Genomic DNA, 57,399 nt, shown 5'->3' with positions numbered 1-57,399 from the left:
CCGGAGTGGCGGATCGGGTCGGCCGGGCGCGTGCCGGCACCCGGGCAATGTCATGACCAAACTCCGGAAACGGAGATGACAGTCACCCCTCCCGGCCGCTACCGTCGCCTCGACACACGTGCGCGGGAGGACGGTCGGCCATGGCGGCAACAGAACAGCAGGACAACGGCCGGGGCCTCTGGTACGGCATCGCCGCGTACGGCATCTGGGGCCTGTTCCCGCTGTTCTGGCCGCTGCTGGAACCGGGCGCCGCCGACGACATCCTGGCCAACCGGATGGTCTGGTCCCTGGTCGCGGTGGTGCTGCTGCTGATCGCCCAGCGGCACTGGGGCTGGATACGCCCGCTGCTGCGCCAGCCCCGCCGGCTCGCCATGCTGGCCGGCGCCGCCACCGTGATCTCGGTCAACTGGGGCGTCTACATCTGGGCCGTCAACGCCGGGCACGTGGTCGAGACCAGCCTCGGCTACTTCATCAACCCCCTGGTGACCATCGCCTTCGGCGTCCTGGTGCTCAAGGAGCGGCTGCGCGGCGTCCAGTGGACGGCGGTGGGCATCGGCGCCGCCGCCGTCGTGGTGCTGACCGTCGCCTACGGGCAGCTGCCCTGGATCGCGCTCACCCTGGCGCTCTCCTTCGCCACCTACGGCCTGCTGAAGAAGCGGGTCGGGCTGAGCGGGCTGGAGAGCCTGGCGGCCGAGAGCGCCTTCATGTTCCCCTTCGCCCTCGGCTACCTGGTCTACCTGGAGGCCACCGGGCGCGGCACCTTCGGGCACACGGTGGCCGGCTCGTACGGCTGGGGGCACTCCGGGCTGCTGATGCTCAGCGGGGTGATCACCGCGATCCCGCTGCTGTTCTTCGGCGCCGCCGCCATCCGGGTGCCGCTGACGGTGCTCGGACTGCTCCAGTACCTCGCGCCGGTGTTCCAGTTCCTGATCGGCGTCGCGGTGTTCCACGAGTCGATGCCGCCCGCCCGCTGGGCCGGCTTCGGCCTGGTCTGGGCCGCGCTCGCGCTGCTCACCTGGGACGCGCTGCGCCAGGTGCGGACCGACCGCGCGGTGCGGGCCGCGGCCGTGCCGCGACCCGCACCGGTGGAGGCGCCCCGGGAGTCCGTCACGCGCTGATGTCCCGGCTGGTGAAGCGGGACCAGGCGGCCGAGCCGAACACGGCGACGTAGGCGGCCTGGAGGCCGAGGTCCTTCAGCACCCCGTCCCAGTACATCGGCGCCCGCAGCAGGTCAGCGAAGTTCAGCCAGTAGTGGGAGAACAGGAACGGCCTGATCGCGTCCAGCTGCGGGAAGGCGTCCAGGATCTGGACGGTGACCACCAGCCCGACGGTGGCGGCCATCGCCGCGATGCCGCTGCCGGTGAGGGTGGAGACGAACAGCCCGATCGCCACCAGCCCGGCCAGCGAGGCCGCGACCACCAGCGCCACCAGCAGCGCGCGCAGCAGCGCGTCACCGAGGCCGATGGTGTCCCCGGAGAGCAGCGTCACCTCGCCGAGCGGGAAGAGCGCGGCGCCCGCGGCCAGGGCCGTCACCGCGACCGCCGCCGTCGCGGCCAGGCAGAACACCAGCCCGGCGGTGAACTTGGCGGCCAGCAGCCTGGTCCGCCCGGCCGGGGCGACCAGCAGGTAGCGCAGCGTCCCGGAGGCGGCCTCGCCCGCCACCGCGTCCCCGGCGACCACGCCGACCGTCATCGGCAGGAAGACCGGCAGGGCGACCGCGAGGGCGGTGAAGACCAGGAACAGCCCGTTCTGGGTGGTCTGGGCGATGAAGCTCGGACCGCCGCCGTCGCGCGGGCTGTCCGTGTTGAGCTTGACCACCACCCCGATCAGGATCGGCAGCACCGCCAGGATGGCCAGCAGCACCTTGGTGCGCATCCGGCGGAAGGTCAGGTGCAGCTCGCTGCGGAACAGCGCCAGGAACCCGGCCGCCGTCTGCGGCCGCCGACCGGCGGCGAGCGGCGGAGAGCCGGCCCGCGACGGCGCCCCGGCCCCTGACGGCGCCCCGGCCCGCGACGGCGCCTCAGCCTGCGATGGTGCCTCAGCCCGCGACATCGAAGCCCTCCCCGGTCAGCGCCACGAAGGCGTCCTCCAACGTGCCCCGCTCCAGCCCGAAGCCGTGCACCCGCACCCCGGCCCCGACCAGTGCCGCGCACAGCCTGGGCAGCGCCTCCTCGTCCAGGACGCCCGGCTCGCCGTCCACCCGGCCCTCGCCGGGCACCAGGGCGGTGATCCGGTGCTCCGCGAGCACCTCGGCGGCCCGCGCCACGTCCGGGGTGCGGACCACCAGCCGCCCCTGCGCCCGGGCGGCCAGCTCGGCCACGGTGCCCTGCACCACCAGCCGGCCCCGGGACATCACGGCGGCGTGGGTGCAGACCTGCTCGATCTCGTCCAGCAGGTGCGAGGAGAGGAACACCGTGGTGCCCTCCGCCGCGACCTCCCGGACCAGCGCCCGGATCTCCCGCATGCCCTGCGGGTCCAGCCCGTTGGTCGGCTCGTCCAGGACCAGCAGCTCGCGCGGCTGGAGCAGCGCGGAGGCCAGGCCCAGCCGCTGCTTCATGCCCAGCGAGTACGCGCGGGCCTTCTTGCCCGCCGCGGCGCTCAGGCCGACCCGCTCCAGCGCCGCCTCCACGCGCCGGCGGCGGGTGCGCGGGTCGGCGGTCGGGTCGGCGGCGTCGAAGCGCACCAGGTTGTCCCGCCCGGAGAGGAAGCCGTACAGCGCCGGGCCCTCGATCAGGGCGCCCACCCGGGGCAGCACGGTGGCGACGGACTGCGGCATCGACTCGCCGAGCACGGTGGCCACGCCCGAGGTGGGGGCGATCAGGCCCATCAGCATCCGGATGGTGGTGGTCTTGCCGGAGCCGTTGGGGCCCAGGAAGCCGAAGACGGAGCCGCGCGGCACGGCCAGGTCCAGGGCGTCCACGGCGAGCTGGCCGCCGCGGAAGCGCTTGGTCAGGCCGCGGGTCCGGATGACGTCGTCGGCGTGGGAGCCGGGCGGGGTGGGGGAGGCGGCGGGAACGGGAACGGGGGCCGGGCGCGGCGCGGCGCCCGGACCCCCGGCCGACTCCGTAACGTCCCCCGTTACGGGAGCCTTGGTCATCCGTCAGTTCACCCCGGCGGCGTGCTGGAGGACCGGCAGGGTCACCGCGCCGGCGAAGACCCGGCCGTCGTCGGTGAGCAGGACGTTGAGCACCTTGGTGCTCACCAGGGTGCCGCCGTCGACCGGCTTGCCGAGCGACTTCACCAGCGCCTGCGGGTTCACCGACCGGGCCGCGTCGCCCCCGCGACCGCCGTGCCTGCCGCCCTTGCCGTCGCCCTGGGGCGCCGTGTCCACCGCGCTGGGCAGCCGGGTGGTGACGACCGTCGTCCAGCCCTCGCCGATCACGTTCACGCCCGGGTGCCCCTCGGTGCCCGGGTGCGCCTTGGCCCCGCCCGGCGCCTCCTCGCCCGCCCCGTCCGCCTTCTGGTCCGTCACCTTGGCCCCCTTGGGGGCGGTGAAGTCGAAGGTCCTGGCGTCCGGCTTGGCGAAGGACACCTCGGTGAAGCGGACGTTCAGCACGGTGCTGCCGTCGGTGGACGTCACCGCCACCGCCAGCGGCACCCCGTTGTCCGCGTCCACCGAGATCCGGACCTCGGACAGGGTCGAACCGGACTGGGTGGGCTTCACGCTCAGCTGGTAGGCGTTCTGCCCGGCCACCTTGGCCGTCCCGGCGACCGTCACCGAGGTGGTGCCGGCGCTCGCGGCCAGGAACTGCCCGGCGGCCTCCTGGGGGGTGGCCGGCAGCCCGGACAGCGGAGCCTCGGCGTGCCGCCCCTCGGCGGCCCGCCCGGTCGTGTGCACAGCGCTGTTGGACGAGCTGTCCCAGGCCCAGGTCTGGTCGCCGTTGTGGACGAGGGTGTAGCCGGCCATGTTCTCCAGCACGTCCACCCGCCGGCGGTCCGGACCGTCCACCGCGACGCGCAGCGTCTGGTCCCCGCCGAGCAGGCCGAGCAGCTTGGCCTGCGGGTCCGCGGTGGAGCCCTTGTCGCCGCCGTGCCCGCCGGCCGCCCCGCCGAGGCCGCCGGCCGCGCCCAGCAGCTGGCCGGGCACGCCGAGGTCGGTGGAGACCGCGACCGTCCCGGACAGCGCCTGGGTCTCGGAGCCGAGCACCTTGGCGACCAGCTGTTCCGCCGTCACCGCCGGCAGGTCGGGCGCGCCGTCCGCGGCCAGCGCCGGTACCAGCCCCACCCCCGCGGCGATCGCCGCGGCCACCGCCACCGGCACCCCGGCGCGCATCAGGACGCGCCGTCGGGAGCGGTACGGCACGCCGCCGTCCGGATCGTCCCCCGCCGCCTTCTCATCGATCATGGCGTTCTCAACTCCTTTGGGTGCCCGTGTGATTGGCCTTGCTCCTCCATTAGAAGCCGCCGCGGCGGCGCCGTCATCGCCCTGTGGGGCCAGATCGGGGTGGCCTTCACGGCTACACCGACCCTGAGACGGCATCAGGGTTCCGTCCCTCCGGAGTACCACGTCTGGCATAAGGTCACGCCATGGACGGAACCGCCGTGGACGCCAGCACCCCGCCGACCGCGAACGCGATGCGCCGCGCCCTGCGCCGCGCCCGGGACGGCGTCGCCCTCGACCTGGCCGAGGCCGCCGTGCTCCTCCAAGCCAGGGGCGACGACCTGCTCGACCTGTGTACGAGCGCCGCCCGGGTCCGGGACGCCGGCCTCGAAGCGGCCGGCCGTCCCGGGGTCATCACCTACTCCAAGAGCGTCTTCATCCCGCTCACCCGGCTCTGCCGCGACAAGTGCCACTACTGCACCTTCGCCACCGTCCCCGGCAAGCTGCGCCGGGACGGCCACGGGGCGTTCATGTCCCCGGACGAGGTGCTGGAGGTGGCCCGCCGGGGCGCCGAACTCGGCTGCAAGGAAGCCCTGATCACCCTCGGCGACAAGCCCGAGGACCGCTGGCCGGAGGCCCGCGAGTGGCTGGACGCGCACGGCTACGACGACACCATCGCCTACGTGCGCGCCATGTCGATCCGCGTCCTGGAGGAGACCGGCCTGCTGCCGCACCTCAACCCGGGGGTGCTGAGCTGGACGGACTTCCAGCGGCTCAAGCCCGTCTCCGCCTCGATGGGCATGATGCTGGAGACCACCGCCACCCGGCTGTGGAGCGAGCCCGGCGGCCCGCACCACGGCTCCCCGGACAAGGAGCCGGCCGTCCGGCTGCGGGTGCTGGAGGACGCCGGGCGCAGCTCCGTCCCGTTCACCAGCGGCCTGCTGATCGGCATCGGCGAGACGTACCGGGAGCGCGCCGAGTCGCTGTTCGCGCTGCGCAAGGTCTCCCGGGCCTACCACGGTGTCCAGGAGCTGATCCTGCAGAACTTCCGCGCCAAGCCCGACACCGCGATGCGCGGCATGCCGGACGCCGAACTGGACGAGCTGGTCGCCACGGTGGCCGTCGCCCGGCACCTGATGGGCCCCACCGCCTGCCTCCAGGCGCCGCCGAACCTGGTGGACGGGGAGTACGAGCGGCTGATCGCGGCCGGCATCGACGACTGGGGCGGCGTCTCCCCGCTCACCCCCGACCACGTCAACCCCGAGCGCCCCTGGCCGCAGATCGACCGCCTCGCCGAGCGCTCCGCCGCGGCCGGCTTCGAGCTGCGCGAGCGCCTCGCCGTCTACCCCGAGTACGTGCTGCGCGGCGAGCCCTGGCTGGACCCGCGGGTGCTGCCGCACGTGCGCGCGCTGGCCGACCCGGCCACCGGCCTGGCGAACCCGCAGGCGCCGGTCCGCGGGCTGCCCTGGCAGGAGCCCGAGGACCTGCCGGAGTCGTACGGGCGCACCGACCTGCACACCACCATCGACACCGAGGGCCGTACCGGGGACCGCCGGGCCGACTTCGAGGACGTGTACGGCGACTGGGAGGTGCTGCGCGAGCAGGTGCTCGCCCAGGGCGCCCCCGAGCGGCTGGCCGGGGACCTGCGGGAGGCCCTCGCGGTGGCCGCGGACGACCCGGTGAAGCTGACCGACGACCAGGCGCTGGCCCTGTTCCACGCGGACGGCCCGGCCCTGGACGCGCTGTGCCGGATCGCCGACGACGTGCGCCGGGACGCCGTCGGCGACGAGGTCACCTACTGCGTCACCCGGAACATCAACTTCACCAACGTCTGCTACACCGGCTGCCGCTTCTGCGCCTTCGCCCAGCGCCGCACCGACGCGGACGCCTACACCCTATCCCTGGAGCAGGTCGCCGACCGGGCCGCCCAGGCCTGGGAGGTGGGCGCCACCGAGGTCTGCATGCAGGGCGGCATCCACCCGGACCTGCCCGGCACCGCCTACTTCGACATCGCCCGCGCGGTGAAGGAGCGGGTGCCCGGCATCCACGTGCACGCCTTCTCGCCGATGGAGGTGGTCAACGGCGCGACCCGCACCGGGCTGTCCATCCGGGACTGGCTCCAGCGGGCCAAGGAGTCGGGCCTGGACAGCATCCCGGGCACCGCCGCCGAGATCCTGGACGACGAGGTCCGCTGGGTGCTCACCAAGGGCAAGCTGCCGGCCGCGACCTGGGTCGAGGTCGTCACCACCGCGCACGAGCTGGGCCTGCGCTCCTCGTCCACGATGATGTACGGGCACGTGGACACCCCGGCGCACTGGCTCGGCCACCTGCGGCTGCTCGCGGAGATCCAGCAGCGCACCGGAGGCTTCACCGAGTTCGTGACCCTGCCGTTCGTCCACACCAACGCCCCGGTCTACCTGGCCGGCATCGCCCGCCCCGGCCCGACCGCCCGGGACAACCGCGCGGTGGTCGCGATGGCCCGGCTGCTGCTGCACCCGCACATCCCCAACATCCAGACCAGCTGGGTCAAGCTGGGCGCCGAGGGCGCGGCCGAGATGCTCCGCTCGGGGGCCAACGACCTGGGCGGCACGCTGATGGAGGAGACCATCTCGCGGATGGCCGGCTCGGCGTACGGGAGCTACAAGTCGGTGCGCGACCTCCAGGCGATCGCCGAGGCAGCGGGCCGTCCGCACCGCCAGCGCACCACCACCTACGGCGAGGTGCCGGCCGAGCGGCGGGCCGCGGCGCTGGCCTCGGACGGGCACCTGCCGAAGCTGCTGCCGGTGCTGGACTGAGCCCGGGTCCGTCCCCGGCCGCCGCTCCCGGCGGTGGCCGGGGACGGCGGCCTGGGCGGGGCCGGGGTAGGGCCGAGGGTGGCGGCCGGACCGGGCCGGCGAACCCGGGGGACGGGGCCGCTTCGATCGGCTCTTCGATTAGGGTTCGAGGGCGCGCGGCACGGCCCGGCATCGCGCGGACCCCCGCACCCGAGGAAAGGCACCCCGTCGTGTTGCCACTGTGGTCACGCGCCCAGCAGCAGGACTACCGCAGCCGGGTGCGGGGCTGTCTGCTCGGCGGTGCCATCGGCGACGCGCTGGGCGCCGGCGTCGAGTTCGACTCGCTGGAGAGGATCCGGGCCCAGTACGGCCCGCAGGGCGTCACCGGCTACGTCCCCGCGTACGGGCGCACCGGCGCCGTCACCGACGACACCCAGCTCAGCCTCTTCACGGTCGACGGGCTGATCCGGGCCCACGTCCGGCGCGACACCGGCAGCTGGCACCCGCCCACCGACCTGCACCTGGCCTACCTGCGCTGGGCCGCCACCCAGCGCGACTGGGGCCCGGACGAGCGCCGCCCGGACCTCGGCTGGCTCGGCCGCGAGGAGTGGCTGTACGCCCAGCGGGCTCCCGGCCAGGGCTGCCTGTCCGGCCTCACCGGAGCCGACGGCGAACGCCTCGGCACCCTGGAGCTGCCCAAGAACCCGCACTCCAAGGGCTGCGGCACGGTGGTGCGGGCGGCCCCCTTCGGGCTGCTCACCACCTGGGAGCCGGGCCTGGTGTTCCAGCTCGCGGTGGAGTGCTCGGTGCTCACCCACGGGCACCCCACCGGCTACCTCGCGGCGGGCGCGTTCGCGGTGATCGTCCAGTCCGTCGCCCGCGGCGGCACCCTGGAGGAGGGCGTGCACCTGGCGCTCGCGCTGCTCTCCGAGCGGCAGGCGCACGAGGAGACCACCGCCGCACTGCGGGCCGCCCTGGACGCGGTGCGGGCCGGCGAGCCGTCCGCCGACCGGGTCGAGGCGCTGGGGGAGGGCTGGGTCGCCGAGGAGGCACTGGCGATCGCGGTCTACTGCGCGCTGGTCGCGCACGACGTGCGCTCGGGCCTGCTGCTCGCGGTCAACCACTCCGGGGACAGCGACTCCACCGGCGCGATCTGCGGCAACCTGCTCGGGGTGCTGCACGGGGACACCGCCCTGCCGCCCGGCCTGCTGGCCGGACTTGAAGGACGCGGGGCGATCCTCGAACTCGCCGACGACTTCGTGATGGAGCTGGTGCACGGCACCGAACTGCACGACCGGCGGACCCCGGAGGGCCTCCAGTGGGCCGCCCGCTACCCGGTGGCGAGCTGAGACCGGGGCCCTGTAGAGCGGGCTGGGGCCGGGGCCCTGAAAAGCCGGGGCCCTGAAAAGGAGGTCGCCCGTGGCGCGGGCCGCCGCCGAGGGCGACGGGCCCGGCCACGGGCGACTCGTCCGAGTGCGGAACCGGGTGGGCCGCTCAGCCCGGGAGCCGGCCGAAGCCGCCGGCCCCCGCCGCCGAGGCGAACGCCGTCCAGGCCGCGGCGGAGAAGCGCAGCTGCGGGCCACCGGGGTCCTTGGAGTCCCGGACCGCCACCACCCCGGCGCCCGGGACGGCGACCTCCACACAGGCGCCCTGGCCTCCGCTGTGACTGCTCTTGCGCCAACCGGTTCCGTACTCGGACGGGGTGATCATTCGTGGAATTCCTTCTCGATGTCGGCTATCAGCGACCGGCTCTCCGCGACACCGAGCGCGGCCGCTCTCAGGTAGTCGTACAGTCCGGTATAGCGGCGCACGTCGGCCTCCTTCTCCAGGTAGAGATCGCTCGTCACACCTTCGAAGTAGACAACCGTGGAATCGGCTGACTCGGGGAACTCCAGCAGAGAGAATGTCCCGGTCATGCCGGGATGGGCGCCGTGCGAGAACGGGATCACCTGGATGGTGATGTTCGGGCGCAGGCTGAGGTCCAGCATCTGCCGCAGCTGCTGCGCCATCACCGCCTTGCTGCCGACCTCGCGGCGCAGCACCGCCTCGTCTATGACGGTCCACAGGCTGCCGAGCTGGTTCTCGCCGTGGATGCGCTCCTGGCGCTTCATCCGGACCTGCACCCGGCGCTGCACGGCGACCGCGTCGGTGTCCGGCTGGGTGCCCTCGACCACGGCCTGGGCGTAGTGCTCGGTCTGCAACAGGCCGGGGACGAAGGAGGACTCGTACGCGCGGATCGAGGAGGCCTCGGCCTCCAGCCCGATGTAGACGCTGTACGGCGTCGGCATGTCGTTGAAGTCGTGCCACCAGCCGCGCTGGCGGGACTCCTTGGCCATCTCCATGAGGCTGGCGCGCAGCTGGTCGTCGGGCACGTTGTACACGTCGCAGAGGTCGCGCACGTCGCGCTGGCTGATGCTGCGGCGGCCGTTCTCCAGCCGGCTGATCTTCGACTGGGAGACCATCAGACGGCCGGCCACCTCCTCCGCCGTCATGCCCAGGCCCTCGCGGAGCTTGCGCAGCTCCGAACCCAGACGCCGACGACGCACGGTGGGATTGACGTTGGCGGACACTTCGACCTCCGGCCGGACCTCTGGTGCTCGTTGGAACGGCAGTCCTCGGAACACTTCGGACATTGGGACCAACCCCCCTGACTCGGAGCAGCATGTCACCTTGGGCCAGGTCGGCGCCGGGGATTCATCGCAGCGCGGTAGAACAGATCATCGGAAAAGCGCTTCCGCGAGACAGTGGAAGTCCCCAGGTGGTAATGCGGCTCGGCTATTCGGACGGGTGCTGCGGGTGGGTGTCCCCGGAGCGGTCGGCGACCGGTCCGCACGTGCCCCCGGCACGTGCGGGGGCAGGTCGCGGCCGGGTGTCCGGGGACGGCAGAGGGGCGGTCGCCGGGCGACTCGCGTCGCGGGGCGACCGCCCCTGGGTGCTGCTGGTGGTGCCTCCGGTCAGGCCGGTGGCACCGGTGGTGCGCCGGGTCGCCCAGCGCCTTCCGGCGGCGTGTCAGCGCCGTGCGGCGGCGTGGACGGGGCGGTGCGCGCCGTCGGACGCGCGGCCGGTGGCGTCGGGCGCGGTGGTGGCTGCCCGCCCGGCCGTGCGCGTCGAGGCGGCCGTCACGGCCTGCCCGGTCAGCGGACGCCGACCCGGGGAGCGGAGACCCGCCCGCCCGAACCCCGGCCCGCCGAGCGGGTGCCGGGACGGCCGGAAGCGGCCCCGGAACCCTGGGAAGAACGGTTCTGCTGCGTCGGCAGGCCGTTCTGGACGTCCATCACGGCGTGCGCGACCATCCCGCCCAGCGGGTCGTACCGGATCAGGTCGCGCAGCCGCGACCGCGAGGACCGGCCCTCGTTGCCCGGGTACAGGTGCTTGCCCAGCCCGACCGAGTGGGCGAGCGCCGCGAGCGCGGCCGTCCGCGGGTCCGGCGGGACACCGGTGCGGATCGCGGTGTCCAGCCGCTGCTTGATCGCGGCGTTGGTGCAGTCGTCGGACGCCTGGTACCGGGTCGTCGGCAGCACCCCGCACACCTGGCCCGGCACGGCCGTGACCATGCCGCAGCGCTCCAGGTGCGCCAGGTACGTCTGCCGCAGCCCCAGCCGGGGCCCGCCGATCCAGTGCGCCGCGCGGACCGGACTGCCGCGTCGGCGCAGCAGTTCCAGCGCGTGGTCGAGGGTCGGGTCGCCGGTCGGCCGTGCGAGCACGACGGCGATCCGGTCTCCCTCCGGTACGATCCGTCCGGCCAGGGACAGCTCGACGAGCTGCGCCCCGGCGAGTCCGAGGTCGAGGGTCTGCGGCTGCGCCGTGGTACCCGTGGTCGGGTCCAAAGCGAGCAGCAAGAGTTCCTCGGGAACAGTTCTGCGGCTCTTGCCCATCCAAGCCTCCCCGCGTGGATGAGAGACAGGGTGACGCCTCTCACACGGGCTTGTCGAGTACGCCTCCGAATCGTGACCTTGGAGTGAAGGCGCGGAACCGGCGGTGTCAGGCCCTGCGTCTGACCGGTGAACAGACCGCGGTGCGGCCAGGCGAGGACAATAAGCGCCGGTCGGGCGGGGTGTGCGCGGACGGAACGACCGTCGGTGGCGGAGACTGTACAGGTACACGGGGCGGGGCGTCGGCTTCCCGAAATCGGGTTCGCCGGTGCCCCGCCGGGCGTTGAGGAGGCTGGGATACGTGGGCGAGTCCCCCGACAGGGTGCTGAGGGACGGCGACGAGCGGCAGCGGGACCGCGAACGCGAACGGACCGGTACGGCGGCCGGCGCCGCCGGGTCCGCCGAGGCCGGCTCCGCTCCGGCGGCTGATCGGGAGTCAGCCCCGGTGCCGGCCAAGGCGACCGCCGGGGCCTCCTCGGACGCCTCTTCGGACGCCGCCTCGGGAGCCGCCTCGGACGACCCCGCCGAGACCTCCGGCGAGGCGGCCCCGGAAGCGTCCGCCGACGCTCCGGCGGCGACGGCCGAGGGCGGCTCGACCGTGCAGCTCCGCGTCCGGGATGTGGACAGCGAGACGACGATGCTGCGGCTGCCGGTGGACAACCGGACCACCGCCCTGCGGCTGCCCGAGGAGCTGGTGAAGGCTGCCGGCAAGGGGAGTTCCGGAGGTGAGGGCGAGGAGGAGGGGGCCTCGGCGTCGGCCGAAGAGGTGACCCAGGCCGTCGAGCGTCCGGTCGGCGCCGACCCGCGTCTCGCCATGCGGACGGGCGTCGCGGTGGCGGAGAAGGTGGGGGAGAAGGCCGGAGGAGAGGCCGGGGAGGAGAAGGCCGAGCCGTCCGGCGGGGCCGGCTCCGAGGGGGCCGCCGAGCCTGCCGAACCGGCCGAGCCCACGGTCGAGGTCGCGGCGGTCGCCTCGGTCGCATCGGCCGGGAAGGCCGCCGGGATCGACAGGGCGGAGAAGGCCGACAAGGCGGAGAAGACGGAGAAGACGGGGAAGGCCGAGGACGGTCCGGAGGGCGCCCCGGACACCCCGGACGCCTCGGACGCCTCGGACGCCGAGTCCGAGGACTCTCCCGCCGGGTCCGACCTGACCCTCGCGCTGACCAAGCCCGCGCAGCCCGGCCGGCGGTCGGACCAGGCCGAGAAGCTGGAGAAGCCCACGCCGCTGCGTGCCTCGGCCGGCACCGCGGCCGGCACCGTTCCGGAGCCGAAGCCCAAGCCCGTCCCGGAGCCCGAGCCGACCCCCGGCCCGGCGCCGCTGCCGAAGCCGGCCCCCGGCCCCGGCCCCGGCCCCTCCCCGGCCCCGAAGCCGCTGCCGGAGCCCGACCCGCGTCCGGTGCCGCCGGTCCCGCCACTGCCCGCCCCGGAACCGCTGCCCTCGCCGGAGAACACCGCCGAGGCGATGGAGGTCCTGGCCTCCCTCAACGCCCGCCCGGTCTCGCCGCTGCGGCGCGCCCTCAAGCGGGTGACCATCTGGACGGTCTTCCTCGCCGTGGTGCTCGGCGCGCTCGCGGTGGCCCAGCTGCTGCGCCCGCTGCCGGACCCCAAGCTGAAGATGACGGTCGCCGGCAGCTACAACTTCGCCGGTGACCCGCTCGACCTCGCCTGGCCGGCCAAGGGCCAGTCCGCCGCCGAGGTGGTCGGCGTCGGCAGCCTCGGCAGCTCGGGCCAGGAGGTGCCGGCCTCGATCGCCAGCGTCACCAAGGTGATGAACGCCTACCTGATCCTCCAGAAGTTCCCGCTGAAGAAGGGGGAGAGCGGTCCCAAGATCACCGTCGACAAGCAGGCCGCCCAGGAGTCCGGCAACGTCGACGAGTCCAAGGTGACGCTCACCGAGGGCCAGGTGCTCACCGAGTACCAGGCGCTGGAGCTGCTGATGCTGCCCTCGGCCAACAACGTGGCCCGGCTGCTCGCCCGCTACCACTCCGGCTCCGAGGCCGAGTTCGTCAAGCAGATGAACGACACCGCGGCCAAGTTCGGCATGGCCAACACCATCTACGCCGACCCGGCGGGCTTCAACCCGGACACCAAGTCCACCGCCAAGGACCAGCTGAAGCTGGCCGAGCAGGTCATGCAGGACGAGATCTTCCGGCAGATCGTCTCCACCCCGGAGACCAACTTCAACAACGTGAAGATCTCCAACACCAACAACCTGATCAACCCGAAGACCGGCGTGATCGGCGTCAAGACCGGCTCCAGCACCCCGGCCGGCGGCTGCCTGATGTGGGCCGCGTACAAGGAGATCGGCGGGGTGAAGCGGATGATCCTCGGCGTCACCCTGGGCCAGCAGGCCACCGGGCCCAAGGAGGGCGAGGGCATCCTGCCGACCGTGCTGAAGGTCAGCGGCAAGCAGATCCAGGCCGCGCAGAACGGCCTGACCGGCCAGACCGTGGTGAAGAAGGGCGACGTCGTCGGCTCGGTGGACGACGGGCTCGGCGGCAAGGTCGCGGTCGTCGCGACCCAGGACCTGGTGGTGGCGGGCTTCCCCGGCATCTCCGGCACGGTCACCCTGGACGCGTCGAAGATCGACCACACCCTGCCGGCCGGGACCGAGGTCGGTGTGCTGCGGGTGGGCGCGGGCGAGGACAAGACGGAGGTCAAGGTGGCCCTCCAGTCGGACCTGAACCCGCCGTCCATCCAGTCCCGGCTGCTGCGCACGCTGTGAGCCGCTGAGGTTCGGAGCAACGACGAAGGACGTCGGAGCCAGGACGAACAAGAAGGGGAGCCGGTCGGTACCGGCTCCCCTTCTCCTTGTCGTCGTCCGTCTTCGACCCCTGCGGCCCCCGGTCCTACGCGTTCCGGTCGAGCAGCGCGAGGGTGAGTCCGCCGAGCGGCGTCACCCGGTCCGGGGCGCCGTACCGGGCGCGGAGCACCTGGGCCTGGTCCGTCGGCATCGCGCCCAGCGGGTCCAGGGTGTCGCCGAGGACTATCAGCCATATCCGGGACGTTTCGCCCAGGCAGTCCTCAGGCCGCGGGCAGGAGGCCGGCGTGAGGTCCTCGGCGTCCTCGGCGCTCCGCGCGACGAAGACCGGGTAGGGGCGGACGCCCGAGGGCAGGTAGTAGCTGACGCCCGGCCAGGCCATCGCCCACGACTGGTCGCCCAGCGGCGCCGCCATCCCGTCCCCGGCGCGGTAGCCGGCGGATATCTCCCGGGCCACCGCCTTGAACGGCTCCTCCGAGCCGTTGTGCGAACCGACGTAGCGCACCGAGGACTGCTTCGGCAGCGCCGCCACGGCCGGCAGGGCGAGCAGGGCGACGGCCAGCAGGCCGCCCAGCGCGACGGCCTGCCGGGGCTCCCGGCCGAGGCGCCGGGCCAGGGCCGCCACCGCGCCGTACGCCGCCCAGGCGCCGCCACCCGCCAGCACCGCCCAGGCGGGCACCGTGAACAGCAGGTACCGCCCGATGAAGTAGGAGGTGTCGCTCAGCCGCGACACCAGCCAGACGGCCACCACCGGCAGCTCCGCCAGCAGCAGCGCCTGCCAGGCCGCGACGCGCCGACCGGGCAGCACCAGGGCCAGGACCGCCAGCAGGACGAAGGCGTGGAAGACCTGGTCCGAGCCGAGCAGGTGCTCGCCGAAGCGGGTGAGGCCGCGCATGGAGGGGACCGGTATCCAGCCCAGCTGCCGGTCCGACTGCCGGCTGCCCAGCAGCACCACCGGCAGCACCGGCAGCGCCGCCACCACGACCGCCAGCGGGTAGTGCCACAGCAGCCGCCGGTCCGCCCGCGCCCGGGTGCGCCACAGGTGCAGCGCCAGGAGCCCCACCTGCCCGACGACCGTGCTGAAGGAGACCAGGTGCCCGGCGCCGGCCAGCGCCATGGCCACGCAGTACGGCGCCCAGCGCCGCCAGGTCGGCCGCTCCAGCGCCCGCAGCAGGAAGTACGAGGCCGCCGCGACCGCGCAGGTCACCAGCGCGTAGGAGCGCGCCTCCTGGGCGTACCGGACGATCTGCGGGGGCACCGCGAACAGCAGCCCGGCGCCGACCGCCGCCACCCGGCTGCCGAACAGCTTGCGGGCGGTGAGCGCCACGAACCCGGCCGCCGCCGCCATCGCCAGCACGGAGGGTATTCGCAGGGATATCGCGGAGTCGCCGAACACCGCCGTCCAGCCGTGCATCAGCAGGTAGTACGCGCCGTTGCTGGCGTCCACGTGCTGGAGCAGTCGCAGCAGGTCACCCAGCGAGCGGGTGGCCACCGTCGCCGTCGCGATCTCGTCCCGCCACATGTCCGGCGTCCCCAGCCGGTACCCGCCCACCACCAGCATGACCACCGTGGGCCACACCCACACCTGCCCCAACAGCCGGCCCACCGGGCGCACAGCAGGTCTCATCAGGTCCTTCGTCTCCTTAGCCGCGCCGTAAGCAGGGTCGGATCCCACCCTGCCCGGCAGGCTACTTGACGCGCGCTGACACCCTGTCGACCGCCCGCGTCCCAACCGTCACCCCGAGCCCCACCCCCGATCCGGTACGCTGTGAACGGCCTGGTAGCACCCGGGCCGCGCCTCAGTAGCTCAGGGGATAGAGCACGGCTCTCCTAAAGCCGGTGTCGCAGGTTCGATTCCTGTCTGGGGCACGACGAACGCGCAGGTCGCAGGCCCTCCGCCCACTCGGGCGGGGGGCCTGCGCCGTTCCCGGCCGCGTTCCGGCCGGGGCGGCCACCCCGGGAGGGGACGCCGGGGCGCCGGGGCGTCGGGGGCGGCGTACCTCCGGAGGAGGAGGCGGGGCCGGCGGCCGTCCGTCCGCGGAGTGATCATGAAACCGACCTGGTGCCGACCGTCCGCGGCCATTCCGTTCCTAGGCTCGACGGGACCCCTGCCGGAGCGAGGTGGCCGGCCAGGGCGGACGAGCCGGGGAACCATGACGACGTACCGATACACCGTGGCCGAACTGCGCGGCCAGCTGCGCCAACTGCTCCTGAGCGGCGCCGCGATCGCGCTGGGGGTGGCCTTCCTGATCGCCTCCGTCAGCGGCAGCGGGGCGCTGGTGGACTCCTACAGCCAGACCGCGGCGGCCGAGGTCGGACCCGCCGACATCCAGGTGACCGGGAAGACCGCGGCCGGGGGGCTGGACGCCGCCGCCGTGGAGCGGGCCCGGCGGACCGCGGGGGTGGCCGCGGTGGCCCCGCGGCTGACCGGCAAGGGCGGCGTCCTGGCCGCCGACGGACGGCCGCTGGACCGGACCGCCGCGGTCAGCGCCGTCGCCGAGGACCCGGCACTGCGCTGGCAGTCGCTCAAGGCCGGGCGCTGGCCGGCCGGCCCCGGCGAGGTGCTGCTCGACACCGGGACCGCTGACCGGCTCGCCGCCGCCGTGGGGACCGAGGTGCACCTGACCAGGGCCGACGGCACCGCCGCCACCGCCCGTCTGGTCGGCACCCTGGACGGGCGGGGCGCACCGAGCCTCGCCGGAGCGCCGATCATCGGTGTGCCCGCGGACGCCGTCGCCGCCTACGCGGCCGGCGTCACCACCGTCCGACTCGACATCAGGGTGAACCCGGACGCCTCCCCGACCCGGACCGTCGACGCCCTGCGGGCCGTCCTCGGCACCGATGCCGAGGTGCACACCCGCGCGGCCTCGGTCACCGAGGCGACCCGGCAGAGCAGCACCATGTACGGCGTCGTGCTGATCGCCGCCCTCTCCTTCGTCCTCATCGCGCTCGCGGTGGCGCGGATGGTGGTCGGCAACACCTTCACCGTCGTCCTGGCCCAGCGGACCCGCCAACTCGCCCTGCTGCGCTGCGTCGGCGCCGACCGGCAGCAGCTGCGCCGGCTGATCCGCCGCCAGGGACTGCTGCTCGGACTGGGCGCCTCGACGGCGGGCGTGCTGCTGGGGGTCGCCCTCGGCGCACTGGGCACGGCCGTGGTCGACGGGCTCGACCTCGGACCGGTGCACCTGTCGCTGCTGCCGTCCCCGCTGACCTGCCTGCTGGCCGGGCTGTTCGGCGTGCTGCTGACCCTGCTGGCCGTCCGAGGTCCGGCGAAGGCCGCCGCGGCCGTGCCGCCGGTCGCCGCGCTCGGCGGTGCGCCCGCGCCGACCGGCGGGGCGGCCCGGGTGCGGGGCGCGGTGTGGACCGCCGTGCTGCTGGCCGGCGGCACGGCGCTGCTGGTGGCCGGGGCGATGGCCCCACCGCCGCTGTCGCTGCTCGCCGTCACCGTCGGTGCCATCGCCAACTTCTTCGGAGTGCTGCGGCTGGCCCACCGGGTCCTGCCCGCGGTCGTCGCCGTACTGGGCCGGCCGGCCCGGAGGCTCGGCGGCACGGCCGGGCGGCTCGCCACCCAGCAGCTGCGGCTCAACCCGGGACGCACCGGGGCCACCGGCGCGGCGCTGCTGCTCGGGGTGACGGTGATGGTCGGAGCGGTCACCGCGCTGGACATCACCTCCCGCTCGCTGGTCCCGGTGGTGTCCGCGCGCCAGCCCGGGGTCTTCTCGGTGGCCGCCACGGGCGGCGGCCCCCTGCCCGCCGGGGCGTTCGGAGCGCTGGACGCGCTCCGAGCCGAACACGGGCTGACCGTCACCCCGGTCCGTTCGGCCACCGTCGACCTCGACGGCCGGCCCACCGTGGTCGCCGCCGTCGACGCCACCGGGCTCAACTCCTCGACGGACGACGTGGACCGGGCCCGCTCGCTCGCCGAGGGCGAAGCGCTCAGCGGGCTCGGCGAGACCGGCGCGCACCGGGCGGGCGGTGTCGAACTCCGGCTTCGACCCGGCCGCAGCAGCCTGCCGTTCACCCTCCAGAGCGGGGCCACCCTGCTGGTGACGCCCGCGACCCTGGACCGGCTCGCCCCCGGCGCGCCCGTCACCACGGCCTGGATCAGCCCGGCGGGGGGCGAGGACCGGGCGACCGCCCGCCGCGCCCTGGACCGCGCCCTCGCCGACCACCCGCAGCTGACCGTCACCGACACCGCCGCCCAGGCGGACACCCTGCGCTCCCTGCTGGACCGGCTGAAGACCGTCAGCATGGCCCTGCTGTCCTTCTCGGTCGCCATCGCCGGGCTCGGCGTCGCGGCCACCCTGATGCTCAGCATTACCGAACGCTCCCGCGAGATCGGCATGCTGCGGGCGATCGGGATGACGCGCGAGCAACTGCGCCGGATGCTCACCCTGGAGGCGCTGCTGCTCTCCCTGGCCGCCGCCCTGGTCGGCACCGGCCTCGGCATCGCCTACGGCTGGGCCGCCGCCCGCTCGATCACCTCGACGATCGGGACGGTCGGCAGCCCGCCGCTGCTGCCCGTGCTGGCCGCCCTGGCCCTCACCGTCCTGGTCGGCCTGGCCGCCGCCGTCCTCCCGGCCCGCCGGGTCGGCCGGATGAGCGCGGTGACGGCGATGCGGGCTTCGTGACCTCGGCGGAGGTGGAAGCGGAGGCTCGGACTCGGGCCTGCCGATCGTTCCGCTCGGCCAAGGGCCGCCCCCGGGGTCGGGCCGCAGTGGGCTGGGTCGGCTGGGCCCGATGGAGGAGGTCTTCCGGCCCGCCCGGTCGGCTGGGCGGCGGGCGACGCAGGACATGGGGGAGAGGTCGTCGGTGATGTGCGGGCTCGGCGGGGCGGCCGGACGTCGAGCTGGGTTCTGGACGCCTGGGCGACGGCCCCGTTTCCGCCGGGCAGTCAGGGGACGGCGGTGGGGCTTCCCGGCTGGACGGCCGCCGCGGTGAGGGCCGGGGCCAGGTGAGGGCCGGGGCCATGCGGGCGGTCGGCGGGGAGGGACGGGGAGGGAGGGGGCGGTGAGATGGGACTCGGTCTCGCGGGCGCCGCGCAGGAAGGCCTGATCGAGGGCCGACGATGACGACTTCGCGGCGGTCCTCGCTCGCTTCGGCGATCAGCCCCCTGGCCGGGCCCCAGACCGCGCCGCTGCCGTGGACGTGCCGGCCGAGGTGGTCGTCGAGCGCAGGGTAGCGGGTGTGGTCGAGCGCGCGGGCCGGGCATCGGGCTGAACCGCGCCGACCTGGTATGCGTGGCGGCCGTCGAGTACGGCGGCTCGGGGGTGCCCAGGGAAGAGGGAGCCACAACGGATGCCGGGTCGGTCGCGTTCGGTCGTGAACAGGTGCTGGTCGTCGTGGCGGACGACGCGGCCGCCGCCCGGACCGAGGACGGGGGAGGTCCGCAGGCCTCCCGTACGGCGGCGTCGCTCGCCTGGGCGCGTGGCCGAAGAGGCGCTTTCCGCGGTCAGCCCCGGCGCCCGACGGCGTTGGCGGGGGTGTCGTCGCCCACGGCCCGGGCCTGGACGGCGGTGATCGTCAGCGGGCGGTCGGGACAACGCGCGGGCGCGGCGGCCGTGGTGTCGGCGCGGCGGCCGCTCGGCGCGCGGAGCCGTGGACACCCTGGGGCAGCGCTCAGCGGACCGTCTCGTCCGGCCGGTCGGCGGGATCGCCCAGGCCATGGTCACGCAGGCCTCTCTCGCCCAGGCCCTCGTCCCCCAGGCCCTCGTCGCCCAGTCCGAGTCCAGGCCCGTCCTCGTCAGGAGCCGCCGCACCCGGCGACGGCCGGCCGCCCGACACGATGACACGCTGCACCCGGGGCCTGGTGCGCCAGTTGACCCGCCGTACGTCCCGGGCCAGGGCGCCGGGGCGCCAGAGCTGGATCACTGCGGTCACGGTGCCCAGCACGATCCCGGCGGCCAGCCAGCCGGCCAGGACGTCGCTGGGCCAGTGCACCCCGAGTGCGACCCGGGTCCAGCCGATGGTCAGCACCGTCACCGCCGCCACCAGGCAGGCGGCGGTCCGGCCGCGCCGGTGGACCCGGTACCAGAGCAGGCCGACCAGGACCGCGCAGGTGATCGCCGAGGCCATGGCGTGCCCGGAGGGGAAGGCCGGGCCGCCCGCGTGGGAGACCGGGTCCGCGAAGGAGGGCCGCCGGCGGTCGAAGGCCAGCTTCAGCGCCCACTGGGCGCCCCAGCCGACCAGTGCCTGGGCGGCCACCCAGCCGGCCAGCACCCGCGCGCCGATCAACCAGAGCCACCCGGCCGCGAGCCCGAGCAGCGTACGCATCGTGACGGTGCCGCCGATGTCCGAGAGCGTCTGCACCGAGGCGGTCCAGATCCGGTGTTCCCGGGCGTAGACGTGGAGTTCGGAGATCCACTCCTGGTCGAAGCGGGCCAGCGGACGCCAGTGGCCGGTGACCAGGACGGCCAGGAGGCCGAACAGCGCGGCACAGCCCAGCGCGAGCGCTGCGTCCCGAAGGAGACTGCGGTTACGCGCAGTGGCGAGGGTCGTGCTGTTGGTCAGGTGCATGGCTGACACCTTCCCAGTGTCCCGGGCTCAGCGCGGGCCGGAGTGATAGCGATTCGGCATCGTTTGTGAGGAGGACCTGCGTGCGTCGGAGTGTGGGCCCGGGCGGAAAGCGGGGCATCGGGGGAACGTCCGCAGCCGTTCGCGGGTTCAACGGGTGGGCGGCGAGCGCGTGAGGGTCGGGTGAAGAAATCGCTCCGGGACACTCGCCCGCCGGTGCGGACCGTGGTCGGCGAGTTACGGAATGTCCGTTTCCGGGGTGAAAGTCGGCAGGATACTTCATCGCCGGTAAGAAACTGAGCGACTTGGGAATGTTGTCCGGATTCTGTTCGTTGGATCGTTACGTGTGAGCCCCCAGGGGCCCGCACTTCTTGCCCTCGCGGGGCAGGCAGGCAGACCTCGGCAACATCAGCAAAGGGAGCAAGCATGGCCACCCGTGCCGTCGTTCGCGACAGGGCCGACCGGAGTCGCGCGGCCCGCCCGACCAACCTCGAAGCCGACCGCGACCTGGTCGGCATGTACCTCGACGAGATCGCCAGGACGCCCCTGCTCGATGCTGCCGAGGAGGTCGAGCTCTCGCTGCGGATCGAGGCCGGTGTGTACGCCCAGCACCTGCTGGAGGAGGGCGGACTCCCCGAGGGCGTCACGCGCGAGGAGCTGGAGGCGATAGCCGCCGACGCCGAACGCGCCAAGGACGTCTTCATCCGCTCCAACCTCCGGCTCGTCGTTGCCGTCGCCCGGCGCTACCCGCGCAGCGGCCTTCCCCTGTTGGACCTCATCCAGGAGGGCAACGCGGGCTTGGTGCGCGCCGTCGAGAAGTTCGACTACGCCAAGGGATTCAAGTTCTCCACGTACGCGACGTGGTGGATCCGCCAGGCGATCACCCGGTCTATCGCGGACCAGTCCCGCACCATCCGGCTGCCCGTCCACCTGGTGGAGGAGCTGGGGCGGATCCGGCGGGTCCAGCGGGAGAAGTCCAAGGAGCTGGGCCGCGAGGCGGAGCCGGCCGAGATCGCGGCCGAGCTGGACACCACCGAGGCCCGGATCAAGGACGTGCTGGACTGGGCGCGTGACCCGGTCAGCCTCAACATGTCGGTGGACGACGAGGGCGAGACCCAGTTCGGTGACCTCGTCGAGGACACCGGGGCCACGTCCCCCGAGGACGCCGTGATGGTCATGCTCCGCCGGGAGGAGCTGGACGGCCTGATCGGGCGATTGGACGACCGCACGGCCTCGATCATCCGCTCCCGGTACGGGATGGAGGACGGCCGCGAGCGCACCCTCACCGAGGTGGGCAAGCAGCACGGCCTCACTCGTGAGCGGATCCGCCAGATCGAGAAGCACGCGCTGGCCGAGCTGAAGAAGATCGCCGACCACGCGGGCTTCGAAGCCGCCTGACGTACCGCCGGCCCAGCGGTCGAGCCCTCATCGGGCCCCGGCGCGGAACGCTCCGCACCGGGGCCCGAGGCGTGCCGCGGGGCTCTTAGGCTGGAGGTAAGGGACGAACGACGGAGTGGACAGCGTGAGCGAGCAGGGACGGGAAGAGAACCAGGACGAGGGACGGGGCGAGGCCCGGGAGCCGCGGAAGGCCGCCGCCAAGGCCCGGCTGGTCTTCCGGGACCCGTTGGACCAGCAGTCCAGGGACGACACCGACTCCGGCTGGGGCGACCGCCCCGGCGGGGCGGAGGGCGGTGGACGGGGGCTGGACTGGTACCTGAGCCAGCGCCCGCCGCACCACGGGGACTGAGGGACGCGGAACGGGGGGCGGGGCGGCGCCGGTCGGTCAGCGCAGCGGCGCGACGAGCGCGTCGCGGATCTCGGTCAGCAGTTGCACCTCCTTGGCCTCGGCCTCCGCCGCCTCCTCGGCGACGGTCTTGCGGTGCGCCGCCAGCTTGTTCATGGGCACGATCAGGACGTAGTAGACGAAGGCGGCGGTGATCAGGAACTGGAGCGCGGCGCTGAGCACCGACCCCCACAGGATGAGGATTCCGGACGTGACCTCACCGGCCGGTCCGACCGCGCAGGGCCCTCTGAGGCAGGAGCTGTAGGAGGCGAGGTCCTTCGGCCCGAACGCGCCGACGATCGGATTGATCACGCCCTTGACGAAGGCGTTGACGATGTTGGTGAAAGCCGCGCCGATGACCACGGCCACGGCGAGTTCGACGACATTTCCACGCAGCAGGAATTCCTTGAAGCCCTTCATGCCGCCTCGAACGACGAAGCCGTTTCCGGGTTACGGGTGATCTTCCGTGGCGCCGGATTGACAACCCGTCCGGCCCAGCGAGCCCCCCGAGGGCGGCGGCAGTCCGGCCCGCGCCGGCCCCAGCGCCAGCGCGGCCGCCACCGCGAGCAGCACCAGCGCGGGCGCCCCGGCCCGCCGCCGCACCGCACTGCGCCAGCGGTGCCACCCGCCGCAGCCGCGCCGGATCGGCGGGAAGCTCGGCAGCTCCTGCCGGGGCGGCACGGTGGGCGCGGGCAGGGGGAGGGAGAAGTTGGCGGTCGTCATCGGGATGCCTCCGGGGTGTCGGCGACCCGGCCCCTCGCGGACCGGATGACCCACACGATGGGCGTTCCCGGAGAACTCGGAAAGCGCTTTCCCCAGGCCTGTGGAAAACCCGGCCCTGTGGATAACTTCGTACACTCACATGGGTGAGTTCGGTTCGTCCGAATTGACGAGGGTCGGTGGTGCTCGACGCGGACCCCGCCACGGGCACGCGGAAAGGCCCGCCACCCCCGCGTGGAAGCGGGGCCGACGGGCCTGCCCGTGGTCTGCGGAGCGTCCGGGGCGGTGCCCCGGCGCCGGAGGTCAGCTCGCGGCCGGAGCCGGGCTGGACGACGAGGCCGAGGAGCCGGAGCCCGACGACGAGGTGCTGGTGGACGAGGAGGCGGGCGTCGAGGAGGCGGCCGACGACCCGGCGCCCACCGAGCTGCTGGAGGACGAGCGGCTGTCGGTCCGGTAGAAGCCGGAGCCCTTGAACACGACGCCCACGGCCGAGAAGACCTTGCGGAGCCGTCCCTGGCAGTCGGGGCACGTGGTCAGCGCCTCGTCGGTGAACTTCTGCACCGCCTCCAGGCCGCTGCCGCACTCGGTGCACTGGTACTGGTACGTGGGCACTTGTCTTCCTCCTGGCACTCTCGCCTGATGAGTGCTAACGATGGTCAATGATGCGGCATTCCGCGGGATCAGTCCAGCGACTCCGGTGTGAGATGGACCGGGCCCGGCCGCCGGACCGCCGTCCTACCGGCCGCCGGACCGCCGTCCTCCCGGCCCCCGGACCCCGGTCCTTCCGCCCCCGGACCGCCCCCCGCTCAGCCGTTGACGGCGCTCGGCCGCTGACCCCGCTCAACCGCTGACGGCGCTCGACAGCTGAGCCTGCTCGGCCGCTGACCCCGCTCAGCCGTTGGCCGCGCCCACCAGCCGCTCCGCGCCACCTCGCGCCGCGGAGCCGGAGCCGGAGCCGGAGTCGGAGCCGGAGGCCGAACCGCCCTTCGGCGCCACCAGCAGGTGCCGCAGCGAGGCCAGCGCGACCAGCCCCAGCCCGGCCCCGACCACCGGCACCAGGAACCCGGCCGAGGGCCCGTGCCCGTCGATCAGCCGGCCCGCGGCCATCGAACCGGCCGCCAGCCCCAGCCCGATCGCGCCGGTCAGCCAGGTGAAGGCCTCCGTCTTGGCCCCGTCCGCGACCAGCGTCTCGACCAGGGTGTAGCCGCTGATCAGGGTCGGTGCGATGGCCAGCCCGCAGACCAGCCCGGCCGCGCTCAGCGCCACCAGGTTGGGCATCGCCCACAGCGTCGAGCAGCCGAGCACCAGCAGCGAGTAGCTGATCAGCATCCGCTGCTGCACCGGCCGCCGCCAGGCGACCATCCCGTACAGCACGCCGGCCAGCATCGAGCCGCCGGCGAAGATCCCGTACACCGTGCCGCCGGCGGCGTGCTGCCCGACCGAGTCGGCGAAGGCGTTCACCGAGACCTGGGTGCCGCCGAAGACCGCGCCGACCCCGAGGAAGGCCCCGGCCAGCAGCCGGACACCGGGGGAGGCGAGCGCCGAGGCTCGCTTGGCGCCGGGCCGCGGCACGATCCGGGCCGGGGCGGTGCGTCGCTGGGCGGCGAAGGCCAGGCCGCCGACGAGGGTCAGCGAGGCCTCGGCGACCAGGGCGGTGGCCGGGTTGGCCAGCGCGGCGATGCCGGAGGCCAGGATCGGGCCGATCACGAAGGTGAACTCGTCCGTCACGGACTCGAAGGCGAACGCGGTGCCCACCCGGGCCGCCGAGGCCTCGGAGGGGCCGTCCGCGGAGAGCCTGGCCACCCAGCGGGCCCGGACCATCGCGCCGACCTGCGGCACGCTGGCACCGGCCGGGACGGCCGCCAGGCACAGGCTCCAGACCGGCGCGTGGCCGAGCGCGAGCGCGATCAGCAGGCCGACCGAGGCCGCGTGCACCAGGACGGTCGGGACGAGCACCGCGGCCTGACCGTACCGGTCGGCGAGCCGCCCGGTCTGCGGCCCGATCAGGGCCTGGGCGACGGCGGCGACCGCGGTGACCGTACCGGCGGTGCCGTACGAGCCGTGGGTCTGGGTGACGAGCAGCAGGATGCCCATGCTGAGCATCGCGTACGGCAGCCGCGCGACGAGGGCGGGGGCCAGGAAGGTCCAGGCTCCCGGTGTGCGCAGCAGCTCGCCGTACCCGACGCGGGCGGGGGCCTCGGGGGCCGGAGCTGCGGTGGTGGCCGCGGTGTCCGCGGCGGTGTCGACCGTTCGGCGCGCCGTCACGGTCGGTCCTTCCTGCTGCCTGGTAGCGCGGCAGGGCATGGGGGAGCCCCGACGGCGCCGAGAGTCGTCCTCTCGCGCGTCGACCGGGGTAGATACCGGGTCGGTCCGGCGTGGTGGCCGGAGGCCGGACCGCGGCCGCCGAGCGGTCGCGCCAACTCTGCGTCAGGCAGATGCTGGGGTGGTCTTCGGTGGTCATACGGCGTGTTCGAACCAGCATACAGGGGTGGGCGAACGTCGGGTTACGCGCGTAGACGCCAGCGGTGGAGCCCGTCCCGGCGAGGGGGACCACCCGCTCGCCGGGACGGGCCGGCGGCCCGCCGCTCACCGCCCGTTCAGCCACCCGGCGAGCTTGCCGCCCTTGTCGACGGCCCGCAGCCGCCGCTCCGCCGCCTCGCCGACCTCGTCCGTCGTGACCACCAGCAGTTCGTCCCCGCCGCGCAGCATCGTCGTCCTGTCCGGCACGAAGGAGTTCCCCTCGCGCACCACCAGGGTGACCGCCGCGCCCTTGGGCAGCCGCAACTCGCTGATCTCCACGCCGGACATCCGCGAGGTGGGGGAGAGCGCGACCGACAGCAGGTGCCCGTGCAGCTTCTCCAGCGGCGCGGACTCGATGCCCAGGTCCTGGCCCATCGCGCCCTCGCCGATCCGCAGCCGCTTGGCGACCCAGGGCAGGGTCGGCCCCTGGAGCAGGGTGAAGACGACGACCAGGATGAAGACGATGTTGAAGACGTCCTCGGCCTTGTGGGCGCCCGACACCACCGGGATGGTGGCCAGCACGATGGGCACGGCCCCGCGCAGCCCGGCCCAGCTCAGCAGTGCCTGCTCGCGCGCGGGCACCTTGAACGGGGTCAGCGAGAGCATCACCGAGAGCGGCCGGGCCAGGAAGACCAGCACCCCGCCGATCACCAGCGCGGGCACCACCGCGTCGCCCATGGACGAGGGCGTGACGAGCAGGCCGAGCAGCACGAACATGCCGATCTGCCCGATCCAGGCCAGTCCGTCGGCGAAGCCCCGCACGGCCGGGCCGTGCGGCAGCTTGGAGTTCCCGAGCACCACCGCGCTGATGTAGACGGCGAGGAAGCCGGAGCCGTGCAGCAGCGCGCCGCCGGCGTACGCGAGCACGGTGAGGGCCATCACGGCGATCGGGTAGAGGCCCGAGGAGGGCAGCGCGACCTGCTTGAGCCCGTAGGCGCCTATCTTGCCGACGGCGAGGCCTATCGCCGCGCCGATCGCCAGCTCGGCGACGATCGTGCCGAGCAGCACGTACCAGGAGTCCAGCTCCCCGGTGGTGGCGAAGGCGACGACCATGATGACCACGGGGGCGTCGTTGAAGCCGGACTCGGCCTCCAGCAGGCCGGTGAGCCGGTGCGGCAGCGGGACCATCCGCAGCACCGAGAAGACGGCGGCCGCGTCGGTCGAGGAGACGATGGCGCCCAGCAGCAGCGAGGTCCGCCAGTCCAGGCCGACCAGCCAGTGGGCGCCGGCGGCGGTGGCGAACACGCTGACGCCGACGCCGACGGTGGCGAGCACGGTCGCGGCCGGCATCACCGGCTTGATCTCGCGCCAGCTGGTCTTGAGGCCGCCCTCGGCCAGGATCACCACGAGCGCCGCGTAGCCGAGCACCTGGGTGAGCTCGGCGTTGTTGAAGGTGATGCCGATCCCGTTCTGGCCCAGTGCGACGCCGATCCCCAGGTAGATCAGCAGGCTGGGCAGCCCTGATCGGGTGGAGAGGCGGACGGCACCCACCGCGAACAGCAGGATCACGGAGGACTCGAGCAGGAGCTGGTTCAGATGGGAGACGTTCACGCAGGGGCACCTCGGGCAGGCAGGGGCGGGCGGGGTGTCTGGCGGAGCTGTGGGCTGACCCGTTAAGAAGTCGTCAATACTCCCCTTGCGGATCGTTACGCAGTCTAACATTTTGCCATATCTTTAGCTTGGTCCCCCGTTCACGGTGCGCGGTCGACTCGGCCTAATGTGGTGCCCTGCCGGGGTCGCAGGCCCTGGACACGCCCCGCCCGCCCCGAAGTCAGGACCGCAAGGACCCAGATGCCCCGCTCGAAGAAGTTCCGGCGCGCCCGTCTGATCGTGATCGTGCTGGTCGTGCTGCTGGTGGCCGGCGCCGGCTACGGCGGCTACCGCGGGGTCACCGCGGTCCGCGCCTCCTTCCCGGAGGTCGACGGCAGCGTCAAGGTGGCGGGCCTGAGCGCGCCCGTCGACGTCAAGCGGGACGCCAACGGCATCCCGCAGCTGTACGCCGACACCTCCGAGGACCTGTTCCGCGCCCAGGGCTACGTCCAGGCGCAGGACCGTTTCTGGGAGATGGACGTCCGCCGGCACATCACCGCGGGCCGGCTCTCCGAGATGTTCGGCGACGGCCAGGTGGACACCGACGCCTTCATCCGCACCATGGGCTGGCGGCAGGTGGCGCAGAAGGAGTTCGACACCAAGCTGTCCCCGGAGACCAAGAAGTACCTCCAGGCGTACTCGGACGGCGTGAACGCCTGGCTCGCCGAGCACCCCGGCGGTGCGCAGGCCTCGCTGGAGTACTCGCTGCTCGGGGTCGTCAACGGCGGCTACAAGCCCGAGCAGTGGACCCCGGTCGACTCGGTGGCCTGGCTCAAGGCGATGGCCTGGAACCTCTCCGGGAACCTCCAGGAGGAGGTCGACCGCTCGCTGCTGGCCCAGGACTTCGGCCCGGACAAGATCGCCGAGCTGTACCCGGACTACCCGTACGCCCGCAACGGCACGATCGTGAAGACCGGCACCGTGGCGGGTGACGCCTACCGCCCCGCCGACGGCTCCCCGCAGTCCGGCGCGGCCCCCGGCACGGGCGGCACCACCCAGGGCGCGGCCGCCACCAAGGCGGTGCTCCAGGGCCTGACCGACCGGATCGACTCGATGCCGCAGCTGCTCGGCCGCCCCGGCCAGGGCATCGGCTCCAACTCCTGGGTGGTGGCCGGCTCGCACACCACCACCGGCAAGCCGCTGCTGGCCAACGACCCGCACCTGGGCCCCGGCCTGCCCTCGGTCTGGTACCAGATGGGCCTGCACTGCCGGACCAGCTCCCCGGCCTGCCAGTTCGACGTCTCCGGCTTCACCTTCGCGGGCATGCCCGGTGTGGTGATCGGCCACAACCAGGACATCGCCTGGGGCTTCACCAACCTCGGCGCCGACGTCACCGACCTCTTCCTGGAGAAGGTCACCGGCCCGGACACCTACCAGGTGGACGGCAAGGACGTGAAGTTCGACCTCCGCAAGGAGACCATCAAGGTCGCCGGCGGGGAGGACCGCACCATCACCGTCCGCACCACCCAGACCGGCGCCCCGCTCATCTCCGACCAGAGCACCGAGCAGCAGAACGTCGGCAAGTACGCCCCCAACGGCACCTCCGCCCCCGACCGCGGCACCGGCGGCTACGGCGTCGCGCTCCAGTGGACGGCGCTGAGCCCCGGCAAGACCATGGACGCCGTCTTCGAGCTGGACAAGGCGAAGAACTGGGACGAGTTCCGCGCCGCCGCCAAGGACTTCAACGTCCCCGCGCAGAACCTGATCTACGCCGACGCCAAGAACATCGGCTACCAGGCCCCGGGCGTCATCCCGGTCCGCGGCAAGGGTGACGGCACCCTCCCCGCGCCGGGCTGGGACTCCGCCTACCAGTGGAAGGACCCGATCCCCTTCAGCGCGCTGCCGTGGAGCCTCAACCCCTCGGCCGGCTACATCGTCACCGCCAACCAGGCCGTGGTGGACCCGAGCTACAAGTACAGCCTGACCAAGGACTGGGAGTACGGCACCCGCGCCAAGGAGATCACCGACCAGATCGAGGGCCTGCTCAAGAACAACGGCAAGATCTCGCCGGACGACATGCAGACCCTCCAGCTGGACAACACCAGCGTGATGGCCAAGACGCTGGTCCCGCTGCTGCTCAAGCAGCAGATCGACGACCCGTACGTGCGCGAGGCCCAGGACCTGCTGAAGGACTGGAACTTCCACCAGGACGCCGACTCCGCGGCCGCCGCCTACTACAACGGCGTCTGGCGCCAGCTGCTGACCCTGGCCTTCGGCCAGAAGTTCCCGGCCGACCTGCGGGCCAAGGACAACTGCCTGCTGGCCCGCCGGCAGGACGACCCGACCAAGCCGGACAGCGCCACCAAGATCGTCACCGAGTGCGGCACCCGTGACCCGGGCAAGGCCCAGCCGGACGGCGGCGACCGCTGGACCGAGGTGGTGCGCCAGCAGCTGGAGAAGCCCGACAGCTCGTGGTGGACGTACATCGACGACCAGCACAAGGAGCAGAAGGGCCTGGACAACCTCCTCAAGGAGGCGATGAAGGACGCCCGCCAGGAGCTGACCTCGCTGCTCGGCAAGGACGTCTCCACCTGGAGCTGGGGCCGCCTGCACAAGCTGGAGCTGCGCGAGCAGACCCTCGGCACCGACGACTCCTCGATCGCCTCCGGCGCGGTGCACAAGCTGCTCAACCGCGGTCCGTACCGGCTCTCCGGCGGCTCGGCGGCGGTCGACGCGGCCGGCTGGAACGCGGCGGCCGGCTACCAGGTCGACTGGATCCCCTCGATGCGCATGGTGGTCGACCTGAACGACCTGGACGCCTCGCGCTGGGTCAACGTCGGCGGCGCCTCCGGCCACGCCTTCCACGACAACTACAACGACCAGACCGACGTCTGGCTCAAGGGCAAGCTCCTGACCTGGGCCTACTCGCCGGACGCGGTCGAGAAGGCGACCAAGCACAAGCTGGTGCTCACCAGCGGCTGACGCCCGTACGGCCCCGAGCCACCGGCGGCCCCGTTCCCGCAGGGGGCGGGGCCGCCGCTGTACCCGGACGGGCACGCGCGGCCGGGCCCGCGCTCAGCCGAGTTCGCGCACCCCCGAGGGCAGCACCACCAGGTCCACCGCGCGGTCGTGGGGCTCGGCCGGCACCCGCTCCAGCAACTCGTGCTCGTACAGCAGCACCGCCAGCACCGGCCGCGCGCCCGCCCGGGCCAGCCGCTCCAGCACCCGGTCGTAGCTGCCGCCGCCCCGGCCCAGCCGCAGCCCGGAGCGGTCCACCGCCAGGCCCGGCAGCAGCACCACGGCGGCCTCCGTCACCGCCTGCGGCCCCAGCCGGGGGCCGACCGGCTCCAGCAGCCCGCGCCCGGCCGGGGCCAGCGTGCCGGGCCCGGCGTACTCGGCCCAGTCCAGGTCGTTGTCCGCCAGCAGCACCGGCAGCAGCACCCGCACCCCGCGCGCCCGCAGCGCGTCCAGCAGCGGACGGGTCCCGGGCTCGGCGCCCACCGAGACGTACGCGGCCACCGTGGCGCCCGGACCGGCCAGCTCCCCGGCGTGCCCGGCCAGTCCCTCGGCCGCGGCGGCCCGCTCCTCGGCGGTCAGCGCGCGGCGTTCCGTCAACAACCGTGTCCTCAGGCCACTCTTCTCGTTGTGCATCCGATCGCCGTGCATCCGGTCCTCCTGGTCTCCGCACCCCTGGTCCCCGCACCACCGACGCGCAGAGCCTGACACGCGAAAGGGCGCCCCCGTTGACCACCCCGCTGCTGGTCCAGTCCCTGGCCGCACTGAGCGTCCCCGCACTGGCCGGCGCCACCGCCCTCGGACTGCGCGGACGGCGGGAGCGGACCGTGGCCGCCGCCGGGGCCGAGCGGTTGCGCGGGCGGATCGCCGAACTGGAGGAGCGCTGCGCCGAACTGGAGCGCACCGCCTCCTGCGACCCGCTCACCGGGGTGTGGAACTACCGCCACCTCCAGCTCACCCTGGACCGGGAGATCGAACGCGCCCGCCGCGCCGAGCACACCGAGCAGACCGACGGCCCGCGCCCGCTCGCCGTGCTGATGCTCGCCATCACCGGCTTCGACGCGGTCGTCGCCGAGCACGGCCGGGGCCGGGCGGGCGCGGTGCTGCGCGACCTCGCCCAGCGGCTCGCGATGGAGATCCGCCGGGCCGACACCCTCGGCCGCTACGGCGGCGAGGACTTCCTGGTGGTGCTGCCGGACACCGGCGCCGAGGGCGCCGCCCAGGTCGCCGAACGGCTGGTCTGGTCGGTCCGCCGGCACCTGCTGCTGGACTGGTCCTCCGGCCCGCGCGAGGGCCGCCCCGCCGCCGGCAACGGACTCACCGCCGCCTGCGGCATCGCCGTCCTGCCCGAGGACGGCACCCACGCGGCCGTCCTGCTGCGCGCGGCGGACGCGGCGCTCGCCGCGGCCCGGGCGGCCGGCGGCGACTGCTGGCGGCTCCCGGCCGGGCACCCGGGGGAGGCGGGACGCCCCCGAACCGACCGCTGTGAGCAGGCCGTCCAGGGCCCCGATCACGCTCCGGGCGGTGAACATGAGCGTTCCGCGCAGCCCGGTAGTCTGTCGGCCTGTGCCGGCAGGCCCCCTCTCGACCAGCCGGTCGCGACCCATCCGGCCGCCACTGCGGTCGGGCCCCGCGACGTGCTGTCCTAGCCGTCCGACGGCGCCCGGCCGGGCGAAAACATGCCTGAGTAAGGTAAACGCATGACGACGACCAACTCCCGAATGCCGGTGACCAAGGCCGTGGTGCCCGCGGCCGGACTGGGCACCCGGTTCCTTCCGGCGACAAAGGCAACCCCGAAGGAGATGCTCCCGGTCGTCGACAAGCCGGCGATCCAGTACGTCGTCGAGGAGGCGTCCGCCGCCGGCCTCTCCGACATACTGATGGTCACCGGGCGCAACAAGCGGGCCCTGGAGGACCACTTCGACCGCGCGTACGAGCTGGAGGAACTGCTGGTCCGCAAGGGCGACGAGCAGCGCCTGGCCCGGGTCCGCGAGTCCGTCGAGCTGGCCAACATGCACTACGTCCGCCAGGGCGACCCCAAGGGCCTCGGCCACGCCGTCTCGGTCGCCGAGCAGCACGTCGCCGGCCAGCCCTTCGCCGTCCTGCTCGGCGACGACCTGATCGACCCGCGCGACCCGCTGCTCTCCCGGATGATCGAGGTGCAGCAGGAGCTCGGCGGCTCGGTCGTCGCCCTCATGGAGGTCGACCCCGCCCAGATCCACCTCTACGGCTGTGCCGCCGTCAAGGCGAACGGCTTCGGCGACGACGTCTTCCAGGTGACGGACCTGGTCGAGAAGCCCGAGCCCGGCGAGGCCCCGTCCAACTACGCCGTGATCGGCCGTTACGTCCTCGACCCGCTGGTCTTCGAGGTGCTGCGGGAGACCCCGCCCGGCCGCGGCGGCGAGATCCAGCTCACCGACGCCCTGCGCGAGCTGACCACCCGTGAGACGGCGGACGGCGGCCAGGTGCACGGCGTGCTCTTCAAGGGGCGCCGCTACGACACCGGCGACCGCGCCGACTACCTGCGCGCTATCGTCCGACTGGCCGCCGAACGCGAGGACCTCGGCCCGGAGTTCCGCTCCTGGCTGCGGGAGTTCGTCGGCACCGAGATGCAGGACTGACGCAGGACGACCACGACAGAGAGCGAGCCGCCGATGACCGGGTCCACCGAGCACAGCACCACGCCCAGCGCCTGCTGCGACGCCGGAACGGACCCGGCACCGGCGGCCGCGCGCCTGTGGACCGTGGACGAGCACCTCGCCGACGTGCTGGCCGAGGTCGGCCCGCTGCCCGCGATCGAGCTCCCGCTGCTCGACGCCCACGGCTGCCGGCTCGACGAGGACGTGACCGCCGAGGGCGACCTGCCGCCCTTCGACAACAGCTCGATGGACGGCTACGCGGTCCGCACCGCCGACACCGAAGGCGCCACCGATGTCTACCCGTCGGTGCTCCCGGTGGTCGGCGACATCGCGGCCGGCGCCGGAGAGCTGCCCAGGGTCGGGCCCGGCCAGGCCGCCCGGATCATGACCGGCGCCCCGCTGCCGCCCGGCGCCCAGGCCGTCGCCCCGGTCGAGTGGACCGACGGCGGCACCGGCACCGGCGTGGCCGCCGCCGCGATGACCCCGCCCGTCCCGGACGAGGAGGTCCGCGTCCTGCGCCCGGTCGCCGAGGGCGCGCACATCCGCCGCCGCGGCAGCGACGTCACGGCCGGCACCACCGTCCTGGAGGCCGGCACCCGGCTCGGCCCCACCCAGCTCGGCCTGCTCGCCGCGATCGGCCGGGCCACCGTGAAGGTCCGCCCGCGCCCCCGGGTGGTGGTGCTGTCCACCGGCAGCGAACTGGTCCAGCCCGGCGAGCCGGTCGGCCCCGGGCAGATCGCCGACTCCAACAGCTTCACCCTCACCGCGGCCGCCCAGGAGGCCGGCGCCATCGCCTACCGGGTCGGCGCCGTCCCGGACGACGCCGAGCGGCTGCGCGCCGTCCTGGACGAGCAGCTCGGCCGGGCCGACCTGATCGTCACCAGCGGCGGGGTGAGCGTCGGCGCGTACGACGTGGTCAAGGAGGTCTTCGAGAGCTACGGGGGCGCGGCCCGCGGCGCGGCCGCCAGGGTCGAGTTCCGGAGGCTGCGGATGCAGCCCGGCAAGCCCCAGGGCTTCGGCCGGATCGGCGGCGCGGCCGGGGTGCCGCTGCTCGCCCTGCCCGGCAATCCGGTGAGCGCCTACATCTCCTTCGAGCTCTTCGTCCGGCCGGTCATCCGCACCATGCTCGGCGCCGCCGACGTGCACCGCCCGGTCGTCCGCGCGCTCTGCCCGGTGGCACTGCGCTCCCCGGCCGGCCGGCGGCAGTTCCTGCGCGGCCGCCACTCGGCGGCGGAAGGCACCGTCGAGCCGGTCGGCGGCGCCGGATCCCACCTGGTCGGGGCACTGGCCCGGGCGAACTGCCTGATCACCGTTCCCGAGGGCGTCACCGAACTGCCCGCCTGCAGCGAGGTGGACGTGGTGTTGCTGGACTCCTGATCGGTCCGCCGGCCGGGGAACGGTACGGTAGCGCGGTATTCGACCTGCTCGCCCCTGGAGTTACCCGTGACGACACCTCCCCCCGGCGACCGCCTCACCCACGTCGACGACCAGGGCGCGGCCCGGATGGTCGACGTCTCCGAGAAGGCCGCCACCGCGCGCACCGCCGTGGCGGCCGGCCGGGTGCGGGTCTCCCCGCAGGTGGTCGCGCTGCTGCGCGGTGAGGGGGTGCCCAAGGGCGACGCCCTCGCGGTGGCCCGGATCGCCGGGATCATGGGCGCCAAGAAGACCCCGGAGCTGATCCCGCTCTGCCACCCGATCGCGGTCTCCGGCGTCAAGGTGGACCTCGCGGTCGCGGACGACGCGGTCGAGATCACCGCCACCGTGAAGACCTCCGACCGCACCGGCGTCGAGATGGAGGCGCTGACCGCCGTGGCGGTGGCCGGGCTGACCGTCGTCGACATGGTCAAGGCGGTGGACAAGGGCGCCACGATCGAGTCGGTCCGGGTGCTGAGCAAGACCGGCGGCAAGAGCGGCGACTGGTCCGCCCCGGAGGTGGACGCGTGACGGCCCCGGCCGCGGGGGACCCGGCCGGGCGGGCCCCGGGCGGGAGGGCGCCGGCCAGGAATCCGGCCGGGAGGGCGCTGGCCGTCACCGTCTCCAACCGGGCCTCGGCCGGGGTCTACCAGGACAAGGGCGGCCCGCTGCTGGTGGCCGGCCTGACCGCGATGGGCTTCACTGCGGACGGCCCCCGGGTCGTCCCGGACGGCGAACCGGTGGAGACCGTGCTGCGCGAGGCCGTCGCGGCCGGCTACGACGTGGTGCTGACCACCGGCGGCACCGGCATCTCGCCCACGGACCTCACCCCCGAGATGACCGCCCGGGTGATCGACCGCCAGGTGCCCGGCATCGCCGAGGCCATCCGCGCGTACGGCCGGGAGAAGGTGCCGACCTCGGCGCTCTCCCGCGGGCTGGCCGGGCTCGCCGGACGTACCCTGATCGTCAACCTGCCGGGCTCGACCGGCGGCGTCAGGGACGGCCTGGCCGTCCTGGAGCCGCTGCTCGCCCACGCCGTCGACCAGCTCGGCGGCGGGGACCACCCCCGGCCCGACGCCCCGGGGACCGGGGCTCCAGCATCCGGGAGAGGGCACTGAACGCCGGCTGGCCGGTAGAGCTCCACGAGGGGGAGGTCGTGCTGCGCCCGATCCGGGTCCGCGACCAGCGCGAGTGGCAGGAGGTGAGCCGCCGCAACCGGGACTGGCTGCGCCGCTGGGAGGCCACCGTGCCGCCCGGCCCGGCCGGCCGGGCCGCCGGCCCCCGGCCGACCTACCGGCAGATGGTCCGCTTCCTGCGCGGCGAGGCCTCGGCCGGCCGGATGCTGCCCTTCGTCGTGGTGTACCAGGGCCGGCTGGTCGGCCAGTTGACCGTCGGCGGGATCACCTGGGGATCGATGTGCTCGGCGAACGTCGGGTACTGGGTGGACGAGTCGGTGGCCGGCCGGGGCATCATCCCGACCGCCGTGGCGCTCGCGGTGAACTACTGCTTCCACACGCTCGGACTGCACCGGATCGAGGTCTGCATCCGCCCGGAGAACGGCCCGAGCCGACGGGTGGTGGAAAAACTCGGCTTCCGTTCGGAGGGAATCCGTCCGCGCTATCTCCACATCGACGGCGACTGGCGGGACCACCTCGTCTACGCGTTGACCGCCGAGGAGGTCCCGGAAGGGGTGCTGGCCCGCTGGCGAGCGCTCAGTTCCGGCCGTCGGCCGGGTAATTGAATATATGTTCGAATAAAATATCGATATGGCATCACCGCGACGCCGGACCACCACAAATACCGGCAAAATAGTCGGAGAATCAGCTTGATCACACGACACGCCGCGCCAAATTGCTGCCAGCCCTTCCCCACCGCCCGTACGGTGTGAATCGTGAGCAGTAGCGGCCTTATCTACGCCGTCATCGTAGGGGCCTGGGCCGCCTATCTGGTGCCGATGTGGCTCCGCAGGCAGGACGAACTCAACGAGGCGCGCCCGACGGAACGCTTCAGCACCGCCATCCGCCTGCTGGCCGGGCGTTCGGCGCTGGAGCGGCGGGCAGCCCGGGCCCTGGGCGACGAACCGCGTGACGACGAGCAGAGCAACGACGGTCCTCCCGAACGGGACGAGGCCGTCTCCGGCGACCCCGCGGGGGAGCCCGAACCCCCGGCGCCGCAGCGTCCGGCCGAGCGGCCGGCCCCCGAGCCGAGGGTCGGCAGCGAGCGCCGGGCGCGGCTGCTGGCCCGCCGGCGCCGGATGGTGACCGTCCTCTTCCTGTCCTTCGCGCTCGGAGCGGTGGTCGCCGCGGTGGCCGGACTGGCCTTCCTCTGGGTCCCGGCGGTCCCGGCGCTCCTCCTCACCCTGTACATCGGCCACCTGCGCAAGCTGGAGCGCCAGCGGTACGAGGTGAAGCTCGACCGGGTCCGGGCCGCCCAGGCGGCCGAGCGGCTGCGCAAGCGCGAGCAGCAGCGGGCCGCCGCCCCGGCTGCCGACGCGGCCCCGGCCGAGGCCCCCGCCGGGGCTGAGCCCGCCCCGGCCCCGCCCGCCGAGGAGCGGGCGGCCCGCCGTCCGCACCTGAGGCTGGCGGTCGACCCGGAGCAGGCCACCGTCGTGGTGCCCTCCGCCTCCGCGGTGGCCGAGGCGACCGAGCACGAGGAGTGGGTCGACGGCATGCGCGAGCGCGGTGCGGCCGGTCCGGACTCCTGGGAGCCGGTGCCCGTCCCGCTGCCGACGTACGTGACCGCTCCGGTCGCCCCCAGGGTCTCCCGGGGCCTCGACCTGTCGGCGCCCGGCACCTGGACCGCCGGCCGCCCCACGGAGTCCCGCAACACCCCGCTGTTCGACCAGTACGCCGAACCGCAGGCCCCCGAGTCGCGCCCGCGCGCGGCCAACGAATGACCTGGGGTCCACCCCGGGCCACCCCCCGACCAGCACCGCGATCCGGGGGGTGGTCACAGACCCCCTCCGAAAGGTGCTAGAGTTTCTTCTCGTTGGGGCTGTGGCGCAGTCCGGTAGCGCACCTCGTTCGCATCGAGGGGGTCAGGGGTTCGAATCCCCTCAGCTCCACCCAACGGATCGGCTCCGGCCGGTCGACGAAATCCCCCGGGAGTTGACCCCCGGGGGATTTCGCGTTTCGGGGGCCGGTTCGAATCGTCCGTCGTTTCCGAGGGGCGACTGTGGGGTGGATCACATCGCCTTTCCGGGCCCGTTTCTGACGCGGGTTGGGACTCGGAGGGTCCGGCCCCCTGATCCGGGTGGCCGCCCGTCGGTTCGCGGCGCTCCCCGTGCCGGCCGCGCGGGCCCGGCGGGAGCGCGCCGCGCGGCCGGTCCCGGACAGGCCGGAGGGGCCGGCCGGAACGGCGTCCGGACGGCCCCTCCAGGGGTTTTCGCGGGGTGTTCCTCAGGGGCGGTCCGAGCCGGCGTAGTGGCCGCTCGGGTGGGAGCCCTGGGACGGGACGGCGCCGTAGTGGCCGGGGCGGTGGCCGCGCGGGTGCCGGGTCAGGTTGTAGCCGAGGACGCCGGCCAGCGCGGCCAGGCAGCCGCCGCCGATCGTCCAGTACCAGCGGCTGTTCCAGCCGGAGAACCAGCCGGTGTACCAGTGCTCCTCCTGCGCCACCGGGGCGGCCGCCTTGGCCGTGCCGGCGCCGCCGCCGGCCGGCGGGACCAGCGGGGCCTTCAGCTCGCCGCCCTCCGGCTGGGCGTTGTCGGCGTCGCCCTTGGCGGTGACGTGCAGCCGGACCGAGGAGGCCAGACCGAGGTCCGGCTGCGGGACGTCGCTGACCGACAGCCGCACGTAGTAGGTGCCGGGCAGCGGGTCGCCGGACCACGGCTCGGCCCAGGTGCGGACCTCGCGCAGGGTGCAGTCCAGCGCCAGCGTGGTGGCGCTCTGCTCGGCGGTGGCGTTCTGGGTGCCGGCGGTGCACGACTGGCGGCGGCGCAGCCCGTCGAAGACCTCGACGGACCAGGTCTGCGGGCCGTGCCGGTCGGCCGAGGGGGCCAGGTTGACGGTCAGGCCGACCGTCGGGGTCTGGCCCTCGGAGGCGCCGAAGGCCCAGTAGAGGTAGTCGCCGGTGGAGACGGCGACGTTGGCGTCCTGGCCCGGGGAGAGGTTGACCGCGGTCAGGAAGGAGGTGCCGGCCTTGGTGACGGGCGCCGGGGTGCCGCTCGCGCTGGCCGAGGGGGACGGCGAGGCGGCGGGGGCCGCCGAGGCCGCCGGGGCGCCCAGGGCGGCGAGGGCCAGGGCGGGCAGCAGGGCGAGGGCGGCGAGGGCGCCGCGGATCGTCGTACGCATGGTCAGTTCTCCCGCCAGACGGAGATGCGCCAACGGGCGATCCAGCCGAAGACCAGACCGAAGGCCAGTCCGGCCAGGGTGAGGGTGAGCAGCAGGATCCAGCCGCGGCCGAGGCCCATCGCGGCGCCCTCGGGGGCGGGCGAGGAGGAGGCCAGGTCGACGGTCAGCTCCAGCGGCAGGCCGGGGTCGGCCTGGACGCCGGCCTGCGGGGCCAGCGAGTTGCTGACGACCAGGCAGACGGTCGTCTCCGGCTTGGCGCTGGGCGAGGCGGTCGGGCTCGCGGTGACGTAGCCCTTGGAGTCGTTCGTGGACCAGCGCAGACCGGTGGAGACGACGTCGGTGCGGCCGCTGCCGGCGTCGGTGCCGCGGACCAGCTCCTGGCCCGCCGCGCTGGTGGCCTGGAGCAGCACTCCGTAGTCCCTGGCCACCGGGCGGTCGAGGGCGACGCTGACCGAGGCGCGCAGCTCCTGGCCGGACTTGACCGGGACCTTGTAGACGCGGTGCTCGGAGAACTTCTCGCGGTCGGTGTAGACGCCTGGGGCGAGCACCGGGGCGTTCTCGCACTTGTCGGTGCCGGTGGTCTTGACCGGGGTCACCGTGTAGGTGTCGTTGGAGCGGTCGACCAGCTGCTTCACCTTGTCGGTGAGCTGCTCCTGGGTGCGGACGTCGGTGTAGGTGCCGCCGGTCGCGTTGGCGATGCAGAGCAGCTGCTGGCGGGTCTTGTCGTCGTGGGCCAGTCCCAGGGTGTCGACGACCAGGTGGATGCCCTGGGAGGCGAGCTCGCGGGCGACGTCACAGGGGTCGGGCGGGGTGCAGGTGTCCTCGCCGTCGGTGATCAGCACGACCCGGCGGGTGGTCTCGCCCTTGCCGAGGTCCTGGGCGGCTCCGCGCAGGGCCAGGCCGATCGGGGTGAAGCCGGTGGGCCGCAGGGTGGCGACGGCGGTCTTGGCCTCGACCTTGTCGGTCTTGCCGACCGGGTAGAGCTGCTTGGTGTCCAGGCAGCCCTGGGTCTTGTCGTTGCCGGGGTAGGTCGCGCCCAGGGTGCGGATGCCGAACTCGGTCTCCGGGGGCAGCGCGTCGATCACCTCGTTCAGCGACTGCTGGGCCACCGCGATGCGGCTCTTGCCCTGGATGTCCGCCTCCCGCATGGAGCCGCTGACGTCCAGGACGAGGTCGACCCGGGGGGCCTCCTTGGTGGCGGGAGCGGCTCCGGCTGATGGTTCGTCGGCGTGGGCGGGCAGGCCGAGGAGCAGCGAGGCGCCCGTTATCGCCAGGGCCGCCAGCAGGCTGCCGAGCCTGGTCTGTGGTCGTCGTCCGGTATTCACCCGTCGATCCTAGGGAGCATCAGTTCGCGGTGGCGAAACGAGTCCGGATCGTGCCTCGATCCGCTCGGTGGTGAACTCCGGCGTGCGGCAGCGCAATTCGCTCACGCCGTCCTTACCGGCGGTGGATAGCCTTCCGTGCACAACGGAGCGGACTGGGGGCGCGATGGAGCTGGCGGCGGTCGGCAAGCGGTACGGCCGGCGGGGGCGGTGGATCCTGCACGGGGTCGATCTGGCGCTCGGGCCCGGCGAGTTGGTGCGGATCGCCGGGTCCAACGGGAGCGGCAAGTCGACGCTGCTGCGGCTGGCCGCCGGGATCGAGCGGCCGAGCACCGGGCGGGTGAGACGGCCAGGCCCGGTGGCGTACGTGCCGGAGCGGTTCCCGCCGGCGCTGCCCTTCGACGCCGCCTCCTACCTGCTGCGGGTGGGCCGGGTGCACGGGCTGTCGGCGGAGGGGGCGCGGCGGCGGGCCGGGGAGTGGCTGGACCGGTTCGGCATCGCGGACCGGGCGGGCACGCCGCTGAGCCGGCTGTCGAAGGGCACCTGCCAGAAGGTCGCGGTCGCCCAGGCGCTGCTGCCGCGGGCGCGGGTGCTGCTGCTGGACGAGGCCTGGACCGGGCTGGACCCGCAGGCCCGGGCGGTGCTGGACGAGGCGGCGGCCGAGCGGGCGGCGGAGGGCGGCACGGTGCTGTTCGTCGACCACGACCCGGCCCGGCTGGCCGGGCTGACCAGTGCGGCGTACCGGGTCGGTGCGGACGGCGCGCTGCGGCCGGTCGAGGTGGAGGCGGTGGAGCCGGTGGCGGACGGTCCGGTGATGGAGGTCGAGGTGGACGTCCCGGACGGTGCCCCGCTGCCCGCGCGGCTGCCCGGCTCGCCGGAGGTGACGGCGCTGGCCGGGACGGCGGTGCGGCTGGCCGTGCCGGCCGCGCACTCGGACGCGCTGCTGCGCCGGCTGCTGCTGGGCGGCCCGGCCGTCCGGGTGCTGGCGGTGCGGCGGCGGGCGGAGGGCGGGCGGTGACGGCGCGGATCGGTTCGCTCACCCGGTACCACCTGGAGCTGCTGCTGCGCTCGCACGCCTGGCTGCCGCCGTTCCTGGCGTACGCGCTGCTGCTGGTGATCGGGGTGACGGCGGGTGATCCGCTGCTGGGCGGCCTCGGCTTCGGCGCGGGGGTGCTGCTGCCGGTGAGCGCCTGGTACGTGCGCGGCGCGCTGAGCGCGGAGCCGCCGGCCTCGCGGGCCTGCCTGGTGGCGGCGGCGGGGCCGGTCCGGGTGCACCTGGGCGCGCTGCTGGCGGCGCTCACGGTGTCGCTGGTGCTGGCGGTCGGCCAGGTGGCGGCGGTGTGGTGGACCAGCGGGCCGGTGGCCGATCCGGGGGCGCGCCGGGAACCGGGGGCCGGGGAGGCGGTGCTGGCCGGGCTGGCGGCCTCGGTGGTCTGCGTGCTGCTGGGGGTGCTGGCCGGGGCGCTGGCCCACCGGCCGGTGCTGGTCCACGCGCAGTACGGCATCCCGGCGGCGCCGGCGCTGGCCACGCTGCTGCTGGTGGTGCCCGCCTCGCCGGCCAACGCGGCGGTGCGGGGCCTGGTGTCGGCGGCCCGGACCGGTGAGGTCGCGGTGCCCTGGGGGAGCCTGCTGGCCGCGGTCGGGCTGCTGGCCGCGGCCGGTGGCGGGGTGGCGGCGCTGGCCGGACGGCGGGCGGGGTGAGGGTGCCCGGGCGGTCCGGACGGTGACGGACGCGCCGGGGCGGGTGGTCCGTACACCCGTGCCGCCCGGCACGCCACGCCGACGTTTCGATCAGAAACGGTCCGACTTGTGCATTGTTATGCATTCATCCGTACAATGAACCGATTGGGACTGTTCGTTTGCGATACCGGTGCTTTCGACGGGTACTGCCCCACGTTCGTTCGGTTGGTCCCCGATGACACCCCGTGGCAGGGCTGCCGACGCACCCTCCCCCCGCCCAGAAGGACCGCGGTTTTGGCCAGCAACACCCTCGGCGCGCGTCTGCTGCGACGCAAGCCCGTCTCGACCCTGATCGCCGAGACCGAAGGCAAGGACGTCCCCCCGGGCGGAGCGCCCGAGGAGGGCGGGCGCTCCGGCATCCACCTGCGCCGCTCGATCGGCCTGTGGCAACTGTCCTCGATCGGCATCGGCGCCACCATCGGCACCGGCATCTTCTTCGTGCTGAACACCGCCGTGCCCTCGGCCGGACCGGCCGTCATCCTGTCCTTCGTGATCGCCGCCGTCACCGCCGGGCTCACCGCGCTCTGCTACGCCGAGATGGCCTCCGCGATCCCGGCCTCCGGCTCCTCCTACTCCTACGCGTACGCCACCCTCGGCGAGGGCGTGGCCTTCGGCGTCGGCGTCTGCCTCTTGATGGAGTACGGCGTCTCCGCCTCCGCGATCGCGGTGACCTGGGCCGAGTACCTGAACAAGTTCTTCGGCCTGGCCTTCGGCTTCACCATCCCCGAGGAGCTCTCCGGCGCGCCGGACGCCACCCACTGGTTCAACCTGCCGGCGCTGCTGCTGGTCGCCATGGTCTGCGTGCTGCTGATCCGCGGGGTGAGCGAGTCCGCCAAGGTCAACGCGGCGATGGTGGCCACCAAGATCGTGATCCTGCTGATGTTCGTCTGCGTGGCGCTCACCGGCTTCCACTCCGGCAACCTGACCCCGTTCATGCCGCTCGGCATCGGCGGCGTCCAGATCGCGGCCTCCAGCATCTTCTTCTCGTTCATCGGCCTGGACGCCGTGTCAACCGCCGGCGAGGAGGTCAGGAACCCGCGCCGCACCCTGCCGCTGGCGATCATCATCTCGCTGGTCGTGGTGACCCTGCTCTACATCCTGGTCGCCCTGGCGGGCATCGGCGCCCAGCCGTGGACCAAGTTCGAGGGCCAGGAGGCCGGCCTCGCCCAGATCCTCCAGGACATCACCGGCCAGAGCTGGCCGGCGATCCTCTTCGCGATCGGCGCGATCGTCTCGATCTTCAGCGTCACCCTCGTGGTGATCTACGGCCAGACCCGCATCCTGTACTCGATGGGCCGCGACGGCATGCTGCCCAAGCGCTTCGCCGAACTCTCCCCGCGCACCGGCACCCCGGTCTGGAACACCGTCGTGGTCGGCCTCGGCGTGGGCGCGCTGGCCGCGTTCATCCCGCTGCGGGTGCTGGCCGACATCACCAGCCTCGGCACGCTGGTGGCCTTCTCGGTGGTCTCGATCGGCGTGATCGTGCTGCGCCGCACCCAGCCCGACCTGCCGCGCGGCTTCAAGGTGCCCGGCTACCCGGTCGTCCCGCTGATCAGCGTCGGCTTCTGCGTCTACCTGATCACCGGCCTGCACGCCGACACCTTCCGGGCCGGGGCGATCGCCCTCGCGGTGGCCCTGGTGGTGTACTTCGGCTACAGCATCAAGCACTCCCGGTTGGAGCGGCCGGAGCAGCCCGCCGTCCCCACGGACAGCGCCGCGGGCTGACCCCCGGACGAATTCCGGAGGAAGGGCCGCCGACCGCCGCGGCGGCCGGCGGCCCTTTCACGCCATCGCCAGTCCGGTGTCCGTCGTCGTGGCGACACGGCCCGGCCCCCACCCCTAACCTTCCATCATGGTGAGCACCCGCACGCCCGGCCACTCCCGCCCGCGCGGCCGCATCACCGGCCGCGGCAGGACGCCGGCCCCGACCTCAGCGACCGAGGCGTCGTCCGGCCCCGGACGCCGGCCGCGCGGTTTCTCCGTCCGGCGGTTCCCCCGCCAGCGCGTCGAGAGCACCTTTCCGCCCACGCCCGATCGGCTGAACTCCACCCGGCTCGCCACGCTCGCCTCGACGCGGACCGTCCAACTGCTCGGCTGCCTGGTCGCGGCGGGATGGGCGGCCGCCTTCCCGCTCGTCTCCGACCTGCCCAACCAGCGGCTCTGGGGGCTGGTCGCCGCCCCCGCCTACGCCCTGGCCGGCGTGCTCTGCCTCATCCTGCCGCGCCGCCACGCGGCCCGCGCCGCCGCCTCGGTCGCCCTCCTCGGGGCCGTCCTGGTACCGCTCGGACTGCTCGCCCTGCACGGCCGCCACCAGTCCGAGGTGATGGTGGTCGAACGCTCGGCCCACCTGCTGCTCACCACCGGCACCCCGTACCTGCCGCACCCGGTGGTGGTCACCGACTACAACCCGTACCTGCCGGCGATGTCCCTGTTCGGGATGCCGAGGCAGTTGCTCGGCGACTCCACCGCCTTCGCGAGGGTCGCCGGGGACGCCCGGATCTGGTTCGCGCTGACCTTCCTCGCCTGCCTGCTGGCCGCCTGGCGGCTGCTGCGGCCGTCCAGGGACCGGGCGCCGCTGCTGCCGCTGGCCGTCCTCACCGCCTCGCCGCTGATCGCGCTCGCCCTGGTGGTCGGCGGGGTGGACCTGCCGCTGATCGGGGTCTGCTGCCTGGCCATGGCGCTCGCCGAACGGGACCGCACGGTCGCCGCCGGACTGGTGCTCGCCCTGGCCTGCACCCTGAAGTGGACGGCCTGGCCCGCGCTGCCGGTGGCCGTCCTGCTGCTCTGGCGGCTGTACGGGCGGCGGCCCGCGGCCCGGACCGCGCTGATCGGCGTCGGGGTGAGCGCGGCGGTGATCCTGCCCGCCGCGCTCACCCGGGCGGACGCGCTGCGCGAGCAGGTGGTGCGCTTCCCGCTCGGGATGACGGCGATCCGCACCCCGGCGGGCAGCCCGCTGCCGGGCAAGGTGCTGGCCGGCTTCGGGCCGACCGGCCACGCGATCTCGCTGTCGCTGATGACGATGGCCCTGATCGGGGTGGCGATCTGGCTGCTGGCCAGGCCGCCGGTCTCCGCGATCGCCGCGGCCGACCTGCTGGCCGCCGGGCTCGCGATCGCCTTCATGCTGGCCCCCGCCGGACGCTTCGGGTACCTGGCGCTGCCGGTGGTGCTGATGATCTGGCCCCGGCTGGCGGCCCGGCGCCGGAGCAGCCGGCGCCCGGTGCGGCTCGGTCCGGTGCGGCGGCGGCCGCTGCCCGCGCTGCCGAGGAGCTGACGGGGAGCCCGGAACGCCGCGGCCCGCCCTGCCGGGAGGCGAGGGCGGGCCGCGGCGTTCTCGGGGCCGTCCGGGCTCAGCGCCCGTTGGCCTTCAGGACGGAGGCGACGGCCGGGCCGGCCGCGTCCACGCCGTGACCGCCGCCCTGGACCTCGGCGGCCACCGCGAGGTTGCCGCGGAAGGCGGTGAACCAGCTGTTGGTGGTGGACGCGCCCTGGACCTCGGCGGAGCCGGTCTTGGCCCCCGCGTTGTCGGTGATCCCGGCCATCACCTGGCTGGCCGTGCCGCCGGTGGCGGTGGCGTTCATCATCGCGCGCAGCTTGGCGGCGACGTCCGGCGAGATCTGCCGGGTGGCGGGCTGCTGCGGCAGACCGGCGACCAGGATCGGCTGCTTGAACGCCCCGCTCTGGACGGTCGCGGTGATCGAGGCGATGGCCAGCGGGTTCATCTGGACCTTGCCCTGGCCGATGTAGTTCATCGCCTGCTCGTCCTTGCTGCCCGGCGCCGCCGGGACCTTGCCGTCGGCGTTCGGCAGGCCGGTCTTCCACTCCAGGCCGATGCCGAACACGTCCTTGGCCGTGCTGGAGAGCGTGTCGGGCTTGAGGCTGGTCAGGCCCTGGTTGATGAAGGCCGTGTTGCAGGACACCATGAAGTCCTGCTGGAGCGTGTTGTTCGGGAAGGCGCCCGGGAAGTCGTTCGGGATCGCCACCGCGTTGGTGCTCTTCTCCGGGCAGGCCACCACGGTGTCCGGGTTGATCCCGGTCTCCAGCAGCGCCGCCGAGGTGACGATCTTCATCGTCGAGCCGGGCGCGAGCAGCCCGGTGAAGGCCCGGTTCTGGCCGGTGGCCGGAGAGTTGGCGAAGGCGAGCACCTGACCGGTGCTCGGCTCGATCGCCACGATGGAGCCGGGCTTGCCGCCCAGGTCGGTCATCGCCTTCTCGGCGGCGGCCTGGAGGGTGTTGTCGATGGTCACCTTGAACGGCTTGCCGGGCTTCGGCTCGACGATGGTGAACAGCTTGTCCTGGGGGCCCTTGCCGGACGGGTCGGAGATCACCACCGCGCTGCCCGCGTCCTGGTCCTTGTTCGGGTCCGGCGGCAGCAGCTTGTTGGCGTTGTCCTGGAGGGTGCTCATCAGCGCCGAGGTGAGCGAGGCGCCCTGGATCGGCTTGCCGTTGCGGTCCACCACGGTGGACGGCGGGGCGAAGACCGGCTGGACGGCGATGGTCTCGTTGCCGGACAGGTGGGGGTGGATCACCGACGGCGCCCAGTGCACGGCCGGGGTGTTGTCGCTCATCTTCACGACGCCCAGGAAGCCCTGGTAGTCCCAGACCCGGCTGGTGCCCGCGAACTCGGCGCGCGCCTTGTAGGACATCAGCTTGCCGGTCGGCCCGGGCGTGGCGGTGGCGGACGGCGTGTCGTCGGCGCCCGGCGTCGCGGAGGCCCCGGCGGACGGCTTGGCGGGCGGGGCGGGGGTGCCGGTGGCGGCGGAGAAGACCTGCTGGGTGGTCTCGCCGAACGGGGTGAGGGTCAGCGCGCTCGGCTTGACCTGGTCCCGGAAGGCGGTCAGGGCGGTGGTGGCCGCGGCCGGGTCGTCGGTCAGCGAGGCCGCCTTGGCGATGTCGCCGGCCTGCCAGGCCGTCAGGAAGTCCTTCATCCCGGCGGCGGCCTGCTCGGTGGTCGGCGGTTCGGCGACCACGGTGCGCGGCTTCTTGGCACCGGAGCCGCCCGAGTCGCCCACCAGGCTGTACACGCCGTAGCCGCCGCCCGCGAGGACGGCGATGGACACGCCGGTGATGATGCCGATCTTCGCGCCACTGCGCATGGTGCAGGTCCCCCAGGGGTTCTCGCGGCCGGGCGCAACCGGCCGGGCCGGAAACGCGGTACCCCACCACCCTAGGCAGCGCGGATCGGTGCGTCGTCGAATGGCCCGGGACTTGTGACGGATCTGGTACGAGCTCCGCACCGGGTGCGGACGATTCGCGGGAACCGGGTGCGTGCCGGGCCGGGGGCGTCAGATCCAGGTGGTGAACCACATCCGGCGGCGCCAGTCCTCCAGCGGGATGGTCTGCCCGGTGAACAGCGGGTAGAAGAACAGGAAGTTCCAGACGATCAGCAGGACCAGCAGGCCGGCCGCCGCGGAACCGATGATCCGGCGGTCCCGGGAGGCGCCGGCCGGTCCGATCAGGGCGCCGACCAGCATCGTCACCGCCAGCACCAGGAACGGGACGAAGGCCACCGCGTAGAAGAGGAAGATCGTCCGCTCCTGGAAGGCGAACCAGGGCAGGTAGCCGGCGGCCAGGCCGCAGAGCAGCGCGCCGGCCCGCCAGTCCCGCCGCAGCGCCCAGCGCCACAGGCAGTAGACCAGCGCCACGACGCCCGTCCACCACAGCAGCGGGGTGCCGATGCCCAGCACCTCGCGGGCGCAGTCGGCGGCGGTGCAGCCGGCCTGGCCGAACTTGGGGGACTCGTAGAAGAAGGACACCGGCCGGCCCAGCACCAGCCAGGACCACGGGTTGGACTGGTAGGTGTGGGGGTCGCTCAGGCCGACGTGGAAGTCGTAGACCGTGGTGTGGTAGTGCCACAGGGCGCGCAGGCCCTCGGGTATCCACGGGAAGTCCGTGGCGCGGCCGACCGCCCAGTCCCGGCCCCAGCCGCCCTGCCCGGGGGCGTTGCTGCTGGCGAACCAGCCCCACCAGGAGGCGACGTAGGTCGCGACCGAGACCACCGCGACCGAGACGAAGGCCGGCACCGCGTCCCGGGCGAGCACGGCCAGGTAGGGGCGCGGGGCGCCGGCCAGCCGGCGGGCGCCGACGTCCCAGAGCACGGTCATCAGGCCGAAGGCCGCCAGGACGTACAGGCCGCTCCACTTGGTGCCCGCCGTCAGGCCGACGCAGACGCCGGCCGCGATCCGGTACGGGCGCCAGCCCAGGTTCACCCGCTGGGCGAGCTCCGGGTCCTCGATGCCGCCCAGTTTCGTGGCCAGCAGGGCGCGGGTGCGGTCGCGGTCCAGGACGAGGAAGCCGAAGGCGGCGAGGGTCCAGAACATCACCACCAGGTCGAGCAGGGCGGCCCGGCTGAGCACCAGGTGCAGGCCGTCCACCGCGAGCAGCAGGCCCGCCACGCAGCCCAGCAGGGTGGAGCGGAACATCCGGCGGGCGATCCGGGCCAGCATCAGCACCGACAGGGTGCCGAGCAGGGCCACCGAGAACCGCCAGCCGAAGGGGTTCATGCCGAACAGCTGCTCGCCCGCGCCGATGATCCACTTGCCCACCGGGGGATGGACCACGTACGAGGGCGTCGCCCGGTACGGGACGGCCGCGCCCGGCGTCATGATCGTGGTGTTGGCGTCCTCCGGCCAGTTGATCTCGTAGCCGCCGTGCCAGAGCGCGTAGGCGTCCTTGGCGTAGTACGTCTCGTCGAAGATGATCGCGTGCGGCTGGCCGAGGTCGGTGAACCGCAGGATCCCGGCGAACACCGCCACCGCGACCGGGCCGAGCCAGCCGGCCCAGCGGCAGAGGAAGTACCAGAGGCCCTGCGGCAGCGAGAGGCCCATCCGCAGCAGCAGCGGGGACTGCGGCACGTCCGGGGGCGTCACCCGGGGGCCGTCCGGCATCGGCGGGGCCAGCCGCTCGGTGAGCGTCGCCCCGGGCCGGGCGGCGTAGCCGTACCGGGCCAGGCGTTCGCGCCAGCCGGCCGGCCCGGCCTGCGGTGAGCGGGGGGACGGCAGGCCGACGCCGCCGACCGCGGAGTGGTCTGTACCAGTGGGCGTCTGCGCCGCCGTGTCGCCGTTCATCCGCCACATCGTAGGGGCGCTCTTCGCACGCGTGTCCGCTCCCTCGGAAGCTGACCGAATCGTCACCAAAAGCTCCCGCGGCGGGTAACTGCGAGGATGGGGTCCGTGACAGGAGTACTCGTTCTCGCAGGCACCCCCATCGGCGACGTCTCGGACGCCCCGCCCCGACTGGTCCACGAACTGGCCACGGCGGACGTCATCGCGGCGGAGGACACCCGCCGGCTGCGCTGGCTCACCCAGGCGCTCGGGGTCACCCCGGCCGGGCGGGTGGTCTCGTACTTCGAGGGCAACGAGGTCGGCCGCACCCCCGAACTGGTCGAGGCGCTGCTCGGCGGCGCCCGGGTGCTGCTGGTCACCGACGCCGGCATGCCCTCGGTCTCCGACCCCGGCTACCGGCTGGTCGCGGCCGCCGTGGCGGCCGACGTCAAGGTCACCGCGGTGCCCGGGCCCTCGGCGGTGCTCACCGCGCTCGCGCTGTCCGGCCTGCCGGTGGACCGCTTCACCTTCGAGGGCTTCCTGCCGCGCAAGACCGGCGACCGGGCCCGGCAGCTCGCCTCGATCGCCGCCGAACCGCGCACCATGGTGTTCTTCGAGGCGCCGCACCGGATCGCCGAGGCGCTGTCCGCGATGGCCGAGGCGTTCGGGCCGCAGCGCCCGGCCGCCGTCTGCCGCGAGCTCACCAAAACCTACGAGGAGGTCAAGCGCGGCCCGATCGGCGAGCTGGCCGCCTGGGCGGCCGAGGGCGTCAAGGGCGAGATCACCGTCGTGGTCGCGGGTGCCCCGCCGGCCGCCCCCGAGGAGCTGACCCCGGCCGAGCTGGCCCGGCTGGTGGCCGTCCGGGAGGAGGCCGGGGAACGGCGCAAGGAGGCCATCGCCGCCGTCGCCGCGGAGCTCTCGCTGCCCAAGCGGGAGGTCTTCGACGCGGTCGTGGCGGCGAAGAAGGAGGGGCTGGAGGGAGGCCCGAAAAAGGCGTGAACACCGGGGGTTGCGATGCTCACGCGGAGTCGTACCGTGGAGAGAAGGCCCCGGTTGGACACCCGCTGAGCTGACGTTCCGGTCGCGCTCCCCGGACCCCGCGAGGATTTTCGTATAGGTCTGACCAACGCGCATCCAAGTCTTCACAAGCGGGGCGTCGGCCGGGGCGGTCCGGGCATTTCCTGGAAAGGAAAGACCCAGCCGGGCGAGCGCCCGGCGGGCGCTGGGAGACGGCCATGAGCGATGTTGTCGGTAGCCCCCGCAGTGGCAGCGCACTGAGCACCGCCGGCCTGGCCGGCCGGCCGCACACTCCCGTCGAGACCGTACGGGAGGCCTACTCCTTCGCGTGCCTGCGCTGCGGGTACGGCTGGGAGCAGGCGTACGACATCGAGCACCACGTCGCCAAGGACGGGCACGTCGTGTTCGAGTACCACGCCAACGGCGTCCGGGTGCCGTCACCGCTCCTCAAGCCGACCTGCCCGGGCTGCGGCGGCCACACGGTGCGGATCATGCGCGAGGGCCGGGTCGCCTCCGCCGACCAGGCCTGGCAGCACGCGCCCGGCTACCCCGCCCACGCCGAGCCGGCCGGGGCGCCCCCGGCGGCCGAGCCCACCCGGCCGCGCGGGCGCTGGGCCCGGTTCTGGTCGCGGCTGCTGGGCTGACACCGGGGCGACGGGCAGGACCGCCTCCGGCCGGGAGAGAACTCGGTCGAGGGCGGTCCGCGCGCCCGACTAAGCTTTCCGACCATGGCGGCCACTGCAGACCACAGCACCACCGGGGCGAGCGCCCCGGCGTACTACGTTTCCACCCCGATCTACTACGTCAACGATCGCCCGCACCTGGGCCACGCGTACACCACCGTGGCGGGCGACGTCCTCACCCGCTGGCACCGCCAGCGCGGCGAGAAGGTGTGGTACCTGACCGGCACCGACGAGCACGGTCAGAAGATCATGCGGACCGCCGAGGCGAACGGCGTCAGCCCGCAGGAGTGGTGCGACAAGCTGGTCGAAGAGGCCTGGAAGCCGCTCTGGCGGCACCTGGAGATCGCCAACGACGACTTCATCCGCACCACCGAGGACCGGCACACCGCCCGGGTGCAGGAGTTCGTCCAGGACCTGTTCGACAAGGGCGAGATCTACAAGGGCGGCTACTCCGGCCCGTACTGCGTCGGCTGCGAGGAGTACAAGCTCCCCAACGAGCTGCTCGACGGCGCCACCGAGGACGAGAAGCTCTGCCCCGTGCACAAGCGGCCGGTGGAGTGGCTGGAGGAGGAGAACTACTTCTTCCGGCTCTCCGCCTACGGCGAGCGGCTGCTGGAGTTCTACGCCGCCAACCCCGACTTCATCCAGCCGGCCTCGGCCCGCAACGAGGTGCTGCGCTTCGTCGAGCAGGACCTCAAGGACCTCTCGATCTCCCGCTCCACCTTCAACTGGGGCGTTCCGCTGCCCTGGGACGAGAAGCACGTCCTGTACGTGTGGGTGGACGCGCTGCAGAACTACATCACCGCGGCCGGCTACGGCAGCGACCCGGAGCGCTTCGCCGAGCTGTGGCCCGCCTCCGTCCACCTGGTCGGCAAGGACATCCTGCGCTTCCACGCCGTCATCTGGCCCGCCATGCTGATGGCCGCCGGGCTGCCGCTGCCCAAGCGGGTCGTCGCCAACGGCTGGCTGATGGTCGGCGGCGAGAAGATGTCCAAGTCCAACCTGACCGGCATCGCGCCCACCGACCTCACCTCGCACTTCGGCGTGGACGCGTACCGCTACTACTTCCTGCGGGCGATCCCGTTCGGCACCGACGGCTCGTTCTCCTGGGAGGACTTCACCGCCCGGTACACCTCCGAGCTCGCCAACGACTTCGGCAACCTGGCCTCCCGGGTCGCCGCGATGGTCGGCAAGTACTTCGGCGGGACGCTCCCGGCCCCGGCCGCCCACGGCGACGCCGAGCAGGCCGTCGCGGACGGGCTGCGCACGGCCGTCGAGGTCGCCGACCGGAAGATCGGCGAGGAGCTGGACTTCGCCGGCGGCCTCGCGGCGATCTTCGAGTTCGTCAAGCAGGTCAACGGCTACCTCACCGAGCAGGAGCCGTGGAAGGTCGCCAAGGACGACTCGGCCGAGGGGCAGGCCCGCCTGGCGACCATCCTCTACACCGCCGCCGAGTCGCTGCGCGCCACCGCCGTGCTGCTCAACCCGGTGATGCCGGCCACCGCCGAGAAGCTGTGGGCCTCGCTGGGCGCCGAGGCCGCCGGGCTGGGCGCGCTGTCCGCGCAGACCGTCGCCACCACGGCCGACTGGGGCCGGCTGCCCGCCGGTGCCACCGTCACCAAGGGCGAGATCCTCTTCCCGCGCCTCGAAGAGAAGCCGGCCGCCTGACGATGGCCAAGAAGGACGACGACCGGTCGACCCCGCCGCCGCTGCCGGAACCCCTGGCCGTGGCGGTGGCCGACTCGCACACCCACCTGGACATGCAGTCCGGCACCCCGGCCGAGGGCCTGGCGAAGGCCGCCTCGGTCGGGGTCACCACGGTGGTCCAGGTGGGCTGCGACGTGCCCGGCTCGCGCTGGGCCGCCGATCTGGCGGCCCGGTACGAGCAGGTGCACGCGGCCGTCGCCCTGCACCCCAACGAGGCGCCGCGGATCTTCCTCGGCGATCCGGACGGCTGGTCCGGGCAGCAGCGCCCCGCGGGCGGCCAGGCGGCGCTGGACGAGGCGCTCGCCGAGATCGACGCCCTGGCCGCCCTGCCCCAGGTGCTCGCCGTCGGCGAGACCGGCCTGGACTACTTCCGCACCGGGCCGGAGGGCGTGGAGATCCAGAAGGAGTCGTTCCGCCGCCACATCGAGATGGCCAAGCGGCACGGCAAGGCCCTGGTCATCCACGACCGGGACGCCCACGAGGACGTCATCGCCGTCCTGCTGGCGGAGGGCGCCCCGGAGCGGACGGTCTTCCACTGCTACTCGGGCGACGCGCGGATGGCGAAGACCTGCGCCGAGCACGGCTGGTACCTCTCCTTCGCCGGGCCCGTCACCTTCAAGGCCAACCAGCCGCTGCGGGACGCCCTGCTCGCCACCCCGCTGGACCGGATCCTGGTCGAGACCGACGCCCCGTTCCTCACCCCGCACCCCTACCGCGGCCGCCCGAACGCCCCCTACCTGATCCCGGTCACGGTGCGCTCGATGGCCGCGACGCTGGGGCTGCACGAGGACGAGCTGTCGGCGGCCGTCGCGGCGAACACGGCGCGGGCCTTCGGGTACTGAGGTTCGGGTACCGAGGTTGGGACGTCGAGCTTCGGACGTCGAGCTCCGGGCGTCGAGCTTCGGGCACTGACCCGGTCGAACGGATTTCCGGTTCTGAGGAAACGGTTCGGCACTCCTGATCGCTACCTAGGCTGGCTAGCATGAGTGCAGTGAGGGAGGTGGCAATGACCGCCGAGCCGATCAACGAACCCGTCGAACCCGTCGACGATCACCTCGACCGGATGCATGCGCTGTCCCAGGACTGGACGTACGAGCAGGTCAAGAACCTCGACCTGCCGTTCGATTGGGATCTGGTGGACGGAGTCATCGTGGTCCGGGGGCAGACGAATCAGTGGCATGACCAGGTGCGGGACGAGCTGTACTCGGCCCTTCGCAGCGCACGGGTGGTGCCCTACGCGGCCAACGTGGAGCGGTGCGTCCTGCTCGACGACGACAACACGACCAAACCGGACGTCGTGGTGTTCGACAAGACCGGACTGGACGTCTTCGAGCTGGAGTGCCTCCCCCCGGAGGCGGTGGTGCTGGCCGTGGAGGTCGTCTCGCACGGCACCCGGGCGAACGACCGCTTCCGCAAGCCCGGCCAGTACGCCGAGAAGAAGATCCCCTACTACTGGCGGGTCGAGCGCGGCATCGACAACCTCCCCATCGTCCACGAGTTCCACCGGGACGAGGAGAAGGGCGTCTACCTGCCCGTCGCCCAGCACGAGGGCGTGCTCCGCACCTCGGTGCCGTACCCCGTCGAGATCGATCTCGTCGAGGCCGTCGAACTCTGAGGGCCCCCGGCGCCCGTATCCTTGGCGCGTGAGCACCACCGACCCCACCCCTGACAGCCACCTCCTGGGCGCCGCCGACATCCGGGAGCTGGCGGCCGCCTTCGGCGTGAAGCCGACCAAGCAGCGCGGGCAGAACTTCGTCATCGACGGCAACACCGTGCGGCGGATCGTCCGGGCCGCCGAGGTGACGGAGCAGGACGCGGTGGTGGAGGTCGGCCCCGGGCTCGGCTCGCTCACGCTGGCGCTGCTGGAGGTGGCGCGGCACGTCACCGCGGTCGAGATCGACCCGGTGCTGGCGCAGCACCTGCCGGACACCGTCGCCGCCCGGATGCCCGGCAAGGCCGACGCCTTCGACCTGGTGTTCAGCGACGCCATGGAGGTCACCGAGCTGCCCGGGCCGGCGCCCACGGCGCTGGTCGCCAACCTCCCGTACAACGTCGCCGTGCCCGTCCTGCTGCACATGCTGGCGACCTTCCCCAGCATCGAGCGGACCCTGGTGATGGTGCAGAGCGAGGTCGCCGACCGGCTCGCCGCCAAGCCGGGCAACAAGGTGTACGGCGTCCCGTCGGTCAAGGCCAACTGGTACGCCGACGTGAAGCGGGCCGGCGCCATCGGGCGCAACGTGTTCTGGCCCGCCCCCAACGTCGACTCCGGACTGGTCTCGCTGATCCGCCGCGAGCCGCCGAAGACCACCGCCAGCCGCGAGGAGGTGTTCGCGGTGGTCGACGCCGCGTTCGCCCAGCGTCGCAAGACCGTGCGCGCCGCGCTGGCCGGCTGGGCGGGCTCCGCCGCCGGGGCCGAGCAGGCGCTCGCGGCCGCCGGCATCGACCACAAGCTGCGCGGCGAGATGCTCACGGTGGAGCAGTTCGCCGCGATCGCCGAGCACAAGCCTGTCATCGCCGAGCACAAGCCTGCTAAGGACGCCGTGTGATCACCGTACGGGTACCGGCCAAGGTCAACGTCCAGCTGGGGGTCGGCGGCCTGCGCGCCGACGGCTTCCACGACCTGACCAACGTCTTCTTCGCCGTCGCGCTCGGCGACGAGGTCACCGCCTCGGCGGGAGAGGGCGTCACCCTGAGCTGCACCGGCCCGGACGCCGCCGTCGTCCCGCTGGACGACAGCAACCTCGCCGCCCGCGCCGCCCGGCTGCTCGCCGCCCACCACGGCATCGCCGACCCCGGCGTGCACCTGCACATCGCCAAGGCCATCCCGGTGGCCGGTGGGATGGCCGGCGGCAGCGCCGACGGCGCGGCGGCGCTGGTCGCCTGCGACGCGCTGTGGCAGCTGGACACCCCGCTCCCGGAGCTGCTGGAATTGGCCGCCGAACTCGGCTCCGACGTGCCGTTCGCCCTGCTCGGCGGCGTCGCGCTGGGCCGAGGCAGAGGCGAGATCCTGGAGCCGCTGCCCGTCGAGGGCACCCACCACTGGGTCTTCGCGGTCGCCGAGGGCGGCCTGTCCACCCCCGCCGTGTTCCGCGAGTGCGACCGGCTGCGCGAGGAGGCCGGCACCGGCTCCAGCGACGCCGACGTGCCCACCCCGGAGGCAGACCCGGCACTGCTCGCCGCGCTCGCCCAGGGCGACACCGTCGCCCTGGCCGCCGCGCTCGCCAACGACCTCCAGCCCGCCGCGCTGTCGCTGCGCCCCGCGCTCGCCGCCACCCTGCGGGTCGGCACCGAGGCGGGCGCGCTCGGGGCGCTGGTCTCCGGCTCCGGGCCGACCTGCGCCTTCCTGGTCAAGGACGCCGAAGCGGCCGCCGCCGTGGCCGGGGCGCTGCGGGCCTCCGGCACCTGCCGGACGGCGCACACCACGTACGGGCCGGTGCCGGGGGCGTCCGTGGTGGGCTGAGGCCTTGCGGGCGGCCGGCTTTCCGGTGGCCGGGGTTTCGGCGGCGGCCGTGGCTTTTCCGGCGGCCGGGGCGGTGGGAGCGTTCCCCGGCGCCCGGGCGGGGCGTTCCCGCTGGTCGGTGCGGCGAGGACGTTCCCGCTGGTCGGTGCGGGGGTGGTGTCCCGGGTGGGCTGACCCGGTGAAGGTGTTCCGGCGGGGCCATTAGGCTGGGGAGATCGGGGTGCCCCCGAGAGGGGCGCCCGGCCGTCGAGCGGCGGGCCGCCCCGCGACCGCCGAACCCAGGAGCGCAGCACACGTGGCCGTCAACCTCGCCACCATCGAGTCCGTCACGAAGGTCTACGGCACCCGCACCCTGCTGGACGCGGTCAGTCTGGGCGTCAGCGAGGGCGACCGGATCGGCGTCGTCGGCCGCAACGGCGACGGCAAGACCACCCTGATCCGGATGCTCGCCAAGCTGGAGGAGCCCGACGGCGGCCGGATCACCTGGAGCGGCGGCCTCGAACCGGCCGTCCTCACCCAGCACGACTCGCTCGACCCGAACGCGACCATCCGGCACGAGGTGATCGCCGACCGGGCCGACCACGAGTGGCTCGGCGACGCCCGGATCCGCGACATCATCGAGGGCCTCTTCGGAGGCCTCGACCTGCCCGGCTTCGCCGACGGCCTGGACACCGTCATCGGCCCGCTCTCCGGCGGCGAGCGCCGCCGGATCGCCCTCGCCAAGCTGCTGCTCGGCTCCCCGGAGCTGATCATCCTCGACGAGCCCACCAACCACCTCGACGTCGAGGGCATCAACTGGCTCGCCCAGCACCTGCAGAAGCGCCGCTCCGCGCTCGTCTGCGTCACCCACGACCGCTGGTTCCTCGACCAGGTCTGCACCCGGATGTGGGACGTCCAGCACGGCGAGGTGCACGAGTACGAGGGCGGCTACTCCGACTACGTCTTCGCCCGCGCCGAGCGCTCCCGGATCGAGGCCGTCGAGGAGCAGAAGCGCCAGAACATGGCCCGCAAGGAGCTGGCCTGGCTGCGTCGCGGCGCCCCCGCCCGTACCTCCAAGCCGCGCTACCGGATCGAGGCCGCCAACGCCCTGATCGCGGACGTGCCGGAGCCGCGCGACAAGTCCGAGCTGATGAAGTTCGCCAACGCCCGGCTCGGTAAGACGGTCTTCGACCTGGAGAACGTGACCGTCAAGGCCGGTCCGAAGCTGCTGCTGGAGAACCTCACCTGGCAGCTCGGCCCCGGCGACCGGATCGGCCTGCTCGGCGTCAACGGCGCCGGCAAGACCTCGCTGCTGCGGGCGATGCGCGACGCGTACGCCTCGGAGGGCGACGTCCAGCCGGCCTCGGGCGTGATCAAGGTCGGCAAGACCGTACGACTGGCGTACCTGTCCCAGGAGGTCGCCGAGCTGGACCCGGCGACCCGGGTGCTCCAGGCCGTCGAGCAGGTCCGCTCGCGGGTCGACCTCGGCAAGGGCCGGGAGATGAGCGCGGGCCAGCTGTGCGAGCAGTTCGGCTTCGGCAAGGACAAGCAGTGGACGCCGGTCGGCGACCTGTCCGGTGGCGAGCGGCGCCGGCTCCAGCTGCTGCGGCTGCTGATGGACGAGCCCAACGTGCTGTTCCTGGACGAGCCGACCAACGACCTGGACATCGAGACGCTCAACCAGCTGGAGGACCTGCTCGACGGCTGGCCGGGCTCGATGATCGTCATCAGCCACGACCGCTTCTTCATCGAGCGCACCACGGACACCGTCCACGCGCTGCTCGGCGACAGGAAGATGCGGATGCTGCCGAACGGCGTGGACGAGTATCTGGAGCGCCGGGCCCGGATGGCTGCCGCAGCGGCCGCCTCCGCTGCTTCGGCCGCGGCTCCTTCGGCGGCCTCGGCGGGGACTCCCGCTGCCGCTGCCGCTACCGGGCTCTCCGGCGGGGACCTGCGGGCGGCGAAGAAGGAGATGCAGAAGCTGGAGCGGCAGATCGCCAAGCTGGACGAGAAGGAGTCCAAGCTGCACGCCCAACTCGCCGAGCACGCCGCCGACTTCTCCAAGGTCGCGGAGCTGGACGCGCAGCTGCGCGCGGTCCGGGAGGAGAAGGAGGAGCTGGAGATGAGCTGGCTGGAGCTGGCCGAGCAGGTCTGATCTCTTCTTGTCTCTTCTTGGTGAGTTGGCGACTTGGCGGGTTGGCGGGTCCGGCTAGTACTGCAACGGTGCTTACCGTGACGTTCGTTGGGTTCGCTCGTTGGGCTGTTCATGGGTGGGGACATATCCGAGGTCGATGCTCGTTTCTG

General features: G+C 73.5%; 45 protein-coding genes and 2 tRNA genes. 29 read left to right on the top strand and 18 right to left on the bottom strand.

The window, feature by feature from the left end; genetic code table 11:
- Positions 1–140 precede the first annotated feature (140 nt).
- Positions 141–1,118 carry an EamA family transporter RarD gene (gene rarD / locus ACZ55U_RS30175; RefSeq protein WP_465531066.1) on the top strand — a complete coding sequence of 326 codons (978 nt, stop codon included), beginning with the start codon at positions 141–143 and terminating at the stop codon, positions 1,116–1,118.
- Here the strand turns inward: rarD and ACZ55U_RS30170 are convergent.
- The 3 genes from ACZ55U_RS30170 to ACZ55U_RS30160 are packed head-to-tail and all read right to left on the bottom strand — an operon-like array spanning position 1,108 to position 4,345.
- Positions 1,108–2,052 carry an ABC transporter permease gene (locus ACZ55U_RS30170; protein ID WP_465531064.1) on the bottom strand — a complete coding sequence of 315 codons (945 nt, stop codon included), beginning with the start codon at positions 2,050–2,052 and terminating at the stop codon, positions 1,108–1,110. The two genes, rarD and ACZ55U_RS30170, sit on opposite strands and share 11 nt — an antisense overlap.
- Positions 2,039–3,097 (bottom strand): ABC transporter ATP-binding protein, encoded by a 1,059-nt coding sequence (locus ACZ55U_RS30165; RefSeq protein WP_465531062.1) that lies wholly within the window; start codon positions 3,095–3,097, stop codon positions 2,039–2,041. The genes ACZ55U_RS30170 and ACZ55U_RS30165 overlap by 14 nt, the downstream gene beginning before the upstream one ends.
- Before the next feature lie 3 nt (positions 3,098–3,100).
- A complete protein-coding gene (locus ACZ55U_RS30160; RefSeq protein ID WP_465531060.1) occupies positions 3,101–4,345 on the bottom strand; it encodes a LolA family protein in 1,245 nt (414 codons plus the stop codon).
- A 182-nt stretch (positions 4,346–4,527) separates the two neighbouring features.
- Here ACZ55U_RS30160 and ACZ55U_RS30155 point away from each other — a divergent pair, with 182 nt between their 5' ends.
- Positions 4,528–7,116: a bifunctional FO biosynthesis protein CofGH gene (locus ACZ55U_RS30155; RefSeq protein ID WP_465531058.1), complete on the top strand. Its 2,589-nt coding sequence runs from the start codon at positions 4,528–4,530 to the stop codon at positions 7,114–7,116.
- 209 nt (positions 7,117–7,325) lie between these two features.
- Positions 7,326–8,444, top strand: a complete 1,119-nt coding sequence (locus ACZ55U_RS30150) for an ADP-ribosylglycohydrolase family protein (protein ID WP_465531056.1) — start codon at positions 7,326–7,328, stop codon at positions 8,442–8,444.
- A 145-nt stretch (positions 8,445–8,589) separates the two neighbouring features.
- On the opposite strand, the gene ACZ55U_RS30145 is transcribed toward ACZ55U_RS30150, so the two are convergent.
- The 3 genes from ACZ55U_RS30145 to ACZ55U_RS30135 form a co-directional block, all read right to left on the bottom strand.
- Positions 8,590–8,805, bottom strand: a complete 216-nt coding sequence (locus tag ACZ55U_RS30145) for a DUF397 domain-containing protein (protein WP_465531054.1) — start codon at positions 8,803–8,805, stop codon at positions 8,590–8,592.
- Positions 8,802–9,665, bottom strand: a complete 864-nt coding sequence (locus ACZ55U_RS30140; RefSeq protein WP_465531052.1) for a helix-turn-helix domain-containing protein — start codon at positions 9,663–9,665, stop codon at positions 8,802–8,804. Before ACZ55U_RS30140 ends, ACZ55U_RS30145 begins: the two co-directional genes overlap by 4 nt.
- Before the next feature lie 564 nt (positions 9,666–10,229).
- Positions 10,230–10,970 carry a GOLPH3/VPS74 family protein gene (locus tag ACZ55U_RS30135; RefSeq protein ID WP_465531050.1) on the bottom strand — a complete coding sequence of 247 codons (741 nt, stop codon included), beginning with the start codon at positions 10,968–10,970 and terminating at the stop codon, positions 10,230–10,232.
- A gap of 298 nt (positions 10,971–11,268) precedes the next feature.
- Here ACZ55U_RS30135 and ACZ55U_RS30130 point away from each other — a divergent pair, with 298 nt between their 5' ends.
- Complete coding sequence (locus ACZ55U_RS30130; protein WP_465531048.1) at positions 11,269–13,689, top strand: hypothetical protein; 2,421 nt, start codon at positions 11,269–11,271, stop codon at positions 13,687–13,689.
- A 124-nt stretch (positions 13,690–13,813) separates the two neighbouring features.
- Here the strand turns inward: ACZ55U_RS30130 and ACZ55U_RS30125 are convergent, their stop codons facing one another.
- Positions 13,814–15,352, bottom strand: coding sequence for a glycosyltransferase family 39 protein (locus ACZ55U_RS30125; protein ID WP_465531046.1), 1,539 nt, complete (start codon positions 15,350–15,352; stop codon positions 13,814–13,816).
- Positions 15,353–15,521: 169 nt separating this feature from the next.
- Between ACZ55U_RS30125 and ACZ55U_RS30120 the strand changes: the two genes are divergently transcribed.
- Together ACZ55U_RS30120 and ACZ55U_RS30115 are read left to right on the top strand one after the other, a co-directional pair.
- Positions 15,522–15,594: transfer RNA gene (locus ACZ55U_RS30120), tRNA-Arg, on the top strand.
- Positions 15,595–15,878: 284 nt separating this feature from the next.
- Positions 15,879–18,356 carry an FtsX-like permease family protein gene (locus ACZ55U_RS30115; protein WP_465531044.1) on the top strand — a complete coding sequence of 826 codons (2,478 nt, stop codon included), beginning with the start codon at positions 15,879–15,881 and terminating at the stop codon, positions 18,354–18,356.
- A 988-nt stretch (positions 18,357–19,344) separates the two neighbouring features.
- Here ACZ55U_RS30115 and ACZ55U_RS30110 read toward each other — a convergent pair.
- Positions 19,345–20,241 carry a phosphatase PAP2 family protein gene (locus ACZ55U_RS30110; protein ID WP_465531042.1) on the bottom strand — a complete coding sequence of 299 codons (897 nt, stop codon included), beginning with the start codon at positions 20,239–20,241 and terminating at the stop codon, positions 19,345–19,347.
- A 423-nt stretch (positions 20,242–20,664) separates the two neighbouring features.
- On the opposite strand from ACZ55U_RS30110, the gene ACZ55U_RS30105 reads away from it, so the two are divergent.
- Together ACZ55U_RS30105 and ACZ55U_RS30100 are read left to right on the top strand one after the other, a co-directional pair.
- A complete protein-coding gene (locus tag ACZ55U_RS30105; protein ID WP_465531041.1) occupies positions 20,665–21,636 on the top strand; it encodes a sigma-70 family RNA polymerase sigma factor in 972 nt (323 codons plus the stop codon).
- Positions 21,637–21,760: 124 nt separating this feature from the next.
- Positions 21,761–21,985, top strand: a complete 225-nt coding sequence (locus ACZ55U_RS30100; RefSeq protein ID WP_465531039.1) for a hypothetical protein — start codon at positions 21,761–21,763, stop codon at positions 21,983–21,985.
- Positions 21,986–22,021: 36 nt separating this feature from the next.
- Here the strand turns inward: ACZ55U_RS30100 and mscL are convergent, their stop codons facing one another.
- The 5 genes from mscL to ACZ55U_RS30075 form a co-directional block, all read right to left on the bottom strand.
- On the bottom strand, positions 22,022–22,441 hold the full coding sequence (mscL, locus tag ACZ55U_RS30095; protein WP_465531037.1) for a large conductance mechanosensitive channel protein MscL: 420 nt from the start codon (positions 22,439–22,441) through the stop codon (positions 22,022–22,024).
- 30 nt (positions 22,442–22,471) lie between these two features.
- Entirely contained in the window at positions 22,472–22,744 is a 273-nt protein-coding gene (locus tag ACZ55U_RS30090) for a hypothetical protein (protein ID WP_465531035.1), read from the bottom strand.
- Positions 22,745–23,044: 300 nt separating this feature from the next.
- Positions 23,045–23,353 (bottom strand): FmdB family zinc ribbon protein, encoded by a 309-nt coding sequence (locus tag ACZ55U_RS30085; protein WP_465531033.1) that lies wholly within the window; start codon positions 23,351–23,353, stop codon positions 23,045–23,047.
- A gap of 279 nt (positions 23,354–23,632) precedes the next feature.
- Positions 23,633–24,910, bottom strand: coding sequence for an MFS transporter (locus ACZ55U_RS30080; protein WP_465531079.1), 1,278 nt, complete (start codon positions 24,908–24,910; stop codon positions 23,633–23,635).
- A gap of 417 nt (positions 24,911–25,327) precedes the next feature.
- Entirely contained in the window at positions 25,328–26,812 is a 1,485-nt protein-coding gene (locus ACZ55U_RS30075) for a potassium/proton antiporter (RefSeq protein ID WP_465531031.1), read from the bottom strand.
- Positions 26,813–27,052: 240 nt separating this feature from the next.
- On the opposite strand from ACZ55U_RS30075, the gene ACZ55U_RS30070 reads away from it, so the two are divergent.
- Positions 27,053–29,773 (top strand): penicillin acylase family protein, encoded by a 2,721-nt coding sequence (locus ACZ55U_RS30070; RefSeq protein WP_465531029.1) that lies wholly within the window; start codon positions 27,053–27,055, stop codon positions 29,771–29,773.
- Between the two features lie 93 nt (positions 29,774–29,866).
- Here the strand turns inward: ACZ55U_RS30070 and ACZ55U_RS30065 are convergent, their stop codons facing one another.
- The gene (locus ACZ55U_RS30065) at positions 29,867–30,442 is read right to left on the bottom strand and encodes a 5-formyltetrahydrofolate cyclo-ligase (protein ID WP_465531078.1); all 576 of its coding nucleotides are present in this window, start codon (positions 30,440–30,442) and stop codon (positions 29,867–29,869) included.
- A gap of 92 nt (positions 30,443–30,534) precedes the next feature.
- Here ACZ55U_RS30065 and ACZ55U_RS30060 point away from each other — a divergent pair, with 92 nt between their 5' ends.
- From ACZ55U_RS30060 to ACZ55U_RS30025, 8 genes are all read left to right on the top strand, one after another.
- Positions 30,535–31,455, top strand: a complete 921-nt coding sequence (locus tag ACZ55U_RS30060; RefSeq protein ID WP_465531027.1) for a GGDEF domain-containing protein — start codon at positions 30,535–30,537, stop codon at positions 31,453–31,455.
- A gap of 51 nt (positions 31,456–31,506) precedes the next feature.
- Positions 31,507–32,427: a UTP--glucose-1-phosphate uridylyltransferase GalU gene (galU, locus tag ACZ55U_RS30055; protein ID WP_465531025.1), complete on the top strand. Its 921-nt coding sequence runs from the start codon at positions 31,507–31,509 to the stop codon at positions 32,425–32,427.
- 33 nt (positions 32,428–32,460) lie between these two features.
- Positions 32,461–33,822 (top strand): molybdotransferase-like divisome protein Glp, encoded by a 1,362-nt coding sequence (glp, locus tag ACZ55U_RS30050; protein ID WP_465531023.1) that lies wholly within the window; start codon positions 32,461–32,463, stop codon positions 33,820–33,822.
- A gap of 126 nt (positions 33,823–33,948) precedes the next feature.
- On the top strand, positions 33,949–34,389 hold the full coding sequence (gene moaC, locus ACZ55U_RS30045) for a cyclic pyranopterin monophosphate synthase MoaC (RefSeq protein WP_465531077.1): 441 nt from the start codon (positions 33,949–33,951) through the stop codon (positions 34,387–34,389).
- 77 nt (positions 34,390–34,466) lie between these two features.
- The gene (locus ACZ55U_RS30040; RefSeq protein ID WP_465531076.1) at positions 34,467–34,976 is read left to right on the top strand and encodes a MogA/MoaB family molybdenum cofactor biosynthesis protein; all 510 of its coding nucleotides are present in this window, start codon (positions 34,467–34,469) and stop codon (positions 34,974–34,976) included.
- Positions 34,973–35,599 (top strand): GNAT family N-acetyltransferase, encoded by a 627-nt coding sequence (locus ACZ55U_RS30035; RefSeq protein WP_465531075.1) that lies wholly within the window; start codon positions 34,973–34,975, stop codon positions 35,597–35,599. The genes ACZ55U_RS30040 and ACZ55U_RS30035 overlap by 4 nt, the downstream gene beginning before the upstream one ends.
- 150 nt (positions 35,600–35,749) lie before the next feature.
- A complete protein-coding gene (sepX, locus tag ACZ55U_RS30030) occupies positions 35,750–36,754 on the top strand; it encodes a divisome protein SepX/GlpR (RefSeq protein WP_465531021.1) in 1,005 nt (334 codons plus the stop codon).
- A 94-nt stretch (positions 36,755–36,848) separates the two neighbouring features.
- Positions 36,849–36,922: transfer RNA gene (locus tag ACZ55U_RS30025), tRNA-Ala, on the top strand.
- 334 nt (positions 36,923–37,256) lie between these two features.
- Here ACZ55U_RS30025 and ACZ55U_RS30020 read toward each other — a convergent pair.
- Both ACZ55U_RS30020 and ACZ55U_RS30015 read right to left on the bottom strand, forming a co-directional pair.
- A complete protein-coding gene (locus ACZ55U_RS30020) occupies positions 37,257–38,147 on the bottom strand; it encodes a peptidase (RefSeq protein ID WP_465531019.1) in 891 nt (296 codons plus the stop codon).
- A 2-nt stretch (positions 38,148–38,149) separates the two neighbouring features.
- Positions 38,150–39,472 (bottom strand): VWA domain-containing protein, encoded by a 1,323-nt coding sequence (locus tag ACZ55U_RS30015; RefSeq protein ID WP_465531017.1) that lies wholly within the window; start codon positions 39,470–39,472, stop codon positions 38,150–38,152.
- Positions 39,473–39,635: 163 nt separating this feature from the next.
- Here ACZ55U_RS30015 and ACZ55U_RS30010 point away from each other — a divergent pair, with 163 nt between their 5' ends.
- The 4 genes from ACZ55U_RS30010 (at position 39,636) to ACZ55U_RS29995 (ending at position 44,480) form a co-directional block, all read left to right on the top strand.
- Positions 39,636–40,487 (top strand): ATP-binding cassette domain-containing protein, encoded by an 852-nt coding sequence (locus ACZ55U_RS30010; RefSeq protein WP_465531015.1) that lies wholly within the window; start codon positions 39,636–39,638, stop codon positions 40,485–40,487.
- Positions 40,484–41,170, top strand: a complete 687-nt coding sequence (locus ACZ55U_RS30005) for an ABC transporter (protein WP_465531013.1) — start codon at positions 40,484–40,486, stop codon at positions 41,168–41,170. The genes ACZ55U_RS30010 and ACZ55U_RS30005 overlap by 4 nt, the downstream gene beginning before the upstream one ends.
- 273 nt (positions 41,171–41,443) lie before the next feature.
- Positions 41,444–42,934, top strand: coding sequence for an APC family permease (locus tag ACZ55U_RS30000; protein WP_465531011.1), 1,491 nt, complete (start codon positions 41,444–41,446; stop codon positions 42,932–42,934).
- Positions 42,935–43,061: 127 nt separating this feature from the next.
- On the top strand, positions 43,062–44,480 hold the full coding sequence (locus ACZ55U_RS29995) for a glycosyltransferase 87 family protein (protein WP_465531009.1): 1,419 nt from the start codon (positions 43,062–43,064) through the stop codon (positions 44,478–44,480).
- Between the two features lie 76 nt (positions 44,481–44,556).
- On the opposite strand, the gene ACZ55U_RS29990 is transcribed toward ACZ55U_RS29995, so the two are convergent.
- Both ACZ55U_RS29990 and ACZ55U_RS29985 read right to left on the bottom strand, forming a co-directional pair.
- Positions 44,557–46,302 (bottom strand): penicillin-binding transpeptidase domain-containing protein, encoded by a 1,746-nt coding sequence (locus ACZ55U_RS29990; RefSeq protein WP_465531007.1) that lies wholly within the window; start codon positions 46,300–46,302, stop codon positions 44,557–44,559.
- A 189-nt stretch (positions 46,303–46,491) separates the two neighbouring features.
- Positions 46,492–48,282, bottom strand: coding sequence for a dolichyl-phosphate-mannose--protein mannosyltransferase (locus ACZ55U_RS29985; RefSeq protein ID WP_465531005.1), 1,791 nt, complete (start codon positions 48,280–48,282; stop codon positions 46,492–46,494).
- A gap of 96 nt (positions 48,283–48,378) precedes the next feature.
- On the opposite strand from ACZ55U_RS29985, the gene rsmI reads away from it, so the two are divergent.
- From rsmI to ACZ55U_RS29945, 8 genes are all read left to right on the top strand, one after another.
- Positions 48,379–49,248 carry a 16S rRNA (cytidine(1402)-2'-O)-methyltransferase gene (gene rsmI / locus ACZ55U_RS29980; RefSeq protein WP_465531003.1) on the top strand — a complete coding sequence of 290 codons (870 nt, stop codon included), beginning with the start codon at positions 48,379–48,381 and terminating at the stop codon, positions 49,246–49,248.
- A gap of 236 nt (positions 49,249–49,484) precedes the next feature.
- Positions 49,485–49,910 (top strand): hypothetical protein, encoded by a 426-nt coding sequence (locus ACZ55U_RS29975; protein ID WP_465531001.1) that lies wholly within the window; start codon positions 49,485–49,487, stop codon positions 49,908–49,910.
- An 84-nt stretch (positions 49,911–49,994) separates the two neighbouring features.
- Complete coding sequence (metG, locus tag ACZ55U_RS29970) at positions 49,995–51,617, top strand: methionine--tRNA ligase (protein ID WP_465530999.1); 1,623 nt, start codon at positions 49,995–49,997, stop codon at positions 51,615–51,617.
- Between the two features lie 2 nt (positions 51,618–51,619).
- Positions 51,620–52,498 carry a TatD family hydrolase gene (locus tag ACZ55U_RS29965; RefSeq protein WP_465530997.1) on the top strand — a complete coding sequence of 293 codons (879 nt, stop codon included), beginning with the start codon at positions 51,620–51,622 and terminating at the stop codon, positions 52,496–52,498.
- A gap of 140 nt (positions 52,499–52,638) precedes the next feature.
- A complete protein-coding gene (locus tag ACZ55U_RS29960; RefSeq protein WP_465530995.1) occupies positions 52,639–53,271 on the top strand; it encodes a Uma2 family endonuclease in 633 nt (210 codons plus the stop codon).
- Positions 53,272–53,299: 28 nt separating this feature from the next.
- Positions 53,300–54,202, top strand: a complete 903-nt coding sequence (rsmA, locus tag ACZ55U_RS29955; RefSeq protein ID WP_465530993.1) for a 16S rRNA (adenine(1518)-N(6)/adenine(1519)-N(6))-dimethyltransferase RsmA — start codon at positions 53,300–53,302, stop codon at positions 54,200–54,202.
- Positions 54,199–55,116, top strand: coding sequence for a 4-(cytidine 5'-diphospho)-2-C-methyl-D-erythritol kinase (locus tag ACZ55U_RS29950; RefSeq protein WP_465530991.1), 918 nt, complete (start codon positions 54,199–54,201; stop codon positions 55,114–55,116). The genes rsmA and ACZ55U_RS29950 overlap by 4 nt, the downstream gene beginning before the upstream one ends.
- A 295-nt stretch (positions 55,117–55,411) precedes the next feature.
- Complete coding sequence (locus ACZ55U_RS29945) at positions 55,412–57,250, top strand: ABC-F family ATP-binding cassette domain-containing protein (RefSeq protein WP_465530989.1); 1,839 nt, start codon at positions 55,412–55,414, stop codon at positions 57,248–57,250.
- Positions 57,251–57,399: the final 149 nt, after the last annotated feature.

The sequence above is a fragment of the Kitasatospora sp. NPDC034533 genome, from assembly GCF_055575155.1.
This window is presented reverse-complemented; position numbering and strand designations above follow the sequence as displayed.

Excerpts from the sequence above, each read along its gene's own strand:
- rarD (WP_465531066.1), top strand. The coding sequence starts at position 141 with ATGGCGGCAACAGAACAGCAGGACAACGGCCGGGGCCTCTGGTACGGC.
- moaC (WP_465531077.1), top strand. The coding sequence starts at position 33,949 with ATGGTCGACGTCTCCGAGAAGGCCGCCACCGCGCGCACCGCCGTGGCG.
- ACZ55U_RS30145 (WP_465531054.1), bottom strand. The coding sequence starts at position 8,805 with ATGATCACCCCGTCCGAGTACGGAACCGGTTGGCGCAAGAGCAGTCAC.
- ACZ55U_RS29965 (WP_465530997.1), top strand. The coding sequence starts at position 51,620 with ATGGCCAAGAAGGACGACGACCGGTCGACCCCGCCGCCGCTGCCGGAA.
- ACZ55U_RS29960 (WP_465530995.1), top strand. The coding sequence starts at position 52,639 with ATGAGTGCAGTGAGGGAGGTGGCAATGACCGCCGAGCCGATCAACGAA.
- metG (WP_465530999.1), top strand. The coding sequence starts at position 49,995 with ATGGCGGCCACTGCAGACCACAGCACCACCGGGGCGAGCGCCCCGGCG.
- ACZ55U_RS29990 (WP_465531007.1), bottom strand. The coding sequence starts at position 46,302 with ATGCGCAGTGGCGCGAAGATCGGCATCATCACCGGCGTGTCCATCGCC.
- ACZ55U_RS29985 (WP_465531005.1), bottom strand. The coding sequence starts at position 48,282 with ATGTGGCGGATGAACGGCGACACGGCGGCGCAGACGCCCACTGGTACA.
- ACZ55U_RS30070 (WP_465531029.1), top strand. The coding sequence starts at position 27,053 with ATGCCCCGCTCGAAGAAGTTCCGGCGCGCCCGTCTGATCGTGATCGTG.
- ACZ55U_RS30020 (WP_465531019.1), bottom strand. The coding sequence starts at position 38,147 with ATGCGTACGACGATCCGCGGCGCCCTCGCCGCCCTCGCCCTGCTGCCC.
- ACZ55U_RS30105 (WP_465531041.1), top strand. The coding sequence starts at position 20,665 with ATGGCCACCCGTGCCGTCGTTCGCGACAGGGCCGACCGGAGTCGCGCG.
- ACZ55U_RS29995 (WP_465531009.1), top strand. The coding sequence starts at position 43,062 with ATGGTGAGCACCCGCACGCCCGGCCACTCCCGCCCGCGCGGCCGCATC.
- ACZ55U_RS30115 (WP_465531044.1), top strand. The coding sequence starts at position 15,879 with ATGACGACGTACCGATACACCGTGGCCGAACTGCGCGGCCAGCTGCGC.
- ACZ55U_RS29975 (WP_465531001.1), top strand. The coding sequence starts at position 49,485 with ATGAGCGATGTTGTCGGTAGCCCCCGCAGTGGCAGCGCACTGAGCACC.
- mscL (WP_465531037.1), bottom strand. The coding sequence starts at position 22,441 with ATGAAGGGCTTCAAGGAATTCCTGCTGCGTGGAAATGTCGTCGAACTC.
- ACZ55U_RS30110 (WP_465531042.1), bottom strand. The coding sequence starts at position 20,241 with ATGCACCTGACCAACAGCACGACCCTCGCCACTGCGCGTAACCGCAGT.
- ACZ55U_RS30170 (WP_465531064.1), bottom strand. The coding sequence starts at position 2,052 with ATGTCGCGGGCTGAGGCACCATCGCAGGCTGAGGCGCCGTCGCGGGCC.
- ACZ55U_RS30010 (WP_465531015.1), top strand. The coding sequence starts at position 39,636 with ATGGAGCTGGCGGCGGTCGGCAAGCGGTACGGCCGGCGGGGGCGGTGG.
- ACZ55U_RS30125 (WP_465531046.1), bottom strand. The coding sequence starts at position 15,352 with ATGAGACCTGCTGTGCGCCCGGTGGGCCGGCTGTTGGGGCAGGTGTGG.
- ACZ55U_RS30135 (WP_465531050.1), bottom strand. The coding sequence starts at position 10,970 with ATGGGCAAGAGCCGCAGAACTGTTCCCGAGGAACTCTTGCTGCTCGCT.
- ACZ55U_RS30155 (WP_465531058.1), top strand. The coding sequence starts at position 4,528 with ATGGACGGAACCGCCGTGGACGCCAGCACCCCGCCGACCGCGAACGCG.
- ACZ55U_RS30165 (WP_465531062.1), bottom strand. The coding sequence starts at position 3,097 with ATGACCAAGGCTCCCGTAACGGGGGACGTTACGGAGTCGGCCGGGGGT.
- ACZ55U_RS30065 (WP_465531078.1), bottom strand. The coding sequence starts at position 30,442 with ATGCACAACGAGAAGAGTGGCCTGAGGACACGGTTGTTGACGGAACGC.
- ACZ55U_RS30160 (WP_465531060.1), bottom strand. The coding sequence starts at position 4,345 with ATGATCGATGAGAAGGCGGCGGGGGACGATCCGGACGGCGGCGTGCCG.
- glp (WP_465531023.1), top strand. The coding sequence starts at position 32,461 with ATGACCGGGTCCACCGAGCACAGCACCACGCCCAGCGCCTGCTGCGAC.
- ACZ55U_RS30090 (WP_465531035.1), bottom strand. The coding sequence starts at position 22,744 with ATGACGACCGCCAACTTCTCCCTCCCCCTGCCCGCGCCCACCGTGCCG.
- galU (WP_465531025.1), top strand. The coding sequence starts at position 31,507 with ATGACGACGACCAACTCCCGAATGCCGGTGACCAAGGCCGTGGTGCCC.